We start from the raw sequence: 55,642 nt of genomic DNA, 5'->3' as shown, positions 1-55,642 counted from the left end.
GCCAGCTCGTGCTTGAGCTGCAGGTGTTCGCGCTCCAGCGCGTCGGCGCGGGCCAGCGCCGCGCGCAGCTCGCGTTCGGTCGCGCTCTGGTCGTCCTCGGGCTCCGGCCGGTCGTGCCGCGGTCGCGTCAGCACGGGCACCCGCCACACGGCCTCGGCGGCGTTCGAGGGTTCGGGCGGCAGCGGCAGGTTCCGCGGCCGGTCGAGCGGTGCCAGCAGCGGCACGGCCACGACCAGGGTGCTCTGCTGCGCGTCCACGTGGCTGAGCACGGTCGCGGGAAGGGCGACCAGGCCGTCCCGGGCGAGAAGCGTGGCGCTGAGCACCAGGCGCGCGCGCAGCTCGACGGGCACGCCGTGCTCGTCGCACAGGGACCGGAGCCGCGCCCGCAGGTCACGCACCGCCGCGTCGGCCGTCACGTCGCCCACCCGACGACGGTGACCGTCGTGCCCAGCACGGTGGTGTCGATGGTGAACTCGTCGACGAGCCTGCGCGTCCCGCCGAGTCCGTGACCGGCGCCCACCCCGGTGCTGAAGCCGTCGACGAGCGCGGCCTCGACGTTGCCGATGCCGGGGCCGTGGTCGGTGATCCTCAGCCGGAGTCCGCGGCGGCCGCTCACCGCGACAACCTGGGTGATGGTCATGTCACCGCCACCGCCGTGGACGAAGGCGTTGCGCACCAGTTCGCTCGCCGCCGTGACGACCTTGGTCTGCGCGATGAGGTCGAACCCCGCCACGACCGCGGCGGCGCGCACGGCGCGCCTGGCGGTGAAGAAGTCCGCTTCCGACCCGATCCGGCTGGTCTGCTCGGGGACGACCGGCGAGCATGATTGAGAAGGGTGACGCACGGCGCCTTGGCCTGTCGTCACGCAGTCCCCCGCCCCGATTGTCGCCGTTACTAAACTATTGTCGCACGGCAAACGTCAGTGGGGGAGGTCGCGGTGCGAACACCGTCGCGTCGGGAGGATGATCCGCTGGTGGCGGAACGGTGCTCGGCGGGTCAGGCGGTCTGCGACCCGGAGGCGTCGTGATCGGCGTCGAGCCGCTGGACCGACGCTCCCGCGTCGCGCAGCTGCCGCAGGCCGGAGACCAGCGTGGAGCGGGCGGACGGCGGCAGGCCGGCCACGACGTCGCGCAGGTGCTCACGCCGGCGGTCACGCAGGTCCCGCAGGTAGGCGCGACCGCGCTCGCTCAGCGTCAGCTCGACCTCACGCCTGCTCGTCGCGCTCAGCCCGCGCTCCAGGAACCCGACCGCCTGCAGCCGGTCGCAGAGCCTGCTGACCGACGACGGGGCGGCGTCGAGCGCCTCGCCGAGCGTCCTCAGGTTCGCGCCCTCGGACCTCTCCAGCACGAACATCACCCGCAGCTGGGAGACCGACAGCGGAGCGGGCGAGACGTCCTTGCTCCGTTCCCACATCACTTCGACCTGCTCGACCACCTGGGTGAGAACCTGGAGCACGTCGTCGACGGTGGCGTGCGGCCGCATCCGGTTCACCCGCTTACTGTCGCATCCCACGTCGTCCCGTGTCATGTTCGACCGCGTCAACCGAAGGCAGGCACCCCGTGACCGCAGCAGCGGTGAACAGATATCTCGTCGTCGAGCAGGCGCTCAGATCGGCGGCGCCGCACGATCTGCTCGACGTCGCCCGCGAGCACCTGAGACGGCTGTACGGCGCGGACTCGGTGCAGCTCCTCCTCGCCGACTACGCGCTGACCATGCTGCAGCCCGTCGCCGAACTGCCCTACACGAGCGCGCCGATCCCGGTGAACGGCAGCACCCCAGGCCAGGCCTTCGGCGCCCAGCAGCCGTTCGTCGAACACCTCTCCGGCACCGCGGTCACGACCTACCTGCCGGTCACGGTCCGCGGCGACCGGCTCGGCGTGCTCGCGGTCGACCTCCCGGAGGCACCGGCCGAGGACGACGTCGCGGACCTGGTCTCGATCGCGCGGACCCTGGCCCACGAGATCCTCGTCGCCGAACGCGACACCGACCTCTACCTGCAGGCACGCCGCGCGACGCGGCTGACGCTCGCGGCGGAGATGCAGTGGCAGCTCCTGCCGGGCAGGTCCTGCCGGCGCTCCGAGTACGACCTCGGCGGCCAGCTGGAACCCGCCTACGCCATCTACGGCGACAACTTCGACTGGTCGACCTCCGCCGAGCACCTCACGCTCACGGTGACCAACGGCATGGGCGAGGGCATCGACGCCGCCCTGCTGACCAACCTCGCGATCAACGCCCTGCGCAACGCCCGCCGCGCCGGAGTCCCGCTGGCCGACCAGGCCGCCCTGGCCGACCAGGCGATCTACGGCCAGCACGCGGGCCGGCTGCACGTCGCGGTCCTGCTGCTGCAGTTCGAGCTCGCGACCGGCCGCGTCCAGGTGATCGACGCCGGCTCGCCCAGCATGTGGCGCCTGCGCGACGGCAAGGCCGAGAGCGTCAAGTTCGACGACCAGCTGCCGCTCGGCATGTTCGAGGACACCCAGTACACGGCGGAGGAGTTCCACGTCCTGCCCGGCGACCGGCTGATCTTCGTCAGCGACGGCGTCTACGACGTGGCCTCCCCCGGCGGCGAACGCTACGGCGAACGCGCGCTGGCCAGGGCCGTCAACCTCACCCGGCTGCTGCCCGCCGCGCAGGTGCCGCGCGAGATCCTCCGCCAGCTGGCCGGGCACCGCGACACGCGAGTCGTCGAGGACGACGCGATGGTCCTGTGCCTGGACTGGCACGGCCGCTGACGGTCAGCCCGCTGTGGTGTCCCGGAGCCTGCGGGCCAGGCGCTCCGGCCGCGGCCAGCGCACGTCAGTGACCCACCCGAGCCGTTCGAAGAGCCAGATCAGCCGCGCGGACACGTCGATCTGGCCGCGGCGGACGCCGTGGCGGGCGCAGGTGGGGTCGGCGTGGTGGGAGTTGTGCCAGGACTCCCCCATCGACAGGATCGCGAGCGGCCAGAAGTTCGCCGACCTGTCCCGGGCCTCGAACGGCCGGTCGCCGATCATGTGACAGATCGAGTTGACCGACCACGTCACGTGGTGCAGCGCCGCGACGCGGACGAGCCCTGCCCAGAAGAACGCGGTCACCGCACCCCACCAGCTCCACGAGATCAGTCCGCCGAGCACCGCGGGGGCCACCAGGGTGAGCGTGGTCAGCGCCGGGAACCAGCGGTCGACCCGGCGCACGTCGGGATCCGCGAGCAGGTCGGGGGCGAACCGCTCGGCGTTGGTCAGCTCGCGCCGGAACATCCAGCCCATGTGCGCGTGGCAGAAGCCTTTCGCCAGCGCGACGGCGGACGTGCCGTACAGCCAGGGCGAGTGCGGGTCGCCCTCCCGGTCGGCGTAGGCGTGGTGCCGGCGGTGGTCGGCGACCCAGCCGATCACCTTGCCCTGCATCGCCATGCTGCCGGTGATCGCGAGCGCGATCCGCAGCGCCCGCTTCGCCTTGAACGCCCCGTGGGTGAAGTAGCGGTGGAACCCGACCGTCACGCCGAGGCACGTGACGGTGTAGAAGGAGACCGCGAGCGCGATGTCGAGCCAGCCGAGTCCCCAGCCCCACGCCAGCGGGACGGCGGCGAGGAGCGCCAGTGCCGGGATGATCGCGAAGAGTTTGACCAGGAGCATTTCGAACGGCGTCTTCTCGCCTGCGAGCACGGGCTGCGGGCCCGTCTGTGCTCCGGTGACCGGTGAGCTCACGTCACGCACCTCTCCAGAACGGCAGCGGCCTCGTCGCGGCGCCGGTGTGCGGGGCGATCGGCATGTCCGCCGGCAGTGTCGGCTACCCGCGTCGCCGTGGTGGCAACCCTGCCGCCCATCTTCGCGCAGGACAGGGGGCCTGGGGCGAACGATCCGCGAACAGCCCGGTTTCGAGCGGTGAAGCCGAGGTATCTCCCAGGACATGACACCGGCAGAACGAGGCGATGCCGCCCCTGACGCGGGTGCTGATGGCGAGTGGCACGCACTGGAGCTCGTCAGCGCCGTCACCGAGACCGCCGACGTGCGCAGATGGGCGAGAGCGCTGCTGACCGACCTCGTCGAGGACGACCTCGTCGACGTGCTCCTGGTGGTCACCGAGCTCGCGTCCAACGTCTTCGACCACGCCCGGTTCCCGGCACGCCTGAGGCTCCGCAGGACTGATGACCCCTGTGTGGTCAGCATCGTCGCCGAGGACGCCTCGCCCGACCTGCCCCGCCTGCGACCGTCCACACCGGACTCGGTGCGCAGCCGCGGGCTGGTGATCGTGGAGCGGTTGTCCGAGCGGTGGGGCGTGATCCGGCGCCTGGCCGAGAAGTCGGTCTGGGCGGTCGTGCCCTGCACGACCGTGTCGTGACCGCGGCGGCCCCCTGGGGACGGCCCCCGAAGAACCGTCCTCAGGAGGCGGTGGCATGCGAGGTGCCCGGCCGAAGGTTCAGCCGGGCACCCTGGACGAGCCTCGGATCAGCGGTCCGAGTCGGCCTCGACGTCGGGGTTCACGCACGGCCCGCCGTCGTTGTTGGAGAACAGCGGCACCGCGATGACGTTCACGTCCACGTGGCAGACGTTGATGTCACTGAGGAGCTCGGAGTCCTCCATGTTGACGAGGCCGACCTGGTGCTTGTGGTCGTAGCTCGACGCGAGGTCCATCATGTCGTCCATCGCGTCGCCGCCCTGCGTCGCGAGCGCCGGCGTGCCCATCATCAGAAAACCGGCGCCCACGGCGGCCGCGGCCAAAGCCTTCTTCAGCATGACGTTTCTCCTCACGAACCAAGTCGGTTGATCTGCGCGTGCTCCGGGGGAACGGGGCCGGCACCCCGGCCTTGCCCCGTTCCCCCTTCGAACAACGGCGTCCCGCCGGAGCGGGCGCCGTGTCACGTCACTTGTCGTCGGGGTTCGCGCACAGGCCGCTGTCGTTGTCCGACAGGACCGGCACCGCGATGACGTTGACGTCGATGAAGCAGGCGTTGAGATCGCTGGCGACCTCGGAGTCGTTCAGGTCGGCGACGCCCACCTGGTCCGTGATGTCCAGCTCAGGGGCATCGGCCATTGCGGTGGAACCCATACCGAGGAAAGCGCCCGCGATAGCGACGGCCGCCCCTGCCTTCTTCAGCACAAAAATCTCCTTGATCGGATTTTCCAGAAAGGAACCGCGTCGGCCGGATATGCCGTTCGCAAGTTCGACAGGACCGTATCCAATCGGCTTGGTCGCACCAAATCGCCGATCACGCCATAGCGTGAACAAAACCACTTCCTATCACACGTTCGGGTGATACTCCAATTTCGATGTTTAAGAATTGCTCGCGCGCCGATCAGGCAGAACACAGGAATTCCGCGCGCGCACCCTGCCTTGGGGTGAATGATCGGGTTCCACGCCGGCTCCCGAGACCGCCGGGAGGACGGCGCGCCACGCTCGTCGACGTCCAGTCGGCGTGTCGCCGCAGGTGAGCGGGCTTGCCAAAGATCGCAACCAGCCGTTGAGCAGCTCCTTCGCCGGCCGACCCCGCGCTTGTCGGCGAGCCCGTCAGGCAATACGGTCGGGCGATCACCGGACGTGGTCGAGTTGAACCGGCAGCTCGTAATGGAGCTACAGACCGAGGATGCGGCCGGAATATGCGAATCGCGATGGTGTCGGCGCAAGCAAGTCCACTCACGGAAAAAACGGACCAGGGCGCGCACGTGGCGGAGTTGTGCGCAGGCCTGAGGTCGGCCGGACACGAAGTCGTCGTTTACACCCGGCGCGACGATTCCACGTCACCCGATCTCGTGCGCGGCCACGACGGGTTCGAGGTGGTCCACGTTCCGGCCGGGCCCCCTCGCGCGCTCACCGAGGACGAGCTCGTGACGCACCTCGGTGACTTCGCGGAGTTCGTCCGGCGGCGGTGGTATACCCAGGCTCCGGACGTCGTGCACGCGCACCACTGGACGTCCGGCCTGGTCTCGCTGATCAGCGCGTACCGCCTGCGCATCCCGGTGGTGCAGTCCTTCCACGGGTTCAGCGAGCCCGACACGCGGCAGCGGACCGAGGCCGAGTTCCTGATCACGCGGGAGGCGGCGTGGTTCCTGGCCACGAGCACCGAGGAGGCCGAGGCGTTGTGCCGGCTGGGGATTCGCCGTGCGCGCGTGTCCGTGGTGCCCAGCGGCGTGGACGTTTCCCGGTTCACGCCGGAGGGTCCCGTGGAGTTCCACGACGGGCGGATGCGCGTGGTCATGGCGGGAGAACCCGCCTGCGACACCGGCGCCGCGGCGGTCGGTGCGGTTCTGTCCACTGTGGACCACGTGGAGCTGGTGAGCACCGACGGGGTGTCGCGCACGGGCCGGCCGGCGGTGCTGAGGTCCGCGGAGGTCGCCGTGTGCGCGCCGAGCACCGAGAGGTACGGCATCGCGGCGCTGGAGGCGATGGCCTGCGGCGTTCCCGTCGTGGCCACCGCGGTCGGGGCGTTGAAGGACGTCGTGCTGCCGGGAGTGACGGGTCAACTGGTCGAGCCGGAGGACGGCCGGCGACTGGCGCGTGTGCTGAAGGCGTTGCTCAGCGACGAGACGCAGCGGGAGCAGTTCGGTGTGGCCGCGCGCGACCGCGTCCTGAGCCGGTACTCCCGGCGCCGACTCGCCCGGGAGGCGTTGTCCGCGTACCAGCGCGCGCTCGCGGTGCGCGAGGCCGCCGTTCCCCCGAAGTCGGGACGTGGAACGAGAGCGTGACGCGCTCACTCGCGCGGAAACTCCGGCGACGGCAGCGCCGTCGCCGGAGTTCGCCTACCGCGACAGGACAGCGGGCATGCCGACCCGCTGGCAGGCCAGCGCCAGCTCCAGCGCGACCCGCTCCCAGGCGTACCGCGTCCGCGCCCGGTCCTGGCCCGCGAAGCTCATCTCCTGACGCCGCAACCCGCTGCCGGTCAACGACCGGAGTGCGCGGGCCAGCGCGGACGGCTGCCGCGGCGGGACGTGCAGGCCGGTGACGCTGTGCACCACGGTGTCCGCCAGGCATCCGGTGTTCGCCGCGGCGACCGGCACCCCGCAGGCCATGGCCTCGACCGACACGCTACCGCAGCGCGACCGGTGCTGGGCGCACGCGACGACGTCGGCTGCCCGCAGCAGGGCGGGCATCCGCGAGTGCGGGACGTGTCCGAGGAACGAGACCCGGCCCAGCACGCCGCAGGACGCGGCCAGGTCGCGCAACCGCCGGTACTCGGGATCGCCGGCCAGTTCCCGCCGCGCCGGCCCGCCCGCGATCACCAGTTCGCCCCACTGCAGCCTGCTCAGCGCCACGATCAGGTCGTCGAACCCGTCGTGCGGCGCCAGCGCGCCCACCGAGACGATGCGCGGCGTCCCGTGCCGCGGCGCCGCAATGGTGGCCGGCGCGAACTCGCCGATGTCCACGCCCCACGGCACGACCACGACCGACGGCCGCCGCACCCCCAGGGCGATCAACGCCTTCAGCTCGTGCTCCGACGCGGCCACGACCTGGGTCACCGCACGCCCGACGAGCCGCACGACGCCGGCGTGCTCGCCGTCCGTGAGGCCGTGGAAGCTCTGCAACACCGGGATCGGCTGGTCCCTCGTCGCGAGCACGGCGGCGAGACCCGAGGTCCAGTGGTGGGCGTGCACCACGTCCGGCGGATCGCCGGCCCACTGCGCGCCGAGGAACCGCGCGAAGGTGCCGAGGTGCGGGACGACCTCCTCCAGCGCGTTCTTCGGGCCGGGCACGTGCACGAACTGGAAGCCGGGGTGCACCCGCACCCGGTCCGGCAGGCGCCAGTCGGTGCGCAGGCTGTAGACCGTCACCTCGTGCCCCAGCCGGTGCACCGCCTCGCAGAGCTTGCCGACGCGCAGCCGTGCGCCGGACACGTCCGGGTCGCGCAGCGCGGCCAGCGGGTTCGCCGTCAGGGAGACCACCGCGATCTTCACGGCGTCACCCCCACGCTCGGCCACGGGTTCGCGACGCAGGTCCTGCCGTCCCGCGGCACCGGCACGCCCTGGGAGGCACCGGCGGTGATCTCGGCGAGCCGGTCGTTGGAGACGGAGAACGTCTGCTGCATCATCACCGGCGCGGGCGCTCCGTCGGCGGGGCACACCTCGTGGCCGCGTCCGAGGTGGTGGCCGATCTCGTGGTTGACCAGGTAGCGCCGGTAGCCCGCCAGGTCGCCGGCGTAGGACTCGGCGCCGCGGAACCACCGCGGCGCGCTCACGTAGACCACGCCGCCGACGTAGCACGAGGTGTCGTACGGGAGCTGGTACCCGCAGACGGACCGCGCGGTCTCCGTCGCGGTGAGCCGGATCCGGACATCCGGCTCGGCCACGTCGACGCGCCGGAACGCGATGCCGCCCAACGCCGTCCAGCCCTTCGGGTCGGCCAGCGTCGCGTCCACCACCTGGGCGAACCGGCCCTGCTCACCCGGCAGCACCGCGCCCTGCTCGACCTCGACGGAGTAGGTGTGCACCCGGCCGGTGCCGACCTGCGCCGTGGTCCCGTTCACGGTCCTCCACCAGCCCTCGCCGAACGCGCGCACCGCCTGTCCCGGCGGCAGTTCCGGACCGGGACCGGGCTCGGGCCTGGCCGCCGGGGAGGGTGGTGCCGACTCCGGTGTGCTGGTCGTCGTCGGTGTGCTGGTCGTCGCCGGCGTGCTCGTGGTCGAGGACGGCGCCGAACGCACGGAGACGGTGGCGACGGCGGGCACCCGCGGCGCGGCCCGCTCCCGCTGGGCGGGTGGGAGGTTGCCCAGCACGCCGATCATCACCCCGCTGAGCGCCGAGGCGATCACGAACACGACGATCCTGCCGACGGTCATGAGTTCACTCCCCCTGTCACGTGCAGCTGAACAGCACCGGGCACCGGGCGTGGTGCAACGCCGCGAGCGCGGCCGGTTGGAGACCTTCCGCCGGACCGCGTTCCCGCCCGGACACGACGAGCAGGTCGCTCGGGTGCCTCCGCGTCTCCACCTGCACGGACCGGTGCTCGCGCACGAGCTCCACGATCACGTCGGGGCACGCGGCGTGGACGCGGTCGGCGACCTCGTCGGGCACGACGGGGCTGCCCGGACAGTGCCGGGCGAGCAGGCGCAGCCGGGTGGCCCGGCGGGCGTGGCAGAAGGCGATCGCCCGCTGCAGCACACCGTCGGCCCCCACCGGGCAGAGGACGGCGGTCACCACGCCGAACCGTCCCGCGATCGCCGCCGGGGCACCGGCGACGACCACGACGTCGCGTTCGTCCTTGCCCGCGAGCGGTGGCGCGGCCTTGGCCCTGGAGCGGGAGATCACCACGAGGCCGCCCTCCCAGCGGGCGGCGGGGCGGCCCAGGTGTTCGACGTGGACGGTCAGGTCGGGGTGTGCGGCGCGCAGCCTCGACACCTCGTCGTGCAGCGGGTCCGCGCCCGGGCTCGTCTGGATGACCAGGCCGACGCCCAGGGCGCTCGCGCAGCCGGCCGCCCAGGTGACGCCGGTCGGGCCGCAGTCGTGCGCGTCGACCAGGACGCAGGTCGCGGTGAGTCGGGGCGGGCCGGTGACGGCGGTCATCGGGTCACGCTCAGGACGTCGGTGGTCTCGCCGGGGTCGGTGGCGGGTGGAGGGGCCGGCGCTGGCGAGGTGGGGAGAGGTTCTGGTGGTGCGGGGACGGGCGCGGGGTTCGCGTGCGTGGCGGGGGCGGTTTCGACGTGCGAGGTACGGGCCGATTCCTCGTGCGCGGCGGCGGCAGGTTCGGCATGAGCGGCGGCGGGTTCCGCGTGTGTGGCGGCCGAAGCTGGTCCTGCCTGCGTGCGAGCGCCCGAGGGTTCCCCCTGCCGCGGCAGGGGCAGGTTCGGCTCCGACGCGACCGCCTCGTACCACTCCTCCAGCAACCGCTGCCGTTGCGCGATCTCGGCGAGCACGGTCCGCGACTCCCGCAGGGCTTCGCCGACGATCTCCCGCGCCCGGTCCCCCGCCTCGGCCAGCCGGCGTTGTGTCTCCTGCTCGGCTTCCTCGAGCAGCCTCGTCTTCTGGTCGGCGGCCTCCTCGGCGCGGCTGACCGCCTGCTCCGCGCGGGAGCGGGCCTCGGCCTCGATCTCCTCCACCTTGCGGCGCGCGCTGTGCAGGAGGTAGCGGATGCAGCCGGAGACGGCGTCGTCCTTGCTGTGGCCGGCGTGCAGTTCGCGGTACTCGCCGAGCTCGGACCTCGCCTCCTCCAGGTGCCGGGCCAGGTCTTCGGCCGTCGCCAGTGCGGCGTCGCGGTCGGCCCAGGCCAGTTCGGCCTGGGCTTCCAGCCTGGCGATCTCCTCGTCCACCTGGACGCGGTCGTAGCCGAGCCAGCGCGTGCGGAACAGCGGCGATCCCTCGTCCAGGAGGTCGTCGACATCCATGGCCCCAGTCCTTTCCCGAACGTGGGCGTACGTGCGTTGTGCTGGGCAAATACCCTGCAAAACCCGGTGCAGTCCGTCTTGACCGGCTTGCACACGGTCTAGTGAATTCCTCACGGACTGTCATCGATGACGGTGAAGTCGGCGTCCACGAGTCCGTCCTGGGCGTCCTGGGCGTCCCGGGGCACGACCACGCCGAGACGGGCGCCGGCGGCGCGGACGGCGTCGCGGGCTTCGGCGAGGAAGCCCTCGCCGCCGGCGTGGTCGAGCAGCACGTCGTCGAACCCGAGTGCGGCCGCCTCCGCCGCGATGGCCACGACGTAGCCGCGGACCTCCGGGTGCTCGGGGTCGGTGCGCGTGAGGGTGCCGTCGTGCAGGACGTGGTCGCGGAGACCCGCCTGCCACGACGCGCGGGCGAGCACCGGGTCGTGGAACGCGACCACCCGTGCGACGGCGCGCATCCCGGCGGCGTGCAGGTCCCGGACCGCGGTGCGCAGGTCGCACCGGCCCTCGACGGCGCCGATCCGCTGCGCCAGCGGCACCTCGGAGGGGTGCGCCAGGTGGCCGTTCTCGTCCTTGACGTCGAGCACGACGGTGTCGATCTCGCCTTGGCGGGCGCTGCGGAACACCGCGTCCCGGCGGGAGGGCCAGTCGGCAGGGCCGAGCCGGGTCGCGCGCACCTGCGGGCGCGGTGCGGCAACGGTGACCCACCGGCGGGTCGTGTTGCCGGCCGGATCGCGTGCCTCCACGAACACCGTCGCCGCGGACGGCACGGTCGCCTCGAAGCGCCCGTCCACCAGGTGCGCCGGGCTGTGTCCTACCCGGACGGTCGCCGCGCCGTCCGCGGTGCCGCGGATCGTGACCGGTGCGCGGGGATCGGTGGCCTCGGCGCGCGCCACGCTCAGGGCCGGCGCGGTGTCGTCGACGGTGAAGGTGCGTTCGAGCTCGGCCTCCACGCCCAGCACGGACGTGTCGCGGACCCGCGCGCGGACGGTGTGCGACCCCTCGGCCGGCTCGAAACCGGTCAACCGCAACAGGTTTCCGTCACGGCGCGTGCCGACCGCCTGGTCGTCGACGAACACGTCTACGCGGTCCAGGGTGGAGGGATCGTCGGCTGCGATGCCGAGGTGGCGTGCGGTGGCCGCCCGGACGACGGCGCCGTCCTCGACGCCGTGGATCGCGAGCCCGAATCCCCTGTGGTGCAACATGACCGCCATCGCCGTGGCCGTCACCGAGCAGACGACGGCGAAGTAGACGAGCACGATGAGCTCCGAACCGCGGGGCGGGGCGCTCATGACTCACCCCGCGGCCAGCGCGGCCAGGCGATCGGCCCCGCCGTTGAAGACGTTCTGGTCGATCGGCGACGACGTGAACTGCCAGATCGTGTGGAAGGGCCACTTGAACGGCATCGGGCCCGCCGTCGCCGCGTACCGGGCGAGCCACAGCGCGTTGGTGGAGCTGAAGTCGCCGGCGCGGCCGGTGCAGCGGTCCCACCACTGGGCGGACGTGTAGATCACCGGCCAGCGCTTCGTGAGCGCCTGGTAGGTGTCGCTGAAGCTGCGGATCCAGCCGATCATCGCGGCGTGGCTCAGGCCGTAGCACGTGTCACCGCCGTACGGGTTGTACTCGATGTCGAGCGTGCCGGGCAGGGTGCGGCCGTCCCGCGACCAGCCGCCGCCGTTCTGCACGAAGAACCGCGCCTGCGTCGCGCCGTCGGAGCGGTTCGGCAGGGCGAAGTGGTAGGAGCCCCGGATCATGCCGACCGCGGCGGAACCGTTGTACTGCTGGGTGAAATTCGGGTTGCGGTACCCGGTGCCCTCGGTCGCCTTGATGTAGGCGAACCGCTTCCCGGAGCGCCACCAGTGGCCCCAGTCGACGTTGCCCTGGTGGCTGCTGACGTCGATGCCGTCGACCCGGCCCACGCCGAGTTCGGGCGGCGACATGAGCATCTCGCCGGTGCCTTCGTGCTTGGCGATCTGCGATCCCGCGGCGTGGTCCTCGGTGCCTTCGGCGAGCGCGGGTGACGGGCACAGCACGGTCACGGTCAGGACGAAAGAGGCGGTGCGAAGGCCACGGCGGCGGGAAGGTTTTTGCGGGGACATCGGATTCCTCCCGGGTGCGTCAACGGTTCTGCTCGGCCAGCTACCCGTGACCGGAACGGAAAAACCGGACACCGATTTGTTGACACGAGCGAGTGAGCGACGTGGTGTTCAAGTACGCCAGGTGACCATTTCGCGGATCTCTTTTCATTCGATGCGGTCGCCTGATCGCTGTTTCGACGGGTAACCGACAGAACCTGATTCGGCGAGGGGAGTCTGACGGTGGATCGCAAGAGGATCGGGCCCTGCGTCGGCAAACTCGCGGGGCTGTGCGCGCTCGCCGGCGTTCTCGTCGCCGGACTCCTGTTCCCCGTCACGGCGACACTCGGGGCGATCTCCAATAAACTCAGTGACCAGGTCGGATCCACGCTGGCGCTCATGGTGACGGACCACCCGCCGCTGATGACGACCATCACCGACAAAGACGGCGCGCCCATTGCCCACCTCTACGACCAATACCGCGTGCGCACTCCGCTGGACAAGATCTCCTCCCACATGAAAGAGGCGCTGCTCGCGATCGAGGACCGCCGCTTCTACGACCACAACGGCGTCGACTGGTTCGCGAGCCTGCGCGCGGCCGCGCGCAACAATGCCAGCGGGTCGGTCCAACAGGGCGCGTCCACCCTCACCCAGCAATACGTCAAGAACTACCTCGTGCACGTGATCGCGCGGACGGACAAGAACGCGCAAAGGCAGGCCCAGGAGCAGAGCATCACCCGCAAGCTGCGCGAGGCGCGCATCGCGGTCGGCCTGGAGTCGGTGCTGAGCAAGGACGAGATCCTCGGCCGCTACCTCGACCTGGTGCCGTTCGGGTCGACCATCTTCGGCGTCACGGCGGCAGCGCAGGCCTACTTCGACACGACGCCGGACAAGCTGACGGTCACGCAGGCCGCGACGCTCGCCGGCATGGTCAACAGCCCCACCGCCCTCGATCCCGAGGCCCGGCCGGACAAGGCGGTCGAGCGCCGGAACCTCGTGATCGACGCGATGCTGGCCGAGGAGAAGCTGTCGCGGGAGGAGGCCGACGAGTACAAGGCCGCCCCTCTCGGACTGCGCGAGCCCGTGCGCACGGTGCAGACCGGCTGCGTGGGCGCCGGGCCGTCGTACGGGTTCTTCTGCTCGTTCCTCGTCAACCACCTGACCGAGGCCGGCTTCGACCTGGAGGAGCTGAAGATCGGCGGCTACCGGATCGAGACCACGCTGGACCCGAGGATCACCGAACAGGCGAAGCAGGCGGTCGAGGCGCAGGCGCCGAAGACCACTCCCGGCGTCGCGAACACGATGGCGGTCGTGCGTCCCGGCAAGGACGCGCACGACGTCGTCGCGCTGGTCGCCAACCGCGACTACGGCTTGAAGAAGGACGAGTTCCAGACCCAGTTCGACCTGCCCAGCGGCGTGGAGAACAAGTTCGGCACGGGGTCGGTCTACAAGGTCTTCACCGCCGCCGCCGCGCTGCAGAAGGGCATCGGCATCGACACGGTCGTCGCCGCGCCCAACACCTACACCTCACGGGTGTTCAAGGGCGGCGCGCCGACCTGCCCGGCCACCGGCGAGCCGAACACGTACTGGTACTGCCTCGCCAACCACAACGACCGCTACCCGCCGCAGATGCCGTTGCGGCAGGCGCTGGCCACGTCGCCCAACACGGCGTTCGTGATCCTGGAGGAACAGGTCGGGCTGGACGCGGTGGTGGACATGGCCTCCCGGCTCGGCATGCGCAAGACGATGGCGACGAACATCGCGGGCGTCGCCCCGGATCCCCACGGCGCCAAGGACCTCCGCCTGACGCAGGCGCAGTTCTACGCGGGCAACGGCAACGCCTCGTTCACCCTCGGCCCGGCGCCGTCGAGCACCCTCGAGCTGGCCAACGTCGCCGCGACCGTCATGAGCGGAGGCACGTGGTGCCCGCCGAACCCGGTCAAGCGGATCTTCGACCGGGACGGCAAGCCCGTCGAGCTCAAGCGGCCGCCGTGCGAGCAGGCGGTTCCCGAACCGCTCGCCAACGCACTGGCCGTCGGCCTCAGCGAGGACAGCAAGGGCATGGGCACCGCCGCGTACTCGGCGCGCAAGGCGGGCTGGAAGCGGCCGATGATGGGCAAGACCGGTACCACCGAGGAGTACAAGTCGGCGGCCTACCTCGGCGCCACCCCGGACCTCGCGGCCGCCGTGCAGGTGTTCAACGACAGCACGTCACCGCAGGGCATCTGCGTCGGTGCCGGAGCACCCCGCCTGTGCCCCGAGGGCAACATCTACGGCGGCACGGTGCCCGCGGCCACCTGGTTCGACGCGATGACGAAGGCGCACGCCGACCTGCCGGAGAAGCCGCTGCCCGAGGTGGAGGACCGCTACCGCCACGGCGACGGCAAGTTGAAGGTCCCGGACGTCGTCGGCACGGGCGTCGACAAGGCGTCGGCGATGCTGAAGGAGGCCGGTTACGAGGTGACCACCGTGTCCGTCAGCGCGCCCCAGCCGCGGGGAGCCGTTGTGGCGCAGTCACTTCGCGGCGTGGCGATGCGCGGGATGCAGGTGACGCTGTCCGTGAGCTCCGGTCCTCCCCCGCCGCCGAAGACGACCGACGCGCCGCCGCCCGCGGCCGTGCCCACCTCGGCGCCACCCGAGTCGGCGCCGGAGTCGGCGCCGCCCACGAGGTGAAGTGCCGTCAGGTCAGCGCCGCGGTGCGGTTGTCGTCGCGCAGCCGGTCACGGCCGAGAGCCGCGCTGCCTCCCGCGGCGCCGTCGGCGAGGCCGGACATCTGCTCCCGCGCGCAGTCGACGCTCGAGACCCGCGGCGCCCAATCCAGTTCTGTCCGCGCGCGGGTGGTGTCGACCAGGGGCGACCGCGTGCCCACGTCGAACCAGCCCGGGGACATGCGGATCGCCCGCAGCCGCCACAACAGGGCGACCGCCGCGCGCATCAGTCCACTCGGGACGCCCAGCGCGCGGGCGTCCACGACGCGCGCGAGATCGGCCGGGGTGAGCGTGTCCGCCGCGATGTTGAACGCGCCTCCCGCCCGGCGGCGCAGGATGCGCACGACCGCGTCGCCCACGTCGTCGGCGTGCACGAGCTGCACCCGCAGGCCGGCGGGCAGGGGCAGCAGCGGGATCCGCCCGTCGCGCAGCAGCCTGATCAGCCACCGCGGGACCAGCGGGTCGAAGAACAACGCGAGGAAGCTGGCCGACGCCGCGCGCTGGGCGACGAGCGTCGGACGCACCAGGGACACCGTCACGTCCGGGTTGTCCGCCGTGAACCGCGCGATGGACGCTTCGGCCTGCGACTTGCCGGTGCCGTAGACGGAACCCGGAATGCCGGTGGTGGGCCAGTCCTCGTTCACCGGCTGGTCGCCCGCGGGGGCGTAGGCCGCGATGGACGACGTGTGCACCACGTGCGGCACGCCCGCCCGGCGCGCGGCCTCGAACACCGCCGCCGTGCCGTGGTCGTTGGTGCGGTGCAACAGGTTCCCGCGCCGGATCGGCTGGAACATCCACGCCGTGTGGACGACGGCGTCCGCCCCGCGCAGGGCCTCGTCGAGCACCTTGTGCGCGCTCTCGTCACCGAGGTCGCACGCGTGCCAGGTGACCGGGCCGAACGGGGGCGAGCCGCCGGGCGGGCGGCGGCAGACGCCCACCACCTCGTGGTCCTCGGTGTCCGCGGCCAACGCGCGCAGCACACCGGTGCCCACGTTGCCCGACGCGCCCGTGATCACAACTTTCACGACAGGTCGTCCCTCCGCTGCGGTCGGCTTCCGGGCTCGGCTACCCGACGCGGAGGCCCCCAACCTCAGCGCAGCGGATCCGGCAGCGCGAGACTCCAGCGGCCCGCCCGGTCCGCGGTGCTCGGCGCGCTCACGACCGGCCCGTGCGCGCCGCCGATGAGCGCCTGCAGACGTTGCCCGGCACGCCGGTAGAAGCGCAGCTGCACGCGGCGGCCGAACCACCGCCAGCCCTGCCGCATCCACCAGGGCGCACGGGGGTGCAGCTGCGAGTAGCTGCGGGCGCAGAACTCGACGGTCCCGGTGGCGTGGTCCTTGACCAGCTCGTAGTCGACGCGGCCCCGTTCCAGATGGCCTTCGAGCGTCTCGTAGCTCCAGCCCCACAGCGTCCTGTCGCCGGACGCCTCGTCGCGCACCCCCGTCACGCGCACGCCCATCAGGAACCGGAGGCCGGGCAACCGGGCCTGCAGCAGGATGTCGCGCCCCATCAGCTCCGACCCGGCCTCGTAGAAGCCGCGGATGATCTCGGGCGGGGTGAACTCGTAGTCCGCCACCAGCGGGCGCGCTCGGTGCCAGAGCCCGCCTTCCTCCGGCGGTCCGGCGCCTTCCCGGCCCAGCTCGTGCCGGTGCACGTCGAACGTCCACTCGGGCCGCCGGACCTCCTCCTCCGCGTAGTTCAGCCCGCGGCCGCGCAGCGAGCGCAGCAGCGCGCCGACGTCCACGCGACCGGACGGCACCACTCGCACGGTCACTGCTTCGCCGCGTCGTAGGCGAGGTGCAGCCAGTCCGAGACGGCGACGGCGGACAGCGCGCTCGTGACCAGGCGGACGCTCCTCGGCGCGAGCACCAGGCCGGCGGTGAGTGCGCCCGCGATCCAGACGCCGGAGCAGAACGGGCAGGTCACCAGTTCACCGACCGCGTGCCGCACGCCCTCGCCGCGCACGGTCTCCTTCACCTCGGCCGTACCGGCGGCCTCCTCGTAGCGGGTGAACGGTGCCCGCAGCACGCTCGTGATCGAGGACTTCGTGGCGAGCCTGCTCGCCTTGTGCGTGGCCAGGGCGAGCAGGAGGGTGTCGCCGGCGGTGAACCGCTCCGGCAGGCGCGTCCCGCGGTGGCGGCCGACCGCCGTCGCGACCCCGACGAGGGCGGCGTAGGAGCCCAGCGACGCCAGGTACCCGAGCAACGGGCGCCGCTCGCCGTGGGCGTAGGCGCGCTGGACTCGTTCGAAGGACTTCCCGATCGGCATGGCCGAGTGTTGCCGTCACGTGCGCGTCCAAACCACGCGTGCGCGGGTTCGACCCGCACGACGGAGCCCGCGCACGGTCAGCACCGTCGGCTGGTTCTCCTTCGTAGCGCAGCGGTTCCCCGGCCTGCGGCCTGAGCTCACCGCGGCGGCAGGGGCGGGCCGGACGTGCGGGAGACGGGTCGTTCTCCGCGTGGTCGCGACGAATTCCGCGAGCGGTTCACCACCGCGTTGTTTGAACCGGTGCGAATCGGGGGCATACCCGGTCGCAGTCACCTCCGCGGGTCGAGAAACGGCCTGAGGGTGGCGCACGGGTGTCCGGCACCCCTGACGTCACCCGGCAGAGCGGCAGCACTCCTCCGAGTTGAGCAGCGAGCTCGGTCCCCTGTTCAGAGGCAGAAGGTGACCGGCTTGAAGATCGCCATGGTGTCCGCGCGGACTCACGACCTCGTCGACCTCTCCGAGGCGCTGCGGCGTCAAGGGCACGAGGTGGACGTGCACTCCCCTTCCCTGCCCGGTGCCGTCCCCGCGCTGGGAGACCTGGTGGCGGAGTTGGAGGCCGCGTGGCTCACCGCACCACCGGACGTGGTGCACACGCATTCCTGGACGTGCGGCCTCGCGGGATCGCTCGCCGCCCGCCGGCTCGGCCTGCCCGTCGTGCACAGCAGCGGCGGTCTCGGCACGGCGGCCGCGCCCGCCGACCGCTCCTCCGACCGGCTCGACGTCGAGCGCGCGCTCGTCCGCGAGGTCGCGCACCTGATCGCCCGCTGCCCCGGTGAGGCGGCCGACCTGGTTCTCGTCGGCGCGCAGCGGACACGGCTCTCCGTGGTGCCTCCCGGAGTGGACACCGAGGTCTTCGTCCCGGACGGCCCGCGCGCCCGCCGCCCGCTCCCCCACCGTGTCGTCGCACTGGGCGAACTGGTGCCCCACAGCGGTTTCCGCGAGATCGTCGCGACTCTGTCCACAGTGGACGACACCGAGCTGGTGATCGTCCCCGACCAGGCGGACGACGCCGGCGCGCGGGAGGCGCGGGTGCTCCAGGCGATGGCCCGCGAGCGCGGGGTCGCGAAGCGCGTCGTGCTCGCCGGCAAGGTGTCCCGGTCGTCGCTGCCCGCGCTCCTGCGGTCGGCGGACGTCGCGCTGGACCTGCCGTGGCACGACCGGTCGAGCTCCGCCGTGCTGGCGGCGATGGCGTGCGGGGTGCCCGTGATCGCCACGCCGGTCGGTGCCCTGCACGACGCGGTCGTCGACGGGGTGACCGGGCGGCACGTGCCGCCGCGCAGCCCCGGTGTCCTCGCCCGCGCGCTCCGGTCGTTGCTGGGCAACGAGGTCGAGCGCTTCGAGTACGGCGTCGCGGGACGCGACCGCGCGACCACCCGCTACAGCTGGGAGCGCGTCGCCGCGGACACCGCGCGCGTCTACGAGCACGTCGCGTCGGCACCTGTCGTCTCGCCGGCGCCCTCGGGTGCACGAGGTCGTGCGGCGGGGTGAGCGGCGGCTCTGCCTGGTCGTGGATGAGCGACTTGGCTGTGGACGAGCAACCTGGTTGTGGACGAGCCACCCGAAGCTCGTGCCGCGAACTCGGCAAGGACGAGCTGCTCAGGCCGTGCGCAGCGACCCGGGCCGGCCGTCCTCGTCGGCGGCCGGTCGTCCGGCCAGGTCGACGCCGAGCCAGCCGCTGAACCCGGCCACGAGCAGCCCCGCCCAGGAGGCGGCGAGCGCGGGCCAGGCCGGCTGCCACCCCTCGACGCCCAGCCGCAGCACCCAGCTCAGCGCGAACAGCGCGAGCACGCCGCCGTCGGCCACCGCGTGCAGCAGGTCGGCCCGCCGCACCTCGTCCGGCGAGGCGAACGCGCGGTCCATCCACCCGACGGACGCCGTGACGACGCCGAGCAGCAGGCCCGCCGCGATCAGGTGTCCCGCCGCGGCGGAGAAGCCGGGGTGGCCGGTGACCAGGTGCAGCGCGTCCACCGCGGCGGACGCGCCCAGCAGGCAGAGGGGCAGGACGACGAGGAGCGGGTGCACCGACCGACCCGCGAAACGAACGCGACTGCGCATGCGAGGTTCCTCCCGAAGCCAGGACCGGCCTCTGGCTTACCCCGCGCCGCCGCGATCAACCCTCGAGTCCGGCTGGAGTCTCAGCCCCGGTCCGGGTCGTCGCCCGCCGAGTAGTCGGCGATGCCGACGTTGCCGGTCGGCGGGGCCTCGGGGTGCGCCGAACCGGAGTCGCTGCGACCGGGGGTCGTGTCCTCGCGGTTCTCGTCGTCCTCGGCCAGCGATCCCCTGCTGACGTCCTCGTACTCGGGCTCAGGTCGTGTCATGACTGGCGGCTACCCCCGCCTTCGGATGGCAAACGGTCGGCCAGCTCGCCGTGGCGCGTCACGAGGGTGGTGGCGACCTCGACGAGTTTGACGTTGAGGTCCTGCGAGGTCCGGCGCAGCAACGCGAACGCCTCGTCGGCGTCGATGCCCTGGCGGTTCATCAGGATGCCCTTGGCCTGGCCGATGATGTCGCGGGTGGCGATCGCCTGGCGCAGCTGGGCCGTGTGCAGGAGGGCGACCTCTGCGGTCTTCACGTGCGCGAGCGCGAGCGAGGCGTGCGTGCCCAGCAACAGCGCGGCGTGGCGGTCGGTCTCGTCGATGCTCGCCGGCTCGCTGGTGTAGATGTTCAGCGCGCCGCCGGCGGTGTCGTCGCCCGCCGCCATGATCTCGGTGGCCAGCACGCCCACGAGCCCGTGGGCGACGCAGGCGGCGGAGAACTCGGGCCACCGCCGGTCGCCCCGGAGGTCCGCGCCGACGACGTAGCCGGGTCCGTCCGGCAGCGCCGCGTCCACGCAGGGGCCGCGGCCCGTGCGGTACTGGACCTCGTCCAGCGCGGTGGCGACGGCGTCGGTCTCGACCGGCGTCACGAACCTGCCCTCCTGGTCGCGCAGGGTCACGCTGACGACCTCCGCCGCGGGCACGACGTGCCGGGTGGCGAGCACGACCTGGCGCAGGGCGTCGGCGACCGTGGTGGTCGCCAGCAACGTCCTGGTCAGCTCCTCGAACCGCGGGATCAGGTCGTCCACCCGCCGGTCCGCAGCCGCCGGGGAAGACCCCCGCAGTGCGGAGTCGAGGTCGCCGAACCTCGCGAGCAGCGGCTCCGCCGTCTCCAGCACCCGTGCCACGGCACCGCCCTCGTCGACGACGAGCGCGCAGCGGACGCCCCGGTCGGCCTGCGCCCTGGCGAAGGCGCCGAGGTTGCGGACACCGGAGGCCGTCAGGTGCCCGAGGTGGCGCAGGTCGAGGACGACGACCTCCGGCGGTGGCACGGCGGTGGCCGCGTCGTCCAGGACGCGCAGCGCGGCGGTCGTGTCCAGCTCGGCCGCCGGGGAAGGCTGAGCACCAGCGACCGCTCGGTGCTCGCGGAGGACTGATCGGCTCGTGAGGTCATGAGTCACCGCCCGGGTGCAGTGGTGCGGTCCGGTGGTCGAGGCCGACGAGGGTCAGGACCACGTCGGCCGGGGAGGCGACGGGAGCGACCAGGTGCAGCTCCGTGCCGTTGGCGCGGTGCCCGGCGCGCAGGCGGTGCAGGACCGACACCCCGGCGCTGGCCAGCAGCGTGACGCCGGTGAGGTCGACCGTGAGCGAGCGGGTGCCCGTGAACCCCGCCGTGTGCACGGCCCGTTCGAGCTGGCGCGCGGTCGAGGTGTCCACGGGGCCGGTGACGCCGATGCAGGGCCCCGGCGCGTCGGGCCGGTCCTGCACCACCAGCGGCAGGTCCGGCACCAGGCCGCGTTCCGAGAAGCCGAAGCCGAGGTCCTGCGCGGTGAGCAGGCGCGTGGGCCGGCGCGTCCCGTGGCGCACCACGGACGTCGTCCCGCCGGTGCCGTGCTCGATGTGGAACTCGTCGACCATCTGCGCGGTGATCTGCAGCCCGAGGCCCCGGTCCGCGCTGGAGCGGGGCTCGCGCCACCGACCCTGGTCGGCCACCTCCACCTGGACCTGACCGCGGTCGGTGAGCCGTGCCCGCACGGTGAACTCGTGCACCGGCGGCAAGTCGAGGTAGGCGTGCTCCACCGCGTTCGTGACGAGCTCCATGACCGCGTGCCGCAGCGCGTCCAGGTCGGCGGCGCCGAGGTGGAGGCCGGTGAGCCAGTCCTCGAGCTCCTGGCGCGCCGACGGCATCGACTCCGCCTCGGCCCGGTAGCTCCGGTGCAGCTCGGCCGGTCGGGGCACCAGCTGGGCGGCGAGCAGGACGATGTCGTCCAGGTGCCCGGTCTCCCTGGTCAGCAGTTCGACGGTCTGGTCGCACACGCGGTCGGCGGCCAGTGGCTGGTGGCCGGGGAACGCCCGGTCCGCGGCCGCGGCCGCGGCGGTGCGCGCGAGCTCGACGGTGCTCTCCGCCAACGACCTGCCGGGCCGTTCCAGGACACCGTCGGTGTAGAGCAGGAGCAGATCGCCCTCGCGAAGCCTCTCCCGCACCACCGGCGGCTCCAGGACCGCGTCGGCGATGCCGAGCGGCCGGTCGCCGGTGGTGTCGAGGAACCTCGCGTCGCCGGAGGAGGGGACGAGCAGCGGCGGCGGGTGCCCGGCGGCGGCGTACTCGAGGTCTCCGGTGCCGAGGTCGAGCGCCGCCACGCACACCGTGGCGGCGCGGGCGGCGGGGACCCGGAGCGCCACGGCGTCGGCGGAACGGACGGCCTCCCGCACGTCGCCGGTGGCCGTGAGGCGTTCGGTGAGCACGACGCCGAGCTGTCCCATCGTCGCGGAAGCGGCGACGCCGTGGCCGACGACGTCGCCCACCACCAGGCCCAGCCTGCCGCCGGGCAGCGCGAAGGCCTCGAACCAGTCCCCGCCGGCGGCGGTGTCCGCCTGCGCCGGCAGGTAGCTCGCGGCGACCTGCACACCGGGCAGCAGCGGCACGCTCGACGGCAGCAGCTCCCGTTGCAGGGCGTCGAGACCGTCGCGCGCCTCGGCGTAGCGGCGTTCGGCGCGGTCCGTCCGCTGCCGGTCGCCACGGCGTTGCAGCACCCGGTCGGTGATGTCGACCGCGTCCACGATGAGACCGTCCACCCGGCCGTCGGGACCGCGGGTGGGGGTGAGGTTCCAGTCGACGTAGGACTCCCTGCGCTTGCCGGAGCCCGGCCGCAGCGATTCGGCCCGGCCGGTGGCGTACACCCGGTCCGCGATCTCCCCGAGCTGCCGGCCCACCCCCTCGGCGAACGCTTCCTGCAACGTCATCCCGACCAGTTCCGCCCGACCGGTCCACGCGCGGTAGGCGCCGGTGGCGGCGACGATCCGGTGCTCGGGACCGGAGAAGGCGACCACCATGAGCGGCATCAGGTCGAACACCCGGCGCACGACCTCCGCCGCACCGGGGCTCCCGCTTCCTCCCGCGTGGCGTTCGACCACCGGCGTCAGCCGGCCGACGCGTCTGCGCGGCGGTCCGCGAGACCCGAGTACAGGCGCTCGACGCACCGGCCCACGACGGACCAGCTGTGCCGGGCCTGGACGCGGTCCACGGCGGCGATCCCGCAGAACTCCCGGAACACCTCGTCCTTGAGCACGTCGCGCAGCTTCCGCACCAGCTGCTTCACCCCGTGCGGCGCGACCAGCGCCCCCGTCACGCCGTCGACGACGGCGTCCGCGAGGCCACCGACCTCGGTGGCCACCACCGGTACACCGCACGCCATCGCCTTCAGCGGGGCGTCGTGCCACCACGCGTGCCGGGGTGCGAACACGGCCAGGTCGGCGGACCTCAGCAGCGCGGGCAGGCGGCGGACGTCCGGGCTCAGCACGCGCACGCGGTCCTGCACGCCGAACTTGCGCGCCCACGCCTTCAGCCGTTCCGCGTGGTTCGCGGCCGGCACCTCGGCGACCACCAGGTCGGTGTCGTCCAGCCACGACAGTGCCGCGACCAGGTCGGCGACACCGTCGTGCGGTGCCGTGTCCGCGACCGCGACGAGCCGGTGGCGGGAGGTGCGCGGTGCGGACTCGCCCTGCGGCCGGAAGACGGCGGTGTCGACACCGCGCGGCGCCACGACGATCGAGGACCGCGGGATCCCCGCGGCGGCGAGGTCGAGGACCTCCTGCTCGCAGCTCGCGACGACGAGCGCCGCCTCCTTGCCGATCAGGCGTTCGACGGTCAGCTGGTCGCGGTCCGCCCCCAGGCCGTGGAACGTCTGCACCACCGGCAGGCCGAGCCGTTGCGCGGCGAGCACGGAGGCAAGCCCGGCCTCCCAGGAGTGCGCGTGCACGACGTCCGGCGGGGTCCGAGCCCACTCCGCGCGCAGCGACTCGACGAACTCGCCGAGCGCTGTGGTCGTCTCGGCGGCGGGACGGAGGTGCACGACCACGTCGTGCCGCAGTGCCTTCAGGGCAGCGGAGAGACCGGCGACGTGGTCGTTCTGCCAGGCGGGCAAGTCGCGGGTCGACACCATCGCGATCTTCATCGGTCCCCTCTCGGCACGGCCGTCTCCGGTCGGCGCGTTTCGGTCCCCCAATCAGGTAGGCGTGCCCTGGGCCACGCGGGCTGAAACACTCGACGACGTGAACCCCGACGCCGCGCGCTATCGCGCCGTGCTGATCGGCGCCTCCCTCGGCGGCGCGGAGGCCCTGCAGGTCCTGCTCGGCGGGCTGCGCACGGACCTGCCCGCGCCCGTCGTGGTCGCCCAGCACCTCGGGCCGGGGGTCAGCCACCTCCCCACGATGCTCGGCCGGGTCTCGCGGCACCCGGTCGCGTGGGCCGAGGACGGGCAGGACCTCGTCGCGGGGCGCGTGTACCTCTGCCCGGGACGCACGCAGGTCCGGCTGGAACCGGACGGCACGCTGACCGTGCAGCCCATGCCCGGCAGGTCCTCGCTGGGCCAGGTCGACGAGCTGTTCCTCTCCGCCGCGAACTCCCTGGGACCGCAGGTGCTCGCCCTGGTGCTCACTGGTCTCGGCAGCGACGGCACGGCGGGCGCGCAGGCCGTGCGGGAGGCCGGCGGCACGGTGGTCGTGCAGGACGAGGCCACCGCGACGGCGTTCGGCATGCCCTCGGCGGTCATCGCGGCGGGCGCGGCCGACCTGGTCCTCCCCTTGGGAGAGCTGCCGGACCTGCTGGACCGGGTCGTCGGGTCCGGCCGTCCGGTGCCCACGCCCGCCGTGCGCGCCAGCGAGGCCATGTTCGCCGGGGGCGGGCAGCTCGGCCGGCTGATGAGCACCGTCGACTGGGGTGCCACCTCGCTCGGCCCGGTCGACCGCTGGCCGGTCGTGCTGCGCGAGGTCCTGGCCGTGGTGCTGAGCAACCCGGTGCCGATGGACCTGATGTGGGGACCGGACCTGCTGCAGCTCTACAACGACGCCTACAGCGAGATCATCCGCGAACGCCACCCCGACGCGCTGGGGCGGTCGGTCTTCCAGGTCTGGCCGGACGCGGCCACGACGTTCGGCCCGGTGCTGCGGCAGGTCCTCGACACCGGGACGGCCGTGCGCCTGGTCGACCAGTCGTTCGTGGTGAACCGGAAGGGGTTCCTGGAGGAGGTGTTCGCCACCGTCGCGTACAGCCCGGTCCGCGACGACGGCCGGGTCGCCGGCGTGCTCGCCACCCTGGTCGAGACGACGGAGCAGGTCCGCACCGCCCGGCGCCTCGACACCCTGCACCGCCTCGCCGCCACCGCGCGCCAGGCCGGGGTCACCACGTCCGACAACGAGGTCTGCCAGTGGCTGGTGCGCGCGCTGGAGGCAAACCCGCAGGACGTCCCGTTCGCCCTGGTCTACCTCGTCGAGGGACGCGGCGAACGAGCCCACCTCGCCGCCTCGACCGGGCTGGCCGCCGACAGTCCCGCGCTGGACCAGCTGGTCACGGCCGGCCGGGCGTCGGTGTGGCCGCTGCACGCCTGCCTGCGCGAGGCCGCACCGCAGGTGGTGGAGGACCTCGCCACCCGGTTCCCCGACCTGGTGTCCGGGACCTGGGCCGAACCACCGCACACGGCGGTCGTGCTGCCGGTGGGCCCGGTCCGCGACGGCGCGCCCGCGGCCCTGCTCGTGCTCGGCGTGAACTCCCACGCCCCGCTGGACGAGAACTACCACCAGTTCTTCGACCTCGTCGCGGAACGGGTGGCGGCGACGCTGACCGCGGCGCGGATCCACCGCGAGCAGCAGCGGCAGGTGGCCGCGCTCGGCGAGCTCAACCGCGCCAAGACCACGTTCTTCGCCAACATCAGCCACGAGTTCCGCACACCGCTGACGTTGTTGCTGCTCCCGCTGGAGGAACAGCTCGTCACGCTGCCTCCCGAACACCTCGACACCGCGCGGATCGCCCACCGCAACGCGATCCGCCTGCTGCGGCTCGTCAACACGCTGCTGGCGTTCGCCGAGCTGGAGGAGGGCCGCGCGGCGCCGTCGCTGGAGGACGTCGACGACCTCGCCGCCCTGACCGCGGAACTCACCGAGGTGTTCCGCCCCGCCGTCGAACGGGCCGGGCTGCGGCTGGAGGTCGACTGCCCACCGCTCGGCCGCCCGGTGCGACTGGACCCGGTCACCTGGCAGACCGTCGTGTTGAACCTGCTGTCCAACGCGCTCAAGCACACGTTCACCGGCTCGATCACCGTCGTGCTGCGCGCCCAGCGCAGCCACGTCGAGCTCGCGGTGACCGACACGGGCACGGGCATCGACAACGCCGAGATCCCGCACCTGTTCACCCGCTTCCACCGCGTCGAGGGCGCGAAGTCGCGCAGCCGGGAGGGGTCGGGCACCGGGCTGGCGCTGGTCCGGCAGCTCGTGTCGTGGCACCACGGCAGCATCCGGGTCCGGAGCGTGCCGGACGCCGGCAGCACGTTCACCGTGTGGCTGCCGTTCGTGCAGCCGCACCACCTGCGCGAGAGTGCCGCCCGCGTCCGGCCGGACACGGCGGCGCACGTGCGGCAGGCCTTCGCGGAGGAGGCCGAGTCCTGGCTGGTCGGCGACTCGTCCCCGGACGGGTCGGTGCGACCGGGGAACCGCCCCAGTGTGCTGGTCGTCGACGACAACCCCGACATGCGCAACTACCTGCGGCACCTGCTGCAGGAGCACTACGACGTCCACACGGCCGGCGACGGCGAGGAGGCGCTGGTCCGGCTCGCCGGCCACCGGGTGGACCTCATCCTCAGCGACGTCGTGCTCCCGCACCTCGACGGGCTGCGGCTCATCGAGCACGTCCGCGCCGACCCCGCGCTGCGCGCCACCCCGATCATCCTGCTGACCGCGCTCGGCACCACGTCGCAGACGTTGCGGGGCCTCGCCACAGGAGCGCACGACTACCTGGTCAAGCCGTTCGCCGCCAAGGAGTTGCTGGCCCGCGTCGAAGCGCAGCTCGCGCTGCGCCGGGTCCGCGACGCCGCGGCCGAACGACCGGCCACCTGAACGTGTCGCGTCACCCGCACGGGGTATCCGCCCCGAAACCACGGCAGTGAGGAGCTGCTCGGTGCACAGGGATCTGGTGGTCGTCGGCGCCTCCGCCGGCGGGGTCGAGGCGTTGCGGACGTTCGTGTCCCAGCTGCCCGACGACCTCTCCGCCGCGGTGGTGGTCGTGCTGCACCTGCCCGCGGGCGGCACGTCGGCCCTGCCCGCCATCCTGGCCCGGTGCACCGGCCTCCCGGTGGTGCCGGTGCGGGACGGCACGCCCCTCGAACGGGGCCGTGTCCACGTCGCTCCGCCGAACCACCACACCGTGGTCCAGGACGGGGTGCTGCGGCTGTCCAGGGGTCCGACGGAGAACGGGCACCGACCGGCGGTGAACGTGCTGTTCCGCTCGGCCGCGCTGGCGGCGGGTCCCGCCGTGGTCGGGGTGGTCCTGTCCGGGACGCTGGACGACGGCACCGCTGGGATGGCCGCGATCAAGAACAGGGGCGGCCTGACCCTGGTGCAGGCACCCGAGGACGCGCTCTACTCCGGTATGCCGGACAGTGTGCTGCGGCACGTGGACGTCGACCACGTCGGACCCGTGGCCGACCTGGGCGGCGTGGTCGCCCGCTGCGTCGGTGACGACGTGGACGCCGAGGCCGCTCCGGCCCCGGAGGTCCTGCGATTGGAGGTCGAGGTGGCCGGAGACGACGCGGGAGCGGGCTTCGGCGACATCCCCCGGCACGGCCGGACCACGACGCTCACCTGTCCGGACTGCTCGGGTTCACTCGTGGAGCTGCCCGCGCAAGGGGGCCAGTACCGGTGCCTGGTCGGCCACGGCTGGACGCCGGAGGCACTGCTCGACGCGTACGACGGCGGGTTGGAACGCGCGTTGTGGATGGCCTTGCGCACGCTGGAGGAGAAGACGTCCCTCGCCCGGCGGATGGCCTCGCAGGCCCGCCAGGCGGGGCGCGAGCACGTCGCCCGGCGCTACGACGACCAGGAGGCGGAGGCGCTGGCCGCCGCCGATGTCCTGCGCAAGCACCTGCTGGGGCCGCTGCGCGAGGAGGCGGAAGCATGACCGACGTCCGCATCGCCACGACCGAGCTAGACGGCGTGGTCGTGGCGACGCCCGTCGGCACTCTCGACCTGGCGTCGTACGCGTCGTTGCGCGACGGGCTGCTCAAGCAGGCGGCGAGCACACCGCCCGCGCTCGTGGTGCGGCTCGGCCCGGACTTCGTCGCGGCCAGCCGGTCCATGCTCTCCGTCTTCGCGACGGTCTGGATGAGGATCTCGCAGTGGCCGGACATCCCGCTGGTGCTCGTCGCCGAGACCGACCTGCACAAGCACGAACTGAAGCGGAGCGGCGTGTCCCGGCACGTGGTCACCACGCCGGACCTCGCCTCGGCGCTCGCCCGCGCCGCGGAACCCCCGCCCCGCCGCTACCGCCGCGTGGACCTGCCGAACTCCCTGGTCGCCGCGCTGCTGGCGCGCGACGAGGTGCGCAACGCGTGCGAGGAGTGGCACCTGCCCGCCCTCCTCGACGACGCGCTCGTGGTGGTCAGCGAACTCGTCGAGAACGCGATCCGGCACGGCCGCACCGACTCCGTGCTGCGCATCGAGCTGCGTCCCACCGGCCTGTCGATCGCGGTCCGCGACGACAACCCCGTTCCCCCGGTGCTCACCGCCTCGCAGCCGGGTGTTCCGGGGCACCGCGGCCTGGAGTTGGTCGAGAAGATCTGCGTCGCCTGGGGCACGACCCCGCACTCCGACGGGGGCAAGATCGTGTGGGCCGTGCTGGGACTGAGGCGGGGACGGTAGGTTTGCGCTCGTGAACGACCGCCACCCGGCCCCCGACCACGACTTCGAGGAAGTGCTCCTCTACCTCAAGGAGTCGCGCGGCTTCGACTTCACCGGCTACAAGCGCACGAGCCTGCAACGGCGCGTGCGACACCGCATGAGCCAGGTCGGCATCGAGAACTACGCCGACTACATCGACCAGCTGCAGGTCAACGCGGACGAGTTCAGCTCCCTGTTCAACACCATCCTGATCAACGTGACGGGGTTCTTCCGCGACACCGAGGCGTGGGCGTACCTGCGCGAGGACGTCATCCCCGCGCTGCTGGCCGAACGCGGGCCAGACGACCCGATCCGGGTGTGGAGCGCCGGGTGCGCGTCCGGTGAGGAGGCCTACAGCCTCGCGATCGCCCTCGCCGAGGCGCTCGGCACCGACCGCTTCCGGCAGCAGGTGAAGATCTACGCCACCGACGTGGACGACGAGGCGCTGACCCAGGCCCGGCTCGCGAGCTACGGCGAGCGCGACCTGCAGGCTCTCGCCCCGGAGCTCACCGGCCGGTACTTCGAGCAGCAGAACGGCCGCTACGTCTTCCGCAAGGACCTGCGCCGCTCGATCATCTTCGGCCGCAACGACCTCGTGCAGGACGCCCCGATCTCGCGGATCGACCTGCTGGTGTGCCGCAACACGTTGATGTACTTCAACCAGGAGACCCAGACCAAGATCCTCGGCCGGTTCCACTTCGCGCTCGTGCCCAAGGGAGTGCTGTTCCTGGGCAAGGCCGAGATGCTGCTGAGCCACAGCCGCATCTTCGACCCCATCGACCTCAAGCGGCGCATCTTCCGCAAGGCGCCCAACGGGATCGGCAACCCCGGCAGCTTCGTCTCCCACCAGATGGTGCCCGACCGCAGGGTGGACGTCGCGGGCATCGACGAGCTGCGTCAGCACGCGTTCTCCGCGAGCCCGGTCGCCCAGGTGGTGGTGACCGCGGACGACGTGGTGGCGCTCGCGAACCAGCAGGCGCAGACGACCTTCGGGCTGACGGCGAAGGACGTCGGCAAGCCGTTGCGCGACCTCGACCTGTCCTACCGCCCGGTCGAGCTGCGCGGGTACGTCGAGCAGGCCCGCCTGGAGCGCAAGTCGTTGCGCGTCAAGGACGTCGAGTGGCTGCGGGCGCCCGGCGAGTCGCTCTGGTTCGAGGTCCACGTCAATCCCTTGATCAGCGCCGACAACACCCTCCTGGGCGTGTCCGTGGTGTTCCACGACGTGACGTCCGCGCGCCGGCTGCTCGAGGACCTCGAGTTCGCCAACCGCCAGCTCGAGTCGGCCTACGAGGAGCTCCAGTCCACCAATGAGGAACTGGAGACCACGAACGAGGAACTCCAGTCCACGGTGGAGGAACTGGAGACCACCAACGAGGAGCTCCAGTCCACCAACGAGGAACTGGAGACGATGAACGAGGAGCTGCAGTCGACCAACGACGAGCTCCAGACCATCAACGACACCCTGCGCGAGCGCAGCTCCGAGCTGGACCAGGTCAACGAGTTCCTGGAGTCCATCCTCACCTCGCTGCGCGCCGGCGTGGTCGTGCTCGACCTGCAGATGCGGGTGCTCGCCTGGAACCGCGGCGCCGAGGAGTTGTGGGGCGTGCGCCGCGACGAGGCGGAGGGCGAGCACCTGCTCAACCTCGACATCGGGCTGCCGGTGGCCGACCTCCGGCCGATCGTGCGCTCGGCGCTGACCGACCCCGCGTTCATCGACGAGGTCAAGTTGACCGCGGTGAACCGGCGCGGGCGCGAGGTCGTCATCCGCGTGGTGTGCAGTTCCCTGCGCGGCAACGGCGGCGAGCCCGGCGGCGCGATCCTGGTGATGGAGCAGCAGAACGGCTAGGCGCCGGTCTCCCGCACTCCGGCCTGCCCACGCCCAGGCAGGCCGTGCAGCGCGACCAGTGCATCGGACCGCGCGGTGAACAGAGCGAGTTCCCGGTCGACGCCGGTCATCGCGAGCGGCCGCAGCACGGCGGGCTGATCGGCGACGACCGCGACGGGAACACCGTCCACCTGGGCCCTCTCCTGCACGGTCAGCAGGAGGTTGATGCCGGAGGAGGCGAAGAAGCTCACCGCACGGAGATCCACGGCGAGTCCGGCCGGGGCCCGGTCGAGCACCTTCAGCGCCTCGGCAAGCGGTTCGTCGGCGGTCATCATGTCGACCTCGCCCGCCAGTTCGAGCACGACGACCTCGCCGTCCTCGACGACGCGGGTGCTCAGCACGTCCGACGAGTCGTCGAACGGGTGCTTCATCGCCTGCTCCTCTCGGCCGACCGCCACGCTATTCCCGTTCCCCGGAGGGCACAACCGCAATCAGGCCGTCACAGCGGCAGCGCGACCGTCTCGCCGCGTGCGACCACTCGGACGTGGGACCCGGCCAGGCGTCGTGCGGCCGCTGAGGTGAAGTCCGACAGCGGTGACTTCATGACGCCGTACTCCTCGTAGTGCACGGGCACCGTGGTGCCTGGGTCGAGGAGCTCCACCAGGTCCGCGCCCTGCTCGCCGTCCATGGTGAGCAGCACGCCCAGGACCTTGGTGCCGCCGAGGTGCACGACGGCGAGGTCGATGCCGTCGAAGCGGTCGCGGATCTCCCGCAGTTCGGGGTGCACGAGGGTGTCGCCGCTCAGGTAGACGCGGAACGGGAGCACCCCCGCCGCCTCCCGGTACTCGAGCATCGTGCCCATCACGGGAGGCAGCAGGTGGCGCAGCGGTCCCAGCGCGTGCCAGCCCGGCAGCGACGTGATCGTCAGCTTCGCCGCTCCCCTGCTCAGCGCGACCGTCTCCCACGTGCGCAACGGCGCCGCCTCGCGGAAACCCCGCCGGGACAGCCGCTTCGCCGCGTGCGGGGTGGTGAACACGGGCAGGTCGCGGGCGAGCTCGCGGCTCGCCACCCGGTCGAAGTGGTCGCCGTGCAGGTGGGACAGGACCACTCCGTCGAGGTCCGGCAGGTCCGCGATCTCGATCGCGGGATCGCGGAGCCGGCGCGACACGATGCCCTGGCCGATGTGCGTCCACTGTCCTTTGTGGAGGAAGTTGGGGTCGGTCAGCACCGTGAACGGCCCCAGCCGGAGCACGGTGGTGGCATTGCCCACGAAGTGCAGCGAGCCGGTCATGTCCCGTCCTCTCCGAGCCGTGGTCGCGTCACGGCCGGAAGACCGCGCGAGTGCAGTCGTCTTCCTTCTTCTTGAACAGGTCGTAGCCCCGCGCACCTTCGCTGAGCGGCATGACGTGGGTCGCCAGGTGGTCCGTCCTGAGCTCGCCGGACGCGATGCGGTCCAGCAGCATCGGGATGTAGCGCTGGCCGTGCTGCTGGGCCCCGCGAACGGTGAGGCCCTTGTTCATCAGCGCGCCCAGCGGGAACTTGTCGACCACGCCGGTGAAGACGCCGAGGACGAACACCGATCCGCCCTTGCGGCAGTTGTAGATCGCCTCGCGCACCGCGATCGGGCGGTCCATCTCCAGCTTCAGCTTGCTCTTCACCTGGTCGTACACGTACTGCGGGCCCGTCGAGTGCGCTTCGCAGCCCACGGCCTCGATGCACACGTCGGGACCCCGTCCACCGGTAGCGTCCAGCAGGGCGTCGCCCACGGACGTCTCGGCGTAGTTGACCGTCTCCACGCCGAACACCGACTCCGCCTGCCGCAGCCGGTAGTCGAAGCGGTCGACGACCAGCACGCGCTCGGCGCCGAGGAGCTGGGCCGCGCGGGCCGCCATCTGCCCCACCGCCCCGGCACCCCACACGGCGACGACGTCGCCCGGCTTGACCCCGCCGAGGTCGGCGCCCATCCAGCCGGTCGCCGCGGAGTCGGACGTGAACAGGGCGCTCATGTCGTCCACGGCCTCGGGAACCGGGATCGCGGTGTGGTCCGCGAAAGGCACGCGCACGTACTCGGCGTGGCTGCCGCGGAAGCCGCCCATGGCGTGCGAGTAGCCGAAGATGCCGCCGGGGTCGGAACCCCACAGGTGCTGGGTGATCGCCGGGTTGGTGTTCGTGTTGTCGCACAACGAGTACAGCTCGTTGCGGCAGTACCAGCACCGGCCGCAGACGATGAACGAGCACACCACCACGCGATCGCCCGGCCGGTGCTTCGTGACGCCGGCGCCGACCTCGACGACCTCGCCCATGAACTCGTGGCCGATCACGTCGCCCGCCTGCATGAACGGGATGTGCCCGGTGAGCAGGTGCAGGTCCGAGCCGCACACGGTGCTCAGGCCGACCTTGAGGATCAGGTCCTGGTCGTTCAACAGCTCCGGATCGGGAACGTCCTGCACGCGGACGTCGTTGATCCCCTCCCAGCACAACGCCTTCACAGCCTGCCTCCTCCTGCCGCACGGTTCGTCACCAGTCCGAGCGCCTTGCCCAGCGGTCCCGGATGGGTGGGCGCGGTGTCGGGCCGGACCACCTCACCGGCCTCCAGCAGCGCCTTCGCCCGGCGCAACGCGAGCCTGATGTCGTGCGCGGACGTCTCCCCGACTGGCTTCGCCCTGAGCTCGGTGCCCTTGTCGCCCGCCGCGGGCACGATCCGGAGCTCGACGTCGTCGCCCCACCGCGTCAGGTCCTGCGGCAGCGAGGCCTGGACCTCCTCCGGAGACCGGTACACCGTCACGACGAGCCACCGGCCGGTCGCCTGGTCGTCCGGCGTGCGCCGCCGTCGCCTCGCCACGGTGACCGCGGTCGCCACCCCCGCCGCGAGCAACGCTTTTCCTGTTGTGTTCATGTACCTGCCCTCTCTGGGAGCACGAAGGCCGTGGATACCCGTGCGAATGAGGAACAACCGGCCGCGCGGCAAGTTCCTCGACATCGGTTCGGCCGGGTTCGCACGGGTACGACCTCGGTGACGACCAACCCGAAGGAGGCAGACGATGGCCACCGGTGAAACCGGTTTCGACGACGTCACCTACGACCTGATCTCGGTGCAGTACCACGCGCTCAAGGCGGGTCACGACTACGGCCAGTACGTCCGCGACGCGGACAACGCCGGCCGTCAGGACATCGCCGACTTCTTCCGCCGCGTCATGGAGGAGGACTCGGCGAGGGCACGGCAGTGCCACCAGTTCATCAAGGAGCTGTCGGGCTCGGGTGAGTCAGGACCCGCCGTCAGCTGACCCTTCGCCGAGGTCGTGCGCGGCTTCCCGTCCGCCTGGGAACGGGGCGGGCAGCCGGGCTCGACCGAAGCGATTCCCTGCTCCCCACTTGAAGTTCTCATGTCCCGAACCGACCTTGCGGTGCGGACACCGGCGGGCCATGAGTCGCAGACCATGTTGCTGGGCGTCTTCATGGTGTCGATCCTGCACAACATCGTGCACCTGGCGTTCGGCGTCGTCGGGTTCCTCCTGTCCCGCACGGCACAGGGCGCGTACCGATACCTCGTCGGCTGCGGGGTCGTCTACCTGCTGCTGTGGGTGTACGGCCTCGTGATCGACCACGACAGCGCCGCGAACTTCGTGCCGCTCAACACCGCCGACAACTGGCTGCACCTGCTGCTGGGGATCGGCATGATCGGCCTCGGCCTCGCGCTGGGCCGCGGTGCGGGCAAGCGCGCCCGGCACCACTAGAGCGCCGCTGCCCCGGTGATGACGCCCTGGATTGGCAAGAACTCCTAGGCCTAGAAAGCAGAACGCGGATGTGGAGGGGCGAGTCGCGGCAACCGCGGTTCGCCCCTCCACGTGTGCTCATCCCCCGCCGGCTTCGCCGGACACCCGCTGCCCGGACTCTCGGGCGTGACCGCCCACGTCCTGCGCCGCTCCCTTCGCCTCGGTCGCGGAGGTCTGCGCGGCTTCCGAGGCGACCTGCTTCACCTCGCCGGCGGCGTCGCCGACCGAGGACTTCACGTCCTCCTTGAGGTGCTGCGCCGACTCCGCCAAGGCCTCCTTGGCCGGGTCGACCACGTCGCTCAGGCTGTCGGACAGTTGGTGCACGGCCTGGCTTTCCGCGTCCGTGCGCGGCAGGACCGCCGCGAGGAGCAGGCCGCCGCCGAACGCGATGAGACCCGCGGCGAGCGGGCTCCCCTGCGTCTGCCGGGCGACCTGGCGCGGGGCGTCCTGCACCGCGTGCACGGCCTGGTCCGCCCGCTCGGCGACGGCGTGCCTGGCGTCGTGGCCGTGTTCCTGCACGGTCGACGCGGCGTCCGAAGCGGTGCCCATCACCCTCTCCTTCATCGACACGAGTCCCTGCCGCACACCGTTGACACGTCGCCGGGCGATGCTGCGCGGGCTCGTGTGGTCGACGAGCCGGTTGGCGTCGGCGCGCAGTTCGGCACGCGTGACCTCGATGTCACGCCTTATCTGGTCGGGTGTTTCGCCCATTCCGCGTCCTCCTTCAGCGTTTCGACGGTCCGCTCGGGTTTCGGGTTGACGGTGCGCAGCTTCGCGCGCCCGGTGGAGTAGAGGACCGCGCCGGCGATGCCCCAGAGGGCCGCGACGATCAGGGCGGCCCAGCCCAGCGGCATGACCGCACCGAGCGCGAACACCAGCGCGAGGCTGATCAGCACGGTGGTCATGTACCCGGCGAACCCGGCGGCCGCGAGCATCCCGCCCGCCTTGCCCGCCTTCGCCGCCTCCTGCCTGATCTCGGCCTTGGCCAGCTCGAGCTCCTGGCGCATCAGCTTCGACAGGTCACCGGTGAGCTCGCTGACGAGATCTCCCAGCGACGCGTCGTCACCGTCCACTCGGGATGGTGGCGGCATCTCAGGGACCGACATGCGGCACCCCCGAAGGGGGAACGCCGGGCGTCCCGCCCACCGGAACGCCGCCCACCGGCGGGGCTCCGGACGCCACTCCCGGCGAGTACGGCGCTTCGTAACCCGGTGCCAGGTCAGCACGTTCCGACGTCACCGGCACCACGCCGCCCTGCTGCCGCGGCGCTGTGCCACCGCCTCCGGACGCGCTCTTCGCGACGCGTCCGACCAGGAACCCGGCCACCGCGGCGCCCAGCAGGAACGTGCCCGGCTTGCGCCGCGCGTAGTCCCTCGCCGACTCCAGCAGACCCTGCGCTCCCCGTTCGTCGAGGAACCGCGCGGCCTGCCTGCTGGTGTCCGCGGCGCTCTGGATCGCCCCCGCGGACATCGAGTCGCCCGGGGCGTTGCCGGCCATCTCGCCCAGCTCGTCGGCGATGCGCCCGAGCTGTCGTGACACCCGTTGCGCCTGTTCTTCCGCTTCCGCCGCAACGCGGTCCCGCACGTCGCGGACGACGTGCCTGGCCTGGGCCGCGGTCTCGTGGGTCACCTGCGACGCCTGCTCCCGCACGGTGCTGCCCACCTGCTCGGCTGCTTCCTTCGCGTGCTGCGCGACATCGGCGCCCTCTTCGCGGGCCGCCGTGCGCACTCCACCCATCTGGTTCTCGGTCACGGCTGACTCCTCAGCTCGTCGTCGTCGTGTCCTGGCTCAGGAGCTACCCTGGGAAATCCGCCGCAAACGAGACCGGTCGAAGAGAATTCCGCGCCCGGTGGAGCATCGGCACGACGGTGTCGAGCGGCCCTGCCGGACAGCGCGGGAGCCGTGCCCGCCACCGTGACGTCCACGCTCCGCGCGACGAGTTCAAGGCCTGCACCGCCGTGTTCCAGGTCAGCTCTCTGGTCCTGGAGTTCTTGTGTTGCAGCGACTTCCGAGGAGCACCGCGCACGATGACGGTTACTTTCGGTCGACACTGAAGCAATAGCGACAACAAGTCGTTCCGCACGTGACCGGCCGTGCGCAGCCCGCAGCGGCGCACGGCCGGAGGTCAGCGAAGAAGAGCGGAACCTCAGATGAGCCCTAGTCGCCGTGCCGCGAGCACGGCGTCACGGCGCTGGTTCACGCCCAGCTTGCGGTAGATGCCGCGCAGGTGCGTCTTCACCGTGTTGACCGACACGAACAACGAATCGGCGATCTCCTCGGCCGTGCGCATGGACGGCAGTTCGAGGAGCAGGTCGCGTTCCCTGCTCGTCAGCACGTCGGTGGACGCGGTCGACGCGGCGGGCAGCGACGTCATCGTCGTGGTGGCGAACGGTTCGAGCCTGCCGAAGCGACCGGCCCCGCGCGCGAGCAGGTCGCGGACGGGCTTGCCGGCGTTGAAGAACGGCCGCAGGGCGCCGACGGGCTCGGCGGCGGCCAGGGCGCGGGTCACGGCATCGTGCGCGCGCCGCTGGTCGCCCGCGCGGTCGACCAGCACGGCCTCGAGGAGCCAGCCGTCGACGACGGTCGGTGCCGCGAGGGCCGGCAACTCGCCGGACAGCAGTGGTTCGACGACCTTGCGCGCCTGGGACACGCGGGCGTGGTGGGTGTGCACGACGGCGCGCAGAACCGCCTGTTCGCCGCACGGGCCGAACATCGCCTCCACCTGCTCGGGCATCGCCGACGCCCACTGCTCGTCGCCGGACCGCAGCGCGATCCGCTGCACCGCCGGGGCGATGTGCGTGATCACGGGTGGCGTCACGCGCCGGCCGGCGACGTCCCGCCACTGCTCCCGCACCCGGCCCACGACCGCGCGCGGGTCGCCCGCCGTCGCGAACGACACCGCAGCGTCCAAAGTGGACACGGCCAGGCCGGTAGCGGGATCGCGGCGGTCGCCCAGGGCGTGGACCGCACGGCCGGCCAGGTCCGCGGCTCGTTCGTCGTCGAGCCGCAGGTAGGCCTGCACACCGAGCACCGCGTAGGCGAGCGCGCAGACGTGGAGCGACTGCCAGCCCTTCTCCTCGGCGAACTCGAGCGCCTCGCCCGCCTGCCTCGCCGCGGTCAGGATGTCGCCGGACGCGCTGGTCAGGGCCGCCAGGTGGACCTGGCTCTCGAGCACCGCGTGGTCGAACCGCTCCTGCCGGCCGATCTCCGACGCCCGCAGCAGGTCCTGCTCGGCCGCCGGGTGGTCGCCCGACAGCAGCGCCGCCACTCCCCGGTTCAGCAACGCCGCCACCTCGGCGTCGGTGCCGGCACGCTCCGCCGCCGTGCGTGCCATCACCTGCGCCGCCTCGCCCACCCGCGCGTCGAACCGGCCGCGACGCAGCAACGCGGTGGCGTGCAGCACGCGCACCCGTTCCTGGCGCAGGCCGCGCGGCTGGCCGCCCATGCCGGTGAGCACGCGGTCCGCCGCCGCGACGTCACCGGCGTCGAGCGCCACCAGCGCGGCCACGATCCCGACCTGGGGCTGGGCCAGCACGTGCCCCGGCACCGCGTCGACCACCTCGTGCAACCGCCCGCTGCCCTCCCGCAGCACCTCGGGCAGCACCGAGTGCTCGACGATCTCGGCGACCAGCTGGTCGTCCCCTGCCCGCAACGCGTGCCTCAGCGCCACCGCGGGATCGTTGTTGCGGTGGTACCAGTGCGCGGCCGTCTGGTGCAGCGCCGGCTCGTCCGCCGGACGGGACCGTCTCAGTTCCGCGGTCAGGTGCGCCCGCAGCACGGGGTGGCACCGGTACCACTCGGGCTCCTCGTCGAGCCGGCTGACGAACGAGTTCGTGCGCTCCAGGGCGTCGAGCACGACACCGGGACTGCTGTGCCGGGTGAGCGCGCCGGCCAGGTCCGCGCTCATCGTGTCGCACACGCTGGTGACCACCAGCAGGTCCCGCACCCGCTGGGTGTGGCGCGCCAGCACCTCCTCACCGAGGTAGCGGCTCACCACCTGGTCGAGGCCCGCGAACATGAGCAGGTCGTCCGGCCGGGCCGGGGTGGTGGCGAGGCGCATCACCGCGAAGCGCAGCCCGCCGATCCACCCCTCCGTGCGTCTCAGCAGGAGGTCGACGTCGTCGGGCGGGAGGGTGAGGCCGTGCACCGCGAACAGCGCCTCGGTCTCCGCGCGGGTGAAGGCGAACTCGTGCGGCAGGACCTCGCGCAGCCTCCCCTCCAGGTGCAGCCGCGCGAGGTGCAGGGGTGGCGGGAACCGGCCCAGCAGCACGAGCCGCAACCGGTCCGGTGGCTGGCGGGTCAGCAGGTCGATGCTCGCCAGCGCGTCGGGGTCGCGGATCTCGTGCACGTTGTCGAGCACCAGGCACACCGAGGCCGCTGCCCGGTCGAACGCGGCGACGACCGCCGAGGAGAAACCCGGTTCCGCCAACGGGACCGTGCCGGTGAGGGCGAGGGCGTCCCGGACGGCGGCCCGCAGCCGCGCCGGGGTGTTGTCGTGCTCGTCGAGCGTCAGCCACGCCACCCGGTCGTCGCGGCGGCGGGCCCACTCGGCGAGCAGGGTGGTCTTGCCGCACCCGGCCGGTCCGGTGACCACCACGACCGGCGCCGACGCCACCCGCTCGTCCAGTGTGGACAGGAGCCGGTCGCGCGGCACGAGTGGTGTCGCCGCGGTGGGGATGCGCAGTTTCGCCTGGCTGGTCTCGGGACCGGAAGGATCACACTCCGAACTGTCGGACATTGTGCTTTGTCTCCCAATGGTTTTCGCAGGTCATGATCGACTGATCGAACCGCATCACGATGCGGCGCCACATCCGGAGTCCTTGCCCGGAAGGGAGAGCAGGGCGATGCCGCGCCCCAGCACCCCCAGCAGCCGGCCCGCGAACGTCAGCGTCGCGAGCGACTCGGCCGTGCTGGGCGGTGCGCAGTCCTCGTCGTGGCCCGTGACGACCACGGCGAGGAACACCGCCGCGGCGAAGACGACGCGCCGGGAGCGGGCCCGGTTCGGTTGACGGCTCAAGATCGGTCACCTCCACCGCCGACGCTGCTCGCCCGGACACGTGCGCGGCCTCCTCCGCGGCGGGCGGTAGCGGTGCGCCGGTCGGGACGGGGTTCACCTCCGGCGGGTGAGGCAGCGGGCGTGCCGCGCCGAAGAACCTGTGCCCCATGAGCCATCGACTTGCCTTGCGCGACCTCGTCGACGTCGTCCGGCCCGCCCGCCCCGTCGCGTCGGTGTACCTGGGATCGAGTCCGCTGCGGGCGTGGCGGGCCCGCTGGCACCGCCTGGCCGACCAGCTGCACAGCGACGGCGCCGACCCCGAGGTCGTCGACACGGTCGGAGAAGTGCTGCGGCGGGCCAGGTCCACCTACCCGACGGCCGACACGCTGGTCGCGTTCGCCGGGCAGGAGCTCCCGCCGCGGGTGTTCCACACGCCCGGCCTGCGCCACCTGGACCTGGCCTGGTTCAGCTCACCGGCGCACGTCCTGCCGCTGCTCGCCTGGGTGCAGGACCGCCCGCCGCGCGTCGCGGTGACGGCCGGTCGGCGCAGCGCCGAACTGATGTCCGGGGACGAGCGCGTGTCGTTGAGCTACCCGGCGCAGGACTGGCGGCAGGGCGTGCGCTCCGCCGCCGCGGCGTGCGCGGAGATGGTGCTGCGCGGGGAGATCGGGCTGCTGGTGGTCGCCGGGGAGGACGAGGTGGTGGGCGCGTTGTGGGAGGCGCTGCCCACCCCCGTCCGCCGCGACGTCGTCGTCCGCTGGACGGGCCGCGACCTCACGCCGAACCGGATCGCCGCCGAGATCCGCGCGGCCGCCCGGTCGCGGGCCGAGGGCGTGCTGGCGGACTTCAACGACCGGGGCCGTGCGCAGGGCCTCGCCGTCGAGGGCAACGACGACACGCTCGCCGCGCTCGCCGCGGGCCGGCTGGACGACCTCCTGATCGCCCACCCCGAGGACGTCAAGGCCACCGCCTGGTTCGGCGCCGCGCCCACGGACGTCTCGCGCTGCTGGTCGCCGTCGCGCCGCTGCGGCCTGCTCGCGGACGTGGCGATCCGCGCCGCCCTGCTCAGCGGGACGCGGGTGCACGTCGTGCACGCCGCGACCCCGTCCGCCCCGTTCGAGGGCATCGGCGGACTGTGCCGCGTGCCGCTGTCGCTGGTGCGCTCGTGACCGCCGAACTGGTGCCGCTGCGCACCGGCTTCGACGTCGCCTGGCTGGGGTACCGCCGCGACCAGGTCCGGCACTTCGTCGGCGAGACCGAACGCGACTTCGACCTGCTCTGCGCCGACCGCGACGCCGCGGAGGCCAGGGCGGTCTCCCTCGCCCGCACCGTGGAGGCCGTCCGGGAGGAGAACCGCGCGCTGCGCGACCGGATCGACCGCCTCTGCAAGCACCCGCTGTCGCCGGAGGCCGTGGGCGAGCGGCTCCGGCACGCCGTCGACACCGCGCTCGCGGAGGCCGCCGCGATCACCGAACGGGCCAACGCCGTCGAGGGCCACGTCCTCGCGTGCGCCCAGCAGACCCACGCCGAGCACCTCGACCTCCTCGCGACGACGCGCGAGCGGATGGCGCGCCTCGTCCAGGAGGGCGAGGCCCGGCGCCGCGCGCTGGACGAGGCAGCGGCACGGCAGCGGGCGAAGGTGGCCGAGGACTTCGAGATGGCGCTCGCGTTGCGGCGCAAGGAAGCCCTGTGCGAGGCGCGGCAGGTGGAGGAGGCCGCGCGGCAGCGGGCCGAGCAGGTGGTGCGCGAGGCGCGACGACAGGTGGAGGTGCTGCGCGAGCACCGCGACCGGGTGGCGGACGTGCTGCGGACGGTGCACTCGTTGCTGGGGGACGCCGCCGAGCACCTGCGGACGAGGGGGACCGTGTGACGGCGGGCGCGGCGATGAAGGTCCTCCCCCTGGCACTGGCGCAGTTCATCGCCAGCTACGCGGCCACCAACATGAACGTGGCCATCAGCACGATCGCCGACGACCTGGACACCACGATCACCGGCGTCCAGACCACCATCACCCTCTTCACCCTCGTGATGGCGGCGTTGATGGTGCCCGGCAGCAAGCTCACCGACCTGTGGGGCCGCCGGCGGTGCTTCGTGCTGGGTCTCACGATCTACGGCACCGGTGCGCTGCTCGCGGCACTCGCCCCCGGCCCCGGCCTGCTGCTCGTCGGCTACGCCCTGCTGGAGGGCGTCGGCTCGGCGTTGATGATCCCGCCGATCTACATCCTCGTCACCGCGCTCGCCACCGACGCGGCGCAGCGCGCCAAGGGGTTCGGCGCGGTGTCCGGCGCGGGTGGGCTGGGCGCGGCGGCGGGACCGCTGCTGGGCGGCCTGATCACCAGCACCTTCGGCTGGCGGGCGTCGTTCCTGCTGCAGGCGCTGGTGGTGGCGGTGATCATCGTCCTCGCGCGGAACCTGCCGAGGACCGAGCCGGAGGGCGGCCGGTTCGACCTGCTCGGCGCGGTGCTCTCGGGCACCGGCCTGATGCTGGTGGTGATGGGCGTGTTGCGCACCAACGTCAACGGCTGGCAGACGAGCACATGGGTGCTCATCGGGTCCGGCGTCGTGGTGCTCGCGCTGTTCGTGTGGCACATCCACCGGGCGAAGAACCCGTTGTGCGAGCCCAAGTTGTTCCGCGACCGCACGTCCAATCTCGGGCTCGGCACCCAACTCGTGCAGTGGCTGGTGCTGCAGGGCACGTTCTTCGTGCTTTCCGTTCACCTGCAACAGGAGCAGCACCTCACCGCGATCGAGACGGGTCTCGCTTTGCTGCCTGCCACGGTCGGCATGCTCATCACCTCGGCTCTCGCCGGGCGGTTCGCGAAGAGGCACTCGCAACGCACGCTGATCCGCGTGGGCTTCCTGCTGACCATCGCCGGCACGCTCCAGCAGCCGGTCGGGCTGGTGCTGCTGGGCGCCGGCATCGGGATCATGCTGACGGCGTCGGTGAACGTCGTGCAGTCGCGGTGGCCCGACGCCGACCAGGCCGACGTGTCCGGGGTGTCGCGCGCGGTGTCGAACCTGGGGTCCTCGCTCGGCACCGCGCTCGTCGGGTCGGTCCTGACCGGCGCGGGGCACCCCTACCGCGCGGCGCTCACGCTGCTGGTGCTGTTCTCGGTCGCGGGGCTGGGTTTCGCGTTGTTCATCCGGCGCGACGGCGAACCGCGGCGAGGATGACCTGCAGCGCCACGCCCACCAGCAGCAGGTTGCCGATCATCTGCACGGTGACCAGCACGCGGGCCGCGGTGGAGACCGGCACGATGTCGCCGAACCCGACCGTCGAGAACACCGTGACGACGAAGTACAGCGCGTCGGTGCGGCTCAGCGCCGAGGTGAAGCCGCCCGGCTGGTGCCGGGCGAGCAGGAAGACCGCCTGGGCGAACACCAGCAGGAACAGCGGCACCACGAGGGCGAGCGCCTGCACGCCCTGCCAGCCGGGGTGCGCGGCACGTCCGATCGCCCGGACCTGCCACCAGAGGACCAGCGCCACCAGCACGACGGCGGAGACCAGCCGGAGGACGGTGTACCCGTCCTCCGGCTGGTCCATCGGCAAGCGGTAGTAGACCAGCACCATCACCCCGACAGTCGCCACCGGTCGCACCACCGCCCACGTCACCCCGCGGCTCAAGAGGTGAACGTCTCCTTGAGCACCTTCTCCTGCTCGACCGACAGGTTCGTCGTGAGCAGCTCGGCCCCGGTCTGCTTGAACTGCTCCGCCACGCGGTCGACGACCGCGTGCTCGGACATCACGAACAACGCCGACGTGCCCGGCGTGACGCTCTCCCGGACGTCGTCGATGAAGTCGTCGTCGATGCCCACCCTGGACAACGACCCGGCCAGCGCCCCGACGCCGGCGCCGATCGCCGCGCCCAGCACCGGGACGAAGAAGATCAGCCCGAAGAGCAGGCCCCAGAACGCCCCGCCGAGTGCTCCCGCGCCGGTGAGCTTGCCGAGCTCCTTGGTCTTCGGTCGTTTCGCATCGGCCTCCCAGTAGACGTAGGCGGTGTCGCGGATGGTGATCAGCTGCTGGTCCTGGAGTTTCCGCAGCAGGTCGAGCGCCTGACGCGCTCCGTCGGAGGAGTCGAACTTCCACACGGTCAAAGTGGCCATGGCCGACACTGTGCGAGAGAGGTCGGCCGCGAGTCCTCACCCACGAGGGGTGAGCCGGGCGTCGAGGGTGACGGCGGCGTTCACGAGGGCGAGGTGCGTGAACGCCTGCGGGAAGTTGCCGAGCTGCTCCCCCGTCAGTGCCATCTCCTCGGCGAAGAGCCCGAGGTGGTTGCCGTAGGTCAGCATCTTCTCGAACACCAGCCGCGCCTCCCCCGCCCGTCCGGACAGGGCCAGCGCGGTGACGTAGTCGAAGGTGCACAACGAGAAGGTGCCCTCCGAACCGCGCAGCCCGTCCGGCGCCGCCTCGGTGTCGTAGCGCAGCACGAGGCTGTCGCGCACGAGCGGTTCCATCGCGGCCAGCGCGTCGAGCCACACCGGGTCGTGCGGTGCCACGAACCCGACCTGCGGCAGCCGCAGCAACGACGCGTCCAGCGCCGACGAGCCGTACCGCTGCACGAACGCGCCGGTCTTCCGGTCCCAGCCGCGTTCCCACACCTGCCCGTAGATCCGGTCGCGCACCGAACGCCAGCGCTCCACCGGTCCCGGACGTCCTTCCGCCGCGGCGATGCGGATCGCGCGGTCGAACGCGACCCAGCTCATCACCCGGCCGTAGGTGAAGTCGGCGCGGCCCGACCGCGTCTCCCAGATGCCCTCCTCGGGCTGGTCCCAGTTGTGCGCCAGCCACTCCAGCTGTTCCACCACCGCGTGCCATCCCCGGTGCGAGATCCGCACGCCGGCCAGGTGCGCGGCGTACACGCTGTCGAGGAGCTCGCCGTGGATGTCGAGCTGGAGCTGCCCCGCGGCGCCGTTGCCCACGCGGACGGGGAACGAACCCCGGTAGCCCTCGAAGTGCTCGAGCACCTGCTCGCCGAGGTCCGCGGACCCGTCCACCGCGTACATCACCTCGAGCGGCCCGCCCTCCTCGCAGCGCGCCGTCAGCCAGCGTCCGAACGCCGTCGCCTCGGACGTGAACCCCAGGCGCAGCAACGACGACACGGCGAACGAGGCGTCGCGGATCCACGTGTACCGGTAGTCCCAGTTGCGCTCGCCGCCGAGCTGCTCGGGCAGACCGGCGGTCGGTGCCGCGAGCAACGCCCCGGACGGCGCGTAGGTCAGCAGCTTCAACGTGATCGCGGACCGGTCGACGGCCTCGCGCCAGCGGCCGGTGTAGGTCGACTGGGCGAGCCAGCCGTGCCAGAACCCGACCGTGGCCTCGAACAGCTCGCGCGCCTGGAACGGCGTGACGGCCCGGGGCGGGCCCGCGGCGCCGGTCTCCAGCACGACGCCGCGGGCCTCACCCTCGGCGAGCGGCACCGTCGCGTGCAGGTCCTGGGTGGAGGTGAGCCCGCCGGCCGCCAGGCGGGGGTCGCCCGGTTCGCGCACGGCGTGCACCACCAGGCTCAGGGAGCCGCAGTCGAAGACCACCCCGTCCTCGGTGGCCCGGGCCCGGTGCGCCCGCCTGCCGTAGTCGAACCGCGGGGCCACGTCGAGCTCGAACGTCATCCGCCCGCGCACGCACCGCACGATCCGGACCAGGCGGTGCCGGTCGGTGGCGTCCTCGTCCGGCAGCGGGGGCATGAAGTCCACGACCTCGCCGGTGCCCTCCTCCGTCATGAACCGGGTGATCAGCACGGCGGAGTCGGGGAAGTAGAGCTGGCGTCCCGGCCCGGTGTGGCCGGCGGGCCGGATGCGGCAGAAGCCGCCGCGGTGGCGGTCGAGCAGCGAGGCGAACACCGAGGCCGAGTCGGCGCGCGGGCTGCAGAACCAGTCGACGGTGCCGTCGGTGGCCACGAGCGCGGTCGTCTGCAGGTCGCCGATGAGGCCGTGGTCGGCGATCAGCGGGTACTGGGGTGGTGTGGTCATGCGACCGAGACTTCGCGCGGGGCCGGGCGAGGTCTTCACCCGCGCGGACCGAGCACCGCCCTGCCTCTCGCGCGCCACGGGTGAAGATCCGCGCCACGCGCCGGTGCGACGTTGGTCGGGCAATCCCGTCCGAGACAACGGAGGCACGATGCGGGAGACAGGCTGGCTGGGCTGGATCTGGTTCGCGGGCATCATGATGATCGTCATGGGCTCGTTCAACGCCATCGAGGGACTGGTGGCGTTGTTCCGCGACGACTACTACGTCGTGACCGAGGACCAGGTGCTCCTCTTCGACATCAGCATGTGGGGCTGGATCACCCTCCTGATCGGGGTCCTGGTGGCGCTCGCGGGCGGTGCGCTGCTCTCGGGTGCCGCGTGGGCCAGGGTGGTCGCCGTGGTGCTCGCCGTCGTGAACGCGGTGGCGCAACTGGCGTTCGTGTCCGTGCACCCGGTGTGGTCGACGATCGTCATCGCCCTGTGCGTGACGGTGATCTGGGCCGTGGTGGTGCACGGGCAGGAAGCGGTCGTCGCGGCACCAGGGCAGTACGAGTCGTCACAGCACCATTGATGCCTCGCGCACTCACGATCCTGCTCGGTGGCGCGGCCGCGGTCGTCGTGGTCGCCGGTGTGCGGGCGGTCGCGTGGCTGGTGGCGCCGGCGATGCTGGCGCTGCTGGTCGTGATCGCGATCAGTCCCGCGCACCGGTGGCTGCGCGGCCGCGGCGCGCCGCCGTGGCTCGCGACGCTGACGGTCGTCGTGCTCGTCTACGGGGTGCTGGCGGTCGTCGCGGTGACGGTCGCGATCTCCGGGGCGCGGCTCGCGTCGATGCTGCCCGAGTTCGCCCGCGACGAGCTGGTGCTGCGGGCGGAACGAGCGCTCGACGGCCTCGACCGGGGCCAGCTTTTCGACGCGATCGGCGGGCTGTTGGCGGAGCTGACGAGCCTCACCACGAGTCTCGTGTTCCTGTTGGCGCTGCTGCTGTTCCTGGGCGTCGAGGTGGGCTGGGCGCACTCGCGGCTCGCCGAGATCGCCCTGGACCGGCCGTGGCTGCGCGAGGCGTTGACGGAGTTCGCCCGCCGGACCCGCCGCTACGTCCTCGTCACCACGGTGTTCGGGTTCATCGTCGCCGTCCTGGACACCGTGGCGCTCGCGGTGCTCGGCATTCCGCTGGCGTTGTTGTGGGGTGTGTTGTCGTTCGTCACCAACTACATCCCCAACATCGGGTTCCTCCTGGGCGTGGCGCCGCCCGCGGTGCTGGCACTGCTGCAGCACGGCCCGCGCCGGGCGCTGGCCGTGCTGGTGCTCTACGGGGTGCTGAACTTCGTGGTGCAGTCGCTGGTCCAGCCCCGCTTCACCGGGGACGCCGCCGGGCTGTCGACCACCGTCACGTTCCTGGCCCTGGTGTTCTGGGCCTGGGTGCTCGGTCCGCTCGGCGCGTTGCTGGCGGTGCCGCTCACCGTGCTGGTGAAGGTGCTGCTGGTCGACATCGACCCGGCGGCGGGGTGGGCGGCGGCCCTGCTCAGGCCACCGCGAACAGGTGACAACCCCACGGCTCCAGAGCCACGTACAGGGGCTTGAGGTCCTGCTCGTAGACCGTGCCGTCGAGCAGGTCGGTGCAGCGCCCCAGCTCCAGCGGGAGCAGACCCTGAGCAGGCTGGTCGGAGAAGTTCACGACCACGACGTGCCGGATGCCCCCGGCTGACGCCCACGACCAGGCGAGCAGCCGACGGCACGACTGGTTGTCCGGCCAGCCCCCGGCCTCGACCGGCCGCCACTCACCGCGGCGCACCTCCCCCGCGAGGGCGAGGAGCTCGTGGTACCAGGCGGCCAGGCCGAGGTCGGGCTGCTCGTCCGGCCGCCGGGAGAGGAACACCGGTGGCCGGACGCGGCGGCCCTCGAACTGCCCCTCGTGCCACAGGGTCGCGCCGGGCAGCGTCGCGACGACCACGGCGGCGGCCTTCGCCGCGTCCCGGCTCAGCTCCCCCGCGATCCGGGGCTCGTCCTGGTTCTCCAGGAACCGCAGCAGCCCCGCCTGGTAGCCGGGCTCGGCGCGCAGGTGGCCCCGCACGTCCCCGCCGCCGACCAGCCGGTCGTACAGGCGCTTGTCGTAGCAGAAGTCGAAACCCTGCTGCTGCAACGCCCATTCCGTGTCCCAGTAGGCCTCGGCGATCAGCACGGTCCGCGGGTGGTCCTCCCGCAGCGCGCCGATGACCTCCGGCCAGAACTCCTCTTCCGGAGGGGTGCGGTGCCACGTCCGTGCGAACACGTCGTTCGTGACGAGCATGGCCATGTCGCACCGGATGCCGTCGCACCGCGCGGCGACCGAGGCGAGCGTCTCCGCCGCGGCCGCGCGGAACGCCGGGGAGAACGCGTCGAGCTGCAGGACGTCCGGCCAGGCGGGGAAGAACGGGTCCCGGCCGAGCTCGATGTCGCCGTGCTCGTCGCGGACGAAGAACTCCGGGTGCGCGGTCACCCACGGGTGGTCCGGCGCGACGTGGTTCGGCACGAAGTCCAGCACGAGCCGCACCCCTCGCGCGGCCAGTTCGGCTCGCGCCCGCGCGAGTCCGTCGTCACCTCCGAACTCCTCCGCCACGACGTAGCGCCGGACGCAGTAGGGCGACCCCAGGACGTCCTCGGTCCGCAGGTCCGGCAGCGCCTCCTGGAACGACGCCCGCAGCACCGGATCGGCACCTGCCATCGCGAGCCCCCGCGGACTGCGCTCCCACACGCCCATCAGCCACACCGCGTCCACGCCGGTCGGCGTGACCTCGCGCCAGGCCGCCGCGGGGACGTCGCCGAGGGTGACCGGTCGGCCCGCCGCGCGGGACAGCTCGCCCAGCCACACGGCCGTGTTGAGCTCGTAGATCACCGGCTGCTCCGGCCAGCTCATCGCGCCACCTCCCGCGGCAGCAGGGCGACCAGCGCGGTCCAGCCGGTCTGGTGGCTCGCGCCGATGCCGGCGCCGTTGTCCCCGTGCAGGTACTCGTAGAACAACGGGAGGTCGCGCCAGTGCCCGTCCCGGTACCGCGTCTGTCCACCGTGGACCGGCCGTCCGTCCACCCCGGACAGGAACGCGTCGAGCAGGCGGTCCGCGATGTCCTGCGCCACCTGGCGGAGGGTGCGCTGCCGGCCCGAACCGGTCGGGCACTCGACGGTGAAGTCGTCGCCGTAGTACTCGTGCAGGTGCCGCAGCGCGCGGATCACCAGCACGTTGATCGGCAGCCACACCGGCCCGCGCCAGTTGGAGTTGCCGCCGAACATGCCGCTGTCCGACTCGGCCGGCAGGTAGGCGACGCGGTGCTCGACCCCGTCGACGGTGAACGTGTACGGGTGCTCGGCGTGCCACCTCGAGAGCGACCGGATCCCGTGCGGTGACAGGAACTCCTCCGGGTCGAGCACCCGCGCGAGGATGCGGCGCAGGCGGCTCTCGTCGAACAGCGCGAACAGCACCGGCCCGGTCGCGTCGGCCTGCGCGCCGTGCCCCCACAACCCGTCCCGCACGGCCGGGTGCCGGTCGAGGAAGTCGCGCATGCCGTCGACGAGGCCGGGGTGCTCGCGCCGGACGTCCGCGCTGATCACGGTCGCGGCGGCGAGCGGCAGCAGCCCCACCGCCGACCGCACCTTCAGCGGGGTCGACGTGCCGTCGGGGTGGCGCAGGACGTCGTGGAAGAAGCCGTCCTCCTCGTCCCACAACCCGTTGCCGGCGTGACCGGCGGCCGCAGCGATCCACGCGAGGTTCTCCAGCAGGGCCGCCGCCTCGTCGATCTCGCCGAGCTCCAGCGCCATCTGGACGAGGTTCTGGCAGCACAACGCCATCCACGCGGTGCCGTCGGCCTGGTCGAGGTGCCCGCCGGTGGGCAGCGGCGCGCTGCGGTCGAACACCCCGATGTTGTCGAGCCCGAGAAATCCGCCCTGGAAGAGGTTGCGGCCGTCGGCGTCCTTGCGGTTGAGCCACCACGTGAACGCCTTGAGCAGCGGCGGGAAGACGCGGGCGAGGAACTCCTTGTCGCCGTCGTACTGGTAGACGAACCACGCCGCCCAGGCGTGCACCGGCGGGTTCACGTCGCCGAAGTTCCACTCGTAGGCCGGGATCTGGCCGTTCGGGTGCTGGTAGCGGCGGCCGAGCAGCAGCTCCACCTGGTGCTTCGCGAGCTCCGGGTCGACGACGACCAACGGCACCGCGTGGAACGCGAGGTCCCACGCCGCGAACCACGGGTACTCCCACTTGTCCGGCATGACGATCACGTCGTCGGCGACGAGGTGCCGCCAGTTCTGGTCGGCACCGAGCGGATCCGCACCCCGCTCGGTGAGCCAGCGCTCCACGTCGAACGAGTAGTACTGGCGCGACCACAGCAGTCCCGCGAGCGCCTGCCGGCACACCAGCCGTTCGTCACCGCGGGGATCACCCCCGAGCACCTCGTCGTAGAAGTCGTCGGCCTCGTCGCGACGGGTGCTCACGACGGCGTCGAAGTCGAGGAACGGGTCGTCGAGGCTCGCGTCGGAGAGCCGGGCGCGGACCGTGGCCGTGCGCCCCGCCGGGATGCGGAGCTCATGGTGGGCGGCGGCCTTCGTGCCGACGCCGTCCGCCGCGACGGCGGTGTGATCGCCGTGCACCACGGCGCGTTCGACGCCGTCCTTCACGTGCGGGGTGACGTTGGGAGAACCGAACACGCGCTCGTTGTCGGTCTCGTTCTCCGTCACGAGGATCGGCGCGGGCGGTGCGACGTACCACCAGCGGACCCCGAGGTCCGGGTGCTCGGCGCGCACCGTGCCCGGCTCGCAGACGTGCAGCGTGGGCAGGCGGACGTCGCCCGCCCACGACCACGTGTGCCGGAACCACAGCGTGGGCAACAGGTGCAGCGTCGCGTCCTCGGGCCCGCGGTTGTGGGCCGTGATCCGCACCAGGACGTCCTCGGGACCCGCCTTGGTGTACTCGACCTCGACGTCGAAGTAGCGGTCGTCGTCGAACACCCCGGTGTCGAGCAGCTCGTACTCGGGGTCGTTCCGGGTGCGCGCGGCGTTCGTGGCGACCAGGTCCTCGTACGGGAACTTCGCCTGCGGGTACTTGTAGAGCATCCGCTGGTACGAGGACGTCGGCGTGGCGTCGAGGTAGTAGTAGCACTCCTTGACGTCCTCGCCGTGGTTGCCCTCGCCGTTGGTCAGGCCGAACAACCGTTCCTTGAGGATCGGGTCGGCGCCGTTCCACAACGCGAGCGACAGGCAGATCCGCTGCTTGTCGTCGCTGAACCCGGCGATCCCGTCCTCACCCCACCGGTACGCCCGGTACCGCGCCTGGTCGTGGGTGAACGACGTCCACGCGTCGTTCGCGCCACCGCCCTCCCGGACGGTGCCCCACTGCCGTTCGCTCAGGTAGGGGCCCCACCTCCGCCACGGCCCGGCCTCCTGCAACCTCTTCTTCTCCGCACCGACCACGTCGCCCGCCTCTCGTGTCTCCGGACAGCACCACGCTGCTGCCGAGGTCGGGCGCGCCGGTTCATGCGGCGGGGGTGGTTCGGCCGGGCGCGACCACCCGTGCCGGACGAGGTGGTCGCTCAGCGACCGGGCCGGCTCAGAGCCAGTCGGCCTCGATCCCCTGGGCGCGCAGGGACTCCAGCGCCTGCTCGTTGCCCGTGTAGAACAGCGTCATCGACTTGAGGTTGGGGAAGTGCCGCACGTCGGCGAAGTCGTCGACGTCGAAGATCCCGTCCTCGCCGTCCCAGTTCGGCGCGATCTCGAGGTAGATCCCGTTGCCGCCGTCCATGTAGACCTCGGTGACCTTCTCCGCGAGCTCGACGGGCACCTCGAGCGCCTCGAAGTAGGCCAGCGCCTCCGGTACCGCCTCGAAGCTGCCGCTGTCGTAGGTGAAGCCCTGTTCGGCGGCGTACTCGCGCAGGTCGAACCTCGGCAGGAGGTCCTGGTTGTACATCAGCTCGTTGACGACGGCGAGCTTGAAGTTGGTGTCAGTGAAGGGGATCGGCTGGCTCATGCCCGGACCGTATACGCGGCGTTGCGCGGCGGCGGGCAAACGGCCGATTCCGTGGCAGAGATCGCTAGTACGGTTCGAAGAGGACACCTGCGCAGGAAGGACCTCCATGGGGATCTCGCTCGACGCCGCCGATGTCCTCCCCGTGGACGCGGCGGAGGCCGCGCTCGTCGGGCGCGTCTTCGACCCGGCGGAGGGCGGCCCGTCGGTCGTGACGATCCGCGGCGAGGAGGTCGTCGACCTCTCGCGGCACGCACCGACCATGTCGTCGCTGCTGGAGCGACCCGACGTGGTGGAGGTCGTCCGGAACCACTCCGGCAGGTCGTGGCCGCTCGCGGACGTCCTGGCCGCCACGACGGACCCGGCCGGCGACGTTCCCCGGTTCCTGGCGCCGGTCGACCTGCAGGTGCTCAAGGCCGCCGGCGTGACGTTCGTCCGCAGCATGCTCGAGCGGGTCATCGAGGAGCGCGCGGACGGCGATCCCACGCGGGCGCGGGAGGTGCGTGAGAAGCTCGGCGCGGTCGTGCAGGGCCACATCTCCCACCTGAAGCCCGGATCCGCGCAGGCCGCGGAGGTGAAGAGGGTGCTGCAGGCCGAGGGGCTGTGGTCGCAGTACCTCGAGGTCGGCATCGGCCCCGACCCGGAGATCTTCACGAAGGCGCCGGTGCTCTCGGCGGTGGGGCTCGGGGCCGACGTCGGCGTGCTCGCCCGCTCGGCCTGGAACAACCCCGAGCCCGAACTGGTCCTCGTGGTGGACTCGCGGGGCAACCCGGTCGGCGCGACGCTCGGCAACGACGTCAACCTGCGCGACTTCGAGGGCCGCAGCGCCCTCCTGCTCACCGAGGCCAAGGACAACAACGCCTCCTGTGCGATCGGGCCGTTCCTGCGGCTGTTCGACGACGGGTTCACACTCGCCGACGCCAAGGCCACCGAGATCACCCTGGACGTCACCGGACCGGACGGTTTCGTGCTGCACGGCGTGAACCCCGTGTCCGAGATCAGCCGGGAGCTCGAGGACCTCGTGTCCCACGCCTTCGGCGCCCACCACCGCTACCCCGACGGCTTCGCGCTGTTCACCGGCACGATGTTCGCCCCCACCGAGGACAGGGACCGGCCCGGCGACGGGTTCACCCACCGGGTCGGGGACGTCGTGCGCATCTCGTCGCCGCGGCTGGGCGCGTTGACGAACGTCGTGAACACGGCCGAGGACGCGGAGGACTGGACGTTCGGGATCACCGCGCTGATGCGGAACCTCGCCGCCCGTGGGCTGTTGGGCTGAAAAACGTCGCGACCGAGCACCGATTCGCGTTCCGGTCGAAGAATGCGTTTGATGTGACGGCGGCGCGGGTATTGCCAATGATTTGAATCCAGGCGGCACATTTCACCACGTCGCTGGTCAGGGAACGCTCGCGCACACCGGTACGCCGGCAGCCGTAGGATCCGGGTGGTAGGGCGTCAAGCAGCCGGCGCCGGGAATTCCGCTTTGACGGCAAAAAAGGGGCGCTGCGGCATGAGTGAACCGGACACCGGGCTCCGTGCGCTCGTGGACGAGCTGCCCGTGGTCGTCTGGCGAGGAGAGCCGCGCAGCCGCACCGTCACCTTCATGTCGGCCGCGGTCGAGCGCGCCCTCGGACATCCGCCGCACCGCTGGACCGGCGAACCGGGTTTCTGGCGGGAGATCACCCACCCCGACGACCGCGGGGAGTGCGAACGGCTGCGCTGGGAGTCCGGTGCCGGCTACGAGGTGGTCTACCGCGTCCGCACGGCCGGTGGTGAGCTGGTCTGGCTGCTCGAACAGGCGCGGGTGGACGGCACGTCGCTCAGCGGGGTGCTGGTCGACGTGACCGCGAGGCACGCGCGCGACGACCGCGAGCGGTTCCTCGACGGGTTCGACCGCGCGTCCCAGCGGCTCGACGACGCGGAGCAGCTCATGGCGCTCGCGACGAGGCTGCTCGGGGAGCACCTGGGCGTCGACCGGTGCGCCTACGCCCGCACCGAGGCCGACGAGGACCACTTCGTCATGAGCGGCGACCACGCGACGGGACTGCCGCCGCTGCCCGGCAGGTTCGCCATGCGGGAGTTCGGCAACGGCGCGTTGCGGGCCATGCGCGCGGGCGAGCCGTGGGTCGTGCACGACGCGCTGAACGACGAACGGCTGGACGCCGAGGACCTGGCCGCGTACCGGGTGACCGGGATCCGCGCGGTGATCTGCCTCCCGCTGCTGCGCGGCGGGCGGTTCGTGGCGGCCATGGCGGTCCACCAGGCCACCGCGCGGCAGTGGACGCGCGACGAGATCGACCTGGTGTCCATCGTGGTCAACCGGTGCTGGGAGTCGATGCAACGCGCGCACGCCGACCGGGCGCTGCGCGACAGCGAACGGCGGCTGCGCCTGCTCGTCGAACGGGCCACGGACGTGATCTGGATGCTGGACCGCGACCTGCGCTTCGTCCAGGCGAACCCGGCGACCGGCGACCTGCTCGGCTACCAGCCGGAGGAACTGGTCGGCACGCCCGTCGAGGACCTGCTGGTGGACGGCCTGCCCGACGACCTGTCGGTGTCGCAGGTGCTCGCGCTGCGCAGGGCCGACGGCACGGAGATCGCGCTGGAGCTCAGCGTCCAGTCCACCCCCACCGGCCTGCAGGCGATCGGCAGGGACGTCACCGAACGCCGGCGTGCCGAGGCCGAGCGCGAGCTGCTGCTGCAACGCGAGCACGAGATCGCGGCCGCGTTGCAGGAGAGCCTGCTGCCCCGCGAGCTGCCGAGCCTGCCGCGCCTCGCCACCGCCGCCCGGTACCTCCCGGCCACGGCGCACTCCCAGATCGGCGGCGACTGGTACGAGGTCGTGCGGATCGGCCCGACCCGCGTCGCCCTCACCGTCGGCGACGTGGTCGGCAAGGGCCCGACGGTCGCCGCCGTGATGGGCCAGCTGCGCAGCGCCCTCACCGGCTACCTGCTCGACGGCCACTCCCCCGCCGAGTCGTTGCTGCGGCTGGACTCCTTCGCGACGAGGGTGGCCGGCGCGGCGGGCAGCACGTGCACCTGCATGGTCCTCGACTGGAGCGCCGGCGAGCTGTGCTGGGCGTCCGCGGGGCACCCGCCGCCGGTGGTCGTCGACGAGTCCGGCGCCCGCCTGCTGAAGGCGCGTCCGAGCCCGGTGCTGGGTGCGGGCGGCCAGGCGCTGCCCACGCAGCACGCGGCCGCACTGCCGCCGGGCGCGTCGGTCGTGCTCTACACCGACGGCCTGGTCGAGCGTCGTCGCGAGGTCCTCGACGCGGGCCTCGACCGGCTGGTCGCCGCCGTGGACGGCGCGGCCTCCTTCGACCCCGCGTCGCTGGTCCGGCGCGTCCTCGACGCGCTGCTGCCGGACGGGCAGTCCGACGACGTGGCGGTCGTCGTCGCCCGGCACCTGCCGCCGCCGGCGCACCTGCGGCTGCCCGCCTCGCCCGAGCAGCTCTCCGGGCTGCGCCGCGCCGCCGCGGACTGGGCCCGTCTGGCGGGCCTGTCCGACGACGCCGCCTACGACCTGGAGCTCGCGGTCGGGGAGGCCGCCGCGAACGTGGTGGACCACGCGTACCCGGAGGGGGACGGCACGTTCGAGTCGACGTTCGAGAGCACCGGCCGGGGCGTGCGGGTGTCCGTCCGCGACGCGGGCCGGTGGCGGCCGCCGCCCGCGGACAAGGGGCACCGCGGGCGCGGGCTGGACATGATCCGCGCCATCGCCGACGAGTACGAGCTCCGGCCGGACGAGAACGGCACGACGATCCGGTTCCACGTGCCGGCGACGCCGGACGCGCGCACCTCGCCCCCTCCCGCGCGGCCGGTGCGCTCCTCCAGGGGCCTGGCCGACGGGGACGACCAGCGGGTGCAGGCGATCCTGATCACGACCGACCTCGACCTGTCCACTGTGGACGAGTTACGGCCGGCCCTGCTGGAGCGGATCGACACCCCGGACGAGCGGCCGGTCGAGCTCGACCTCACCGGCGTCGGCTACCTGAGCAGCTCCGGCGTCGCGTTGCTGCTGCAGGCCTTCCGGCGCGCCGAGGAACGCGGGCGGGTCCTGACGCTGGTGGCCGAGGCGAGCGGGGCGCCGGCGCGGGTGCTGGAACTCTCCGGGATCGCCCACCGCCTTCCCGAACGAGCGCGGTGACGCCGCGTCCCTGTGCGTCCCGCTCTTCACCGGACGCACAGGGACGTGCGTGGCGCCGTCCCGAGCCGGCTGAACCGCATCTGGCGGATCCGCGCGCTGTACATCCGTGGCCGACACGCGTTGCGGTTCGCTCTCGGACCGGGATCCACTCGATGAGGTGATCGTGTCGGCGACGGGTTTCGCGCCGTTGTCGCCGGATCGGACGCAATCCGGGCGGCGCAGGGCTCCGAACCCCGGTCGTGACCGACCACATCCTCGTCATCGGCTACGGAGCCACCGGCCGCCACGCGGTCAACTCGGTGCTGGCGACGCAGCCGGACGCGCGCGTGCTCGTGCTGGACACCGACTACCTGGCCGTCGCGGAGGCGACGGCCAACGGCGCCGTCGCGGTCGTCGGCGACGGCCGCGACACGTGTGCGCTGTACGACG

General features: G+C 72.3%; 55 protein-coding genes (2 of these 55 only partly in view). 20 read left to right on the top strand and 35 right to left on the bottom strand.

Annotated elements, in window-relative coordinates; genetic code table 11:
- The 3 genes from ABZX02_RS08150 to ABZX02_RS08140 form a co-directional block, all read right to left on the bottom strand.
- On the bottom strand, positions 1-425 hold the 5' end (the start) of the coding sequence (locus ABZX02_RS08150; RefSeq protein ID WP_355296040.1) for a PP2C family protein-serine/threonine phosphatase. It extends 790 nt beyond the left edge of the window; 425 of the gene's 1,215 nt are visible here — the first part of the coding sequence; its start codon is at positions 423-425; its stop codon lies beyond the left edge, outside the window.
- Positions 413-790 (bottom strand): ATP-binding protein, encoded by a 378-nt coding sequence (locus tag ABZX02_RS08145; protein WP_355296720.1) that lies wholly within the window; start codon positions 788-790, stop codon positions 413-415. The genes ABZX02_RS08150 and ABZX02_RS08145 overlap by 13 nt, the downstream gene beginning before the upstream one ends.
- A 206-nt stretch (positions 791-996) precedes the next feature.
- Positions 997-1,482 (bottom strand): MarR family winged helix-turn-helix transcriptional regulator, encoded by a 486-nt coding sequence (locus tag ABZX02_RS08140; protein WP_355296718.1) that lies wholly within the window; start codon positions 1,480-1,482, stop codon positions 997-999.
- 77 nt (positions 1,483-1,559) lie between these two features.
- Between ABZX02_RS08140 and ABZX02_RS08135 the strand changes: the two genes are divergently transcribed.
- Positions 1,560-2,732 (top strand): GAF domain-containing SpoIIE family protein phosphatase, encoded by a 1,173-nt coding sequence (locus tag ABZX02_RS08135; protein WP_355296038.1) that lies wholly within the window; start codon positions 1,560-1,562, stop codon positions 2,730-2,732.
- A 3-nt stretch (positions 2,733-2,735) separates the two neighbouring features.
- Here ABZX02_RS08135 and ABZX02_RS08130 read toward each other — a convergent pair whose 3' ends face one another.
- On the bottom strand, positions 2,736-3,611 hold the full coding sequence (locus tag ABZX02_RS08130) for an acyl-CoA desaturase (protein ID WP_355296716.1): 876 nt from the start codon (positions 3,609-3,611) through the stop codon (positions 2,736-2,738).
- A gap of 274 nt (positions 3,612-3,885) precedes the next feature.
- Here ABZX02_RS08130 and ABZX02_RS08125 point away from each other — a divergent pair, with 274 nt between their 5' ends.
- A complete protein-coding gene (locus ABZX02_RS08125) occupies positions 3,886-4,317 on the top strand; it encodes an ATP-binding protein (RefSeq protein ID WP_355296036.1) in 432 nt (143 codons plus the stop codon).
- A 107-nt stretch (positions 4,318-4,424) separates the two neighbouring features.
- Here the strand turns inward: ABZX02_RS08125 and ABZX02_RS08120 are convergent, their stop codons facing one another.
- Entirely contained in the window at positions 4,425-4,712 is a 288-nt protein-coding gene (locus ABZX02_RS08120; RefSeq protein WP_355296034.1) for a hypothetical protein, read from the bottom strand.
- 127 nt (positions 4,713-4,839) lie between these two features.
- Positions 4,840-5,211: a hypothetical protein gene (locus ABZX02_RS08115; RefSeq protein WP_355296032.1), complete on the bottom strand. Its 372-nt coding sequence runs from the start codon at positions 5,209-5,211 to the stop codon at positions 4,840-4,842.
- A 428-nt stretch (positions 5,212-5,639) separates the two neighbouring features.
- On the opposite strand from ABZX02_RS08115, the gene ABZX02_RS08110 reads away from it, so the two are divergent.
- Positions 5,640-6,659, top strand: coding sequence for a glycosyltransferase (locus ABZX02_RS08110; protein WP_355296030.1), 1,020 nt, complete (start codon positions 5,640-5,642; stop codon positions 6,657-6,659).
- Positions 6,660-6,713: 54 nt separating this feature from the next.
- Here the strand turns inward: ABZX02_RS08110 and ABZX02_RS08105 are convergent, their stop codons facing one another.
- The 6 genes from ABZX02_RS08105 to ABZX02_RS08080 all read right to left on the bottom strand — a co-directional run bounded on the left by ABZX02_RS08105 (position 6,714) and on the right by ABZX02_RS08080 (position 12,327).
- The gene (locus ABZX02_RS08105) at positions 6,714-7,865 is read right to left on the bottom strand and encodes a glycosyltransferase (protein WP_355296028.1); all 1,152 of its coding nucleotides are present in this window, start codon (positions 7,863-7,865) and stop codon (positions 6,714-6,716) included.
- The gene (locus ABZX02_RS08100; RefSeq protein ID WP_355296026.1) at positions 7,862-8,746 is read right to left on the bottom strand and encodes a DUF3152 domain-containing protein; all 885 of its coding nucleotides are present in this window, start codon (positions 8,744-8,746) and stop codon (positions 7,862-7,864) included. The genes ABZX02_RS08105 and ABZX02_RS08100 overlap by 4 nt, the downstream gene beginning before the upstream one ends.
- 16 nt (positions 8,747-8,762) lie before the next feature.
- On the bottom strand, positions 8,763-9,470 hold the full coding sequence (locus ABZX02_RS08095; RefSeq protein WP_355296024.1) for a hypothetical protein: 708 nt from the start codon (positions 9,468-9,470) through the stop codon (positions 8,763-8,765).
- On the bottom strand, positions 9,467-10,288 hold the full coding sequence (locus ABZX02_RS08090; protein ID WP_355296022.1) for a hypothetical protein: 822 nt from the start codon (positions 10,286-10,288) through the stop codon (positions 9,467-9,469). Before ABZX02_RS08090 ends, ABZX02_RS08095 begins: the two co-directional genes overlap by 4 nt.
- 110 nt (positions 10,289-10,398) lie before the next feature.
- Positions 10,399-11,580 carry a putative glycoside hydrolase gene (locus tag ABZX02_RS08085; RefSeq protein ID WP_355296020.1) on the bottom strand — a complete coding sequence of 394 codons (1,182 nt, stop codon included), beginning with the start codon at positions 11,578-11,580 and terminating at the stop codon, positions 10,399-10,401.
- A gap of 3 nt (positions 11,581-11,583) precedes the next feature.
- Complete coding sequence (locus tag ABZX02_RS08080) at positions 11,584-12,327, bottom strand: lysozyme (RefSeq protein WP_355296018.1); 744 nt, start codon at positions 12,325-12,327, stop codon at positions 11,584-11,586.
- A 279-nt stretch (positions 12,328-12,606) separates the two neighbouring features.
- On the opposite strand from ABZX02_RS08080, the gene ABZX02_RS08075 reads away from it, so the two are divergent.
- Positions 12,607-15,036 carry a transglycosylase domain-containing protein gene (locus ABZX02_RS08075; RefSeq protein WP_355296016.1) on the top strand — a complete coding sequence of 810 codons (2,430 nt, stop codon included), beginning with the start codon at positions 12,607-12,609 and terminating at the stop codon, positions 15,034-15,036.
- 7 nt (positions 15,037-15,043) lie between these two features.
- Here the strand turns inward: ABZX02_RS08075 and ABZX02_RS08070 are convergent, their stop codons facing one another.
- The 3 genes from ABZX02_RS08070 to ABZX02_RS08060 form a co-directional block, all read right to left on the bottom strand.
- Positions 15,044-16,096, bottom strand: a complete 1,053-nt coding sequence (locus ABZX02_RS08070) for an NAD-dependent epimerase/dehydratase family protein (RefSeq protein ID WP_355296015.1) — start codon at positions 16,094-16,096, stop codon at positions 15,044-15,046.
- A gap of 65 nt (positions 16,097-16,161) precedes the next feature.
- Positions 16,162-16,839 (bottom strand): DUF1990 family protein, encoded by a 678-nt coding sequence (locus tag ABZX02_RS08065; RefSeq protein WP_355296013.1) that lies wholly within the window; start codon positions 16,837-16,839, stop codon positions 16,162-16,164.
- 2 nt (positions 16,840-16,841) lie between these two features.
- Positions 16,842-17,339 (bottom strand): DUF1360 domain-containing protein, encoded by a 498-nt coding sequence (locus ABZX02_RS08060; protein ID WP_355296011.1) that lies wholly within the window; start codon positions 17,337-17,339, stop codon positions 16,842-16,844.
- A gap of 408 nt (positions 17,340-17,747) precedes the next feature.
- Here ABZX02_RS08060 and ABZX02_RS08055 point away from each other — a divergent pair, with 408 nt between their 5' ends.
- Positions 17,748-18,827: a glycosyltransferase gene (locus ABZX02_RS08055; protein WP_355296009.1), complete on the top strand. Its 1,080-nt coding sequence runs from the start codon at positions 17,748-17,750 to the stop codon at positions 18,825-18,827.
- A 108-nt stretch (positions 18,828-18,935) separates the two neighbouring features.
- Here ABZX02_RS08055 and ABZX02_RS08050 read toward each other — a convergent pair whose 3' ends face one another.
- From ABZX02_RS08050 to ABZX02_RS08030, 5 genes are all read right to left on the bottom strand, one after another.
- The gene (locus tag ABZX02_RS08050; protein ID WP_355296007.1) at positions 18,936-19,394 is read right to left on the bottom strand and encodes a DUF2231 domain-containing protein; all 459 of its coding nucleotides are present in this window, start codon (positions 19,392-19,394) and stop codon (positions 18,936-18,938) included.
- A gap of 80 nt (positions 19,395-19,474) precedes the next feature.
- Positions 19,475-19,657 (bottom strand): hypothetical protein, encoded by a 183-nt coding sequence (locus tag ABZX02_RS08045; protein ID WP_355296005.1) that lies wholly within the window; start codon positions 19,655-19,657, stop codon positions 19,475-19,477.
- Positions 19,654-20,775: an ANTAR domain-containing protein gene (locus tag ABZX02_RS08040; RefSeq protein WP_355296003.1), complete on the bottom strand. Its 1,122-nt coding sequence runs from the start codon at positions 20,773-20,775 to the stop codon at positions 19,654-19,656. The genes ABZX02_RS08045 and ABZX02_RS08040 overlap by 4 nt, the downstream gene beginning before the upstream one ends.
- Positions 20,765-22,729 (bottom strand): SpoIIE family protein phosphatase, encoded by a 1,965-nt coding sequence (locus tag ABZX02_RS08035; RefSeq protein ID WP_355296001.1) that lies wholly within the window; start codon positions 22,727-22,729, stop codon positions 20,765-20,767. Before ABZX02_RS08035 ends, ABZX02_RS08040 begins: the two co-directional genes overlap by 11 nt.
- A gap of 5 nt (positions 22,730-22,734) precedes the next feature.
- On the bottom strand, positions 22,735-23,769 hold the full coding sequence (locus ABZX02_RS08030) for a glycosyltransferase (protein ID WP_355295999.1): 1,035 nt from the start codon (positions 23,767-23,769) through the stop codon (positions 22,735-22,737).
- A 97-nt stretch (positions 23,770-23,866) separates the two neighbouring features.
- Here ABZX02_RS08030 and ABZX02_RS08025 point away from each other — a divergent pair, with 97 nt between their 5' ends.
- From ABZX02_RS08025 to ABZX02_RS08010, 4 genes are all read left to right on the top strand, one after another.
- Positions 23,867-26,701, top strand: a complete 2,835-nt coding sequence (locus ABZX02_RS08025; protein ID WP_355295997.1) for a chemotaxis protein CheB — start codon at positions 23,867-23,869, stop codon at positions 26,699-26,701.
- 61 nt (positions 26,702-26,762) lie between these two features.
- Positions 26,763-27,761, top strand: a complete 999-nt coding sequence (locus tag ABZX02_RS08020) for a chemotaxis protein CheB (RefSeq protein WP_355295995.1) — start codon at positions 26,763-26,765, stop codon at positions 27,759-27,761.
- Positions 27,758-28,501 carry an ATP-binding protein gene (locus ABZX02_RS08015; protein ID WP_355295993.1) on the top strand — a complete coding sequence of 248 codons (744 nt, stop codon included), beginning with the start codon at positions 27,758-27,760 and terminating at the stop codon, positions 28,499-28,501. The genes ABZX02_RS08020 and ABZX02_RS08015 overlap by 4 nt, the downstream gene beginning before the upstream one ends.
- A 10-nt stretch (positions 28,502-28,511) precedes the next feature.
- Entirely contained in the window at positions 28,512-30,365 is a 1,854-nt protein-coding gene (locus ABZX02_RS08010; protein WP_355295991.1) for a CheR family methyltransferase, read from the top strand.
- On the opposite strand, the gene ABZX02_RS08005 is transcribed toward ABZX02_RS08010, so the two are convergent.
- From ABZX02_RS08005 to ABZX02_RS07990, 4 genes are all read right to left on the bottom strand, one after another.
- Complete coding sequence (locus tag ABZX02_RS08005; protein ID WP_355295989.1) at positions 30,362-30,775, bottom strand: STAS domain-containing protein; 414 nt, start codon at positions 30,773-30,775, stop codon at positions 30,362-30,364. The genes ABZX02_RS08010 and ABZX02_RS08005 overlap by 4 nt on opposite strands.
- 68 nt (positions 30,776-30,843) lie before the next feature.
- Positions 30,844-31,635, bottom strand: coding sequence for an MBL fold metallo-hydrolase (locus ABZX02_RS08000; RefSeq protein WP_355295988.1), 792 nt, complete (start codon positions 31,633-31,635; stop codon positions 30,844-30,846).
- Between the two features lie 28 nt (positions 31,636-31,663).
- On the bottom strand, positions 31,664-32,833 hold the full coding sequence (locus ABZX02_RS07995; RefSeq protein WP_355295986.1) for a zinc-dependent alcohol dehydrogenase: 1,170 nt from the start codon (positions 32,831-32,833) through the stop codon (positions 31,664-31,666).
- The gene (locus ABZX02_RS07990) at positions 32,830-33,240 is read right to left on the bottom strand and encodes a hypothetical protein (protein ID WP_355295984.1); all 411 of its coding nucleotides are present in this window, start codon (positions 33,238-33,240) and stop codon (positions 32,830-32,832) included. The genes ABZX02_RS07995 and ABZX02_RS07990 overlap by 4 nt, the downstream gene beginning before the upstream one ends.
- Here ABZX02_RS07990 and ABZX02_RS07985 point away from each other — a divergent pair.
- The 3 genes from ABZX02_RS07985 (at position 33,231) to ABZX02_RS07975 (ending at position 34,078) form a co-directional block, all read left to right on the top strand.
- Positions 33,231-33,290, top strand: coding sequence for an SWIM zinc finger family protein (locus ABZX02_RS07985; RefSeq protein ID WP_355296714.1), 60 nt, complete (start codon positions 33,231-33,233; stop codon positions 33,288-33,290). The two genes, ABZX02_RS07990 and ABZX02_RS07985, sit on opposite strands and share 10 nt — an antisense overlap.
- A 95-nt stretch (positions 33,291-33,385) precedes the next feature.
- A complete protein-coding gene (locus ABZX02_RS07980) occupies positions 33,386-33,628 on the top strand; it encodes an acyl carrier protein (RefSeq protein ID WP_355295983.1) in 243 nt (80 codons plus the stop codon).
- Between the two features lie 99 nt (positions 33,629-33,727).
- Positions 33,728-34,078 carry a DUF4383 domain-containing protein gene (locus ABZX02_RS07975; RefSeq protein ID WP_355295981.1) on the top strand — a complete coding sequence of 117 codons (351 nt, stop codon included), beginning with the start codon at positions 33,728-33,730 and terminating at the stop codon, positions 34,076-34,078.
- A gap of 117 nt (positions 34,079-34,195) precedes the next feature.
- Here the strand turns inward: ABZX02_RS07975 and ABZX02_RS07970 are convergent, their stop codons facing one another.
- From ABZX02_RS07970 to ABZX02_RS07950, 5 genes are all read right to left on the bottom strand, one after another.
- A complete protein-coding gene (locus ABZX02_RS07970) occupies positions 34,196-34,828 on the bottom strand; it encodes a DUF3618 domain-containing protein (protein WP_355295980.1) in 633 nt (210 codons plus the stop codon).
- Positions 34,804-35,223, bottom strand: a complete 420-nt coding sequence (locus ABZX02_RS07965) for a phage holin family protein (protein ID WP_355295978.1) — start codon at positions 35,221-35,223, stop codon at positions 34,804-34,806. Before ABZX02_RS07965 ends, ABZX02_RS07970 begins: the two co-directional genes overlap by 25 nt.
- Positions 35,210-35,869, bottom strand: a complete 660-nt coding sequence (locus tag ABZX02_RS07960) for a hypothetical protein (RefSeq protein ID WP_355295976.1) — start codon at positions 35,867-35,869, stop codon at positions 35,210-35,212. Before ABZX02_RS07960 ends, ABZX02_RS07965 begins: the two co-directional genes overlap by 14 nt.
- A 394-nt stretch (positions 35,870-36,263) precedes the next feature.
- Positions 36,264-38,855, bottom strand: coding sequence for a LuxR C-terminal-related transcriptional regulator (locus tag ABZX02_RS07955; protein WP_355295974.1), 2,592 nt, complete (start codon positions 38,853-38,855; stop codon positions 36,264-36,266).
- 54 nt (positions 38,856-38,909) lie between these two features.
- Entirely contained in the window at positions 38,910-39,134 is a 225-nt protein-coding gene (locus ABZX02_RS07950; protein WP_355295973.1) for a hypothetical protein, read from the bottom strand.
- Between the two features lie 146 nt (positions 39,135-39,280).
- Between ABZX02_RS07950 and ABZX02_RS07945 the strand changes: the two genes are divergently transcribed.
- The 3 genes from ABZX02_RS07945 to ABZX02_RS07935 are packed head-to-tail and all read left to right on the top strand — an operon-like array spanning position 39,281 to position 42,287.
- Complete coding sequence (locus ABZX02_RS07945) at positions 39,281-40,282, top strand: hypothetical protein (RefSeq protein ID WP_355295971.1); 1,002 nt, start codon at positions 39,281-39,283, stop codon at positions 40,280-40,282.
- Positions 40,279-40,983 carry a hypothetical protein gene (locus ABZX02_RS07940; RefSeq protein WP_355295969.1) on the top strand — a complete coding sequence of 235 codons (705 nt, stop codon included), beginning with the start codon at positions 40,279-40,281 and terminating at the stop codon, positions 40,981-40,983. The genes ABZX02_RS07945 and ABZX02_RS07940 overlap by 4 nt, the downstream gene beginning before the upstream one ends.
- Positions 40,980-42,287: an MFS transporter gene (locus tag ABZX02_RS07935; RefSeq protein ID WP_355295967.1), complete on the top strand. Its 1,308-nt coding sequence runs from the start codon at positions 40,980-40,982 to the stop codon at positions 42,285-42,287. Before ABZX02_RS07940 ends, ABZX02_RS07935 begins: the two co-directional genes overlap by 4 nt.
- On the opposite strand, the gene ABZX02_RS07930 is transcribed toward ABZX02_RS07935, so the two are convergent.
- Genes ABZX02_RS07930 through ABZX02_RS07920 form a run of 3 tightly spaced genes read right to left on the bottom strand, consistent with a single transcriptional unit; the run spans position 42,253 to position 45,083 of the window.
- Positions 42,253-42,702, bottom strand: coding sequence for a potassium channel family protein (locus ABZX02_RS07930; RefSeq protein WP_355295965.1), 450 nt, complete (start codon positions 42,700-42,702; stop codon positions 42,253-42,255). The two genes, ABZX02_RS07935 and ABZX02_RS07930, sit on opposite strands and share 35 nt — an antisense overlap.
- A gap of 32 nt (positions 42,703-42,734) precedes the next feature.
- Positions 42,735-43,220 carry a DUF1269 domain-containing protein gene (locus ABZX02_RS07925; protein WP_355295963.1) on the bottom strand — a complete coding sequence of 162 codons (486 nt, stop codon included), beginning with the start codon at positions 43,218-43,220 and terminating at the stop codon, positions 42,735-42,737.
- A 36-nt stretch (positions 43,221-43,256) separates the two neighbouring features.
- Positions 43,257-45,083 (bottom strand): glycoside hydrolase family 15 protein, encoded by a 1,827-nt coding sequence (locus ABZX02_RS07920; protein ID WP_355295961.1) that lies wholly within the window; start codon positions 45,081-45,083, stop codon positions 43,257-43,259.
- Positions 45,084-45,231: 148 nt separating this feature from the next.
- Here ABZX02_RS07920 and ABZX02_RS07915 point away from each other — a divergent pair, with 148 nt between their 5' ends.
- Positions 45,232-45,651 (top strand): hypothetical protein, encoded by a 420-nt coding sequence (locus ABZX02_RS07915; RefSeq protein WP_355295959.1) that lies wholly within the window; start codon positions 45,232-45,234, stop codon positions 45,649-45,651.
- Positions 45,651-46,661: an AI-2E family transporter gene (locus tag ABZX02_RS07910; protein ID WP_355295958.1), complete on the top strand. Its 1,011-nt coding sequence runs from the start codon at positions 45,651-45,653 to the stop codon at positions 46,659-46,661. The genes ABZX02_RS07915 and ABZX02_RS07910 overlap by 1 nt, the downstream gene beginning before the upstream one ends.
- Here ABZX02_RS07910 and ABZX02_RS07905 read toward each other — a convergent pair.
- The 3 genes from ABZX02_RS07905 to ABZX02_RS07895 form a co-directional block, all read right to left on the bottom strand.
- The gene (locus ABZX02_RS07905) at positions 46,603-47,973 is read right to left on the bottom strand and encodes an alpha-amylase family glycosyl hydrolase (protein ID WP_355295956.1); all 1,371 of its coding nucleotides are present in this window, start codon (positions 47,971-47,973) and stop codon (positions 46,603-46,605) included. The genes ABZX02_RS07910 and ABZX02_RS07905 overlap by 59 nt on opposite strands.
- The gene (locus tag ABZX02_RS07900; RefSeq protein ID WP_355295954.1) at positions 47,970-50,516 is read right to left on the bottom strand and encodes a glucosidase; all 2,547 of its coding nucleotides are present in this window, start codon (positions 50,514-50,516) and stop codon (positions 47,970-47,972) included. Before ABZX02_RS07900 ends, ABZX02_RS07905 begins: the two co-directional genes overlap by 4 nt.
- 136 nt (positions 50,517-50,652) lie before the next feature.
- Positions 50,653-51,069: a hypothetical protein gene (locus tag ABZX02_RS07895; RefSeq protein WP_355295952.1), complete on the bottom strand. Its 417-nt coding sequence runs from the start codon at positions 51,067-51,069 to the stop codon at positions 50,653-50,655.
- A gap of 106 nt (positions 51,070-51,175) precedes the next feature.
- Between ABZX02_RS07895 and ABZX02_RS07890 the strand changes: the two genes are divergently transcribed.
- The 3 genes from ABZX02_RS07890 to ABZX02_RS07880 all read left to right on the top strand — a co-directional run.
- Positions 51,176-52,345, top strand: coding sequence for a fumarylacetoacetate hydrolase family protein (locus tag ABZX02_RS07890; protein ID WP_355295950.1), 1,170 nt, complete (start codon positions 51,176-51,178; stop codon positions 52,343-52,345).
- 231 nt (positions 52,346-52,576) lie between these two features.
- Positions 52,577-55,213: a SpoIIE family protein phosphatase gene (locus ABZX02_RS07885; RefSeq protein WP_355295949.1), complete on the top strand. Its 2,637-nt coding sequence runs from the start codon at positions 52,577-52,579 to the stop codon at positions 55,211-55,213.
- Between the two features lie 239 nt (positions 55,214-55,452).
- On the top strand, positions 55,453-55,642 hold the 5' portion of the coding sequence (locus tag ABZX02_RS07880; RefSeq protein WP_355295947.1) for an NAD-binding protein. It continues 197 nt past the right edge of the window; 190 of the gene's 387 nt are visible here — the first part of the coding sequence; its start codon is at positions 55,453-55,455; its stop codon lies beyond the right edge, outside the window.

Source organism: Lentzea sp. NPDC003310 (genome assembly GCF_040610935.1).
Lineage (GTDB): Bacteria > Actinomycetota > Actinomycetes > Mycobacteriales > Pseudonocardiaceae > Lentzea.
The sequence above is the reverse complement of the archived record's forward strand: the minus strand, read 5'-3'. Positions and strand labels throughout refer to the sequence as shown.

What these genes read in the sequence shown, in the direction of transcription:
- ABZX02_RS08045 (WP_355296005.1), bottom strand. Translation starts at nt 19,657, where the DNA reads ATGACACGACCTGAGCCCGAGTACGAGGACGTCAGCAGGGGATCGCTG.
- ABZX02_RS07980 (WP_355295983.1), top strand. Translation starts at nt 33,386, where the DNA reads ATGGCCACCGGTGAAACCGGTTTCGACGACGTCACCTACGACCTGATC.
- ABZX02_RS08000 (WP_355295988.1), bottom strand. Translation starts at nt 31,635, where the DNA reads ATGACCGGCTCGCTGCACTTCGTGGGCAATGCCACCACCGTGCTCCGG.
- ABZX02_RS07885 (WP_355295949.1), top strand. Translation starts at nt 52,577, where the DNA reads ATGAGTGAACCGGACACCGGGCTCCGTGCGCTCGTGGACGAGCTGCCC.
- ABZX02_RS07990 (WP_355295984.1), bottom strand. Translation starts at nt 33,240, where the DNA reads ATGAACACAACAGGAAAAGCGTTGCTCGCGGCGGGGGTGGCGACCGCG.
- ABZX02_RS07925 (WP_355295963.1), bottom strand. Translation starts at nt 43,220, where the DNA reads ATGGCCACTTTGACCGTGTGGAAGTTCGACTCCTCCGACGGAGCGCGT.
- ABZX02_RS08085 (WP_355296020.1), bottom strand. Translation starts at nt 11,580, where the DNA reads ATGAGCGCCCCGCCCCGCGGTTCGGAGCTCATCGTGCTCGTCTACTTC.
- ABZX02_RS08015 (WP_355295993.1), top strand. Translation starts at nt 27,758, where the DNA reads ATGACCGACGTCCGCATCGCCACGACCGAGCTAGACGGCGTGGTCGTG.
- ABZX02_RS07945 (WP_355295971.1), top strand. Translation starts at nt 39,281, where the DNA reads ATGAGCCATCGACTTGCCTTGCGCGACCTCGTCGACGTCGTCCGGCCC.
- ABZX02_RS07915 (WP_355295959.1), top strand. Translation starts at nt 45,232, where the DNA reads ATGCGGGAGACAGGCTGGCTGGGCTGGATCTGGTTCGCGGGCATCATG.
- ABZX02_RS07905 (WP_355295956.1), bottom strand. Translation starts at nt 47,973, where the DNA reads ATGAGCTGGCCGGAGCAGCCGGTGATCTACGAGCTCAACACGGCCGTG.
- ABZX02_RS07890 (WP_355295950.1), top strand. Translation starts at nt 51,176, where the DNA reads ATGGGGATCTCGCTCGACGCCGCCGATGTCCTCCCCGTGGACGCGGCG.
- ABZX02_RS08120 (WP_355296034.1), bottom strand. Translation starts at nt 4,712, where the DNA reads ATGCTGAAGAAGGCTTTGGCCGCGGCCGCCGTGGGCGCCGGTTTTCTG.
- ABZX02_RS07955 (WP_355295974.1), bottom strand. Translation starts at nt 38,855, where the DNA reads ATGTCCGACAGTTCGGAGTGTGATCCTTCCGGTCCCGAGACCAGCCAG.
- ABZX02_RS08030 (WP_355295999.1), bottom strand. Translation starts at nt 23,769, where the DNA reads ATGAAGATCGCGATGGTGTCGACCCGCGACTTGCCCGCCTGGCAGAAC.
- ABZX02_RS07970 (WP_355295980.1), bottom strand. Translation starts at nt 34,828, where the DNA reads ATGGGCGAAACACCCGACCAGATAAGGCGTGACATCGAGGTCACGCGT.
- ABZX02_RS07975 (WP_355295981.1), top strand. Translation starts at nt 33,728, where the DNA reads ATGTCCCGAACCGACCTTGCGGTGCGGACACCGGCGGGCCATGAGTCG.
- ABZX02_RS08005 (WP_355295989.1), bottom strand. Translation starts at nt 30,775, where the DNA reads ATGAAGCACCCGTTCGACGACTCGTCGGACGTGCTGAGCACCCGCGTC.
- ABZX02_RS08100 (WP_355296026.1), bottom strand. Translation starts at nt 8,746, where the DNA reads ATGACCGTCGGCAGGATCGTCGTGTTCGTGATCGCCTCGGCGCTCAGC.
- ABZX02_RS08130 (WP_355296716.1), bottom strand. Translation starts at nt 3,611, where the DNA reads ATGCTCCTGGTCAAACTCTTCGCGATCATCCCGGCACTGGCGCTCCTC.
- ABZX02_RS07895 (WP_355295952.1), bottom strand. Translation starts at nt 51,069, where the DNA reads ATGAGCCAGCCGATCCCCTTCACTGACACCAACTTCAAGCTCGCCGTC.
- ABZX02_RS07965 (WP_355295978.1), bottom strand. Translation starts at nt 35,223, where the DNA reads ATGTCGGTCCCTGAGATGCCGCCACCATCCCGAGTGGACGGTGACGAC.
- ABZX02_RS08050 (WP_355296007.1), bottom strand. Translation starts at nt 19,394, where the DNA reads ATGCGCAGTCGCGTTCGTTTCGCGGGTCGGTCGGTGCACCCGCTCCTC.
- ABZX02_RS07910 (WP_355295958.1), top strand. Translation starts at nt 45,651, where the DNA reads ATGCCTCGCGCACTCACGATCCTGCTCGGTGGCGCGGCCGCGGTCGTC.
- ABZX02_RS08060 (WP_355296011.1), bottom strand. Translation starts at nt 17,339, where the DNA reads ATGCCGATCGGGAAGTCCTTCGAACGAGTCCAGCGCGCCTACGCCCAC.
- ABZX02_RS08125 (WP_355296036.1), top strand. Translation starts at nt 3,886, where the DNA reads ATGACACCGGCAGAACGAGGCGATGCCGCCCCTGACGCGGGTGCTGAT.
- ABZX02_RS08140 (WP_355296718.1), bottom strand. Translation starts at nt 1,482, where the DNA reads ATGCGGCCGCACGCCACCGTCGACGACGTGCTCCAGGTTCTCACCCAG.
- ABZX02_RS08090 (WP_355296022.1), bottom strand. Translation starts at nt 10,288, where the DNA reads ATGGATGTCGACGACCTCCTGGACGAGGGATCGCCGCTGTTCCGCACG.
- ABZX02_RS07920 (WP_355295961.1), bottom strand. Translation starts at nt 45,083, where the DNA reads ATGACCACACCACCCCAGTACCCGCTGATCGCCGACCACGGCCTCATC.
- ABZX02_RS08095 (WP_355296024.1), bottom strand. Translation starts at nt 9,470, where the DNA reads ATGACCGCCGTCACCGGCCCGCCCCGACTCACCGCGACCTGCGTCCTG.